56 protein-coding genes, 1 tRNA gene and 2 pseudogenes (1 of these 59 cut by a window edge) are annotated in these 55021 nt (G+C 63.2%); 31 read left to right on the top strand and 28 right to left on the bottom strand.

Translation table 11 applies throughout. From position 1 onward, the window contains the following. On the bottom strand, positions 1-685 hold the 5' portion of the coding sequence (gene argH, locus NKI01_RS18665; protein ID WP_352483518.1) for an argininosuccinate lyase. Its footprint begins 716 nt before the window's first position; 685 of the gene's 1401 nt are visible here — the first part of the coding sequence; the start codon lies at positions 683-685; its stop codon lies beyond the left edge, outside the window. 35 nt (positions 686-720) lie between these two features. On the opposite strand from argH, the gene tlpA reads away from it, so the two are divergent. Further along, positions 721-1404, top strand: coding sequence for a thiol:disulfide interchange protein TlpA (gene tlpA, locus NKI01_RS18660; protein ID WP_352483519.1), 684 nt, complete (start codon positions 721-723; stop codon positions 1402-1404). Positions 1405-1406: 2 nt separating this feature from the next. Here tlpA and NKI01_RS18655 read toward each other — a convergent pair whose 3' ends face one another. Then, a complete protein-coding gene (locus NKI01_RS18655) occupies positions 1407-3839 on the bottom strand; it encodes a bifunctional diguanylate cyclase/phosphodiesterase (protein ID WP_352909920.1) in 2433 nt (810 codons plus the stop codon). Between the two features lie 293 nt (positions 3840-4132). On the opposite strand from NKI01_RS18655, the gene ugpB reads away from it, so the two are divergent. The 4 genes from ugpB to ugpC all read left to right on the top strand — a co-directional run bounded on the left by ugpB (position 4133) and on the right by ugpC (position 8445). Continuing rightward, positions 4133-5443, top strand: a complete 1311-nt coding sequence (ugpB, locus tag NKI01_RS18650; RefSeq protein ID WP_352591114.1) for a sn-glycerol-3-phosphate ABC transporter substrate-binding protein UgpB — start codon at positions 4133-4135, stop codon at positions 5441-5443. 185 nt (positions 5444-5628) lie between these two features. Beyond that, positions 5629-6513 carry a sn-glycerol-3-phosphate ABC transporter permease UgpA gene (gene ugpA, locus NKI01_RS18645; RefSeq protein WP_352483564.1) on the top strand — a complete coding sequence of 295 codons (885 nt, stop codon included), beginning with the start codon at positions 5629-5631 and terminating at the stop codon, positions 6511-6513. Between the two features lie 8 nt (positions 6514-6521). Continuing rightward, a complete protein-coding gene (gene ugpE, locus NKI01_RS18640; protein WP_352483522.1) occupies positions 6522-7370 on the top strand; it encodes a sn-glycerol-3-phosphate ABC transporter permease UgpE in 849 nt (282 codons plus the stop codon). 7 nt (positions 7371-7377) lie between these two features. Beyond that, positions 7378-8445 carry a sn-glycerol-3-phosphate ABC transporter ATP-binding protein UgpC gene (ugpC, locus tag NKI01_RS18635; protein WP_352591112.1) on the top strand — a complete coding sequence of 356 codons (1068 nt, stop codon included), beginning with the start codon at positions 7378-7380 and terminating at the stop codon, positions 8443-8445. 22 nt (positions 8446-8467) lie between these two features. Here the strand turns inward: ugpC and NKI01_RS18630 are convergent, their stop codons facing one another. From NKI01_RS18630 to NKI01_RS18620, 3 genes are all read right to left on the bottom strand, one after another. Next, a complete protein-coding gene (locus NKI01_RS18630; RefSeq protein ID WP_023721080.1) occupies positions 8468-9550 on the bottom strand; it encodes an ABC transporter ATP-binding protein in 1083 nt (360 codons plus the stop codon). Further along, positions 9547-11130 carry an ABC transporter permease gene (locus tag NKI01_RS18625; RefSeq protein ID WP_352483524.1) on the bottom strand — a complete coding sequence of 528 codons (1584 nt, stop codon included), beginning with the start codon at positions 11128-11130 and terminating at the stop codon, positions 9547-9549. Before NKI01_RS18625 ends, NKI01_RS18630 begins: the two co-directional genes overlap by 4 nt. A 169-nt stretch (positions 11131-11299) precedes the next feature. Further along, complete coding sequence (locus tag NKI01_RS18620) at positions 11300-12307, bottom strand: iron ABC transporter substrate-binding protein (protein ID WP_352964174.1); 1008 nt, start codon at positions 12305-12307, stop codon at positions 11300-11302. A 202-nt stretch (positions 12308-12509) separates the two neighbouring features. Between NKI01_RS18620 and NKI01_RS18615 the strand changes: the two genes are divergently transcribed. Beyond that, positions 12510-13052 (top strand): sigma-70 family RNA polymerase sigma factor, encoded by a 543-nt coding sequence (locus tag NKI01_RS18615; protein WP_352483526.1) that lies wholly within the window; start codon positions 12510-12512, stop codon positions 13050-13052. A 1-nt stretch (position 13053) separates the two neighbouring features. Then, entirely contained in the window at positions 13054-13692 is a 639-nt protein-coding gene (locus tag NKI01_RS18610; RefSeq protein ID WP_352495609.1) for an NrsF family protein, read from the top strand. Positions 13693-13701: 9 nt separating this feature from the next. Here NKI01_RS18610 and NKI01_RS18605 read toward each other — a convergent pair whose 3' ends face one another. From NKI01_RS18605 to NKI01_RS18575, 7 genes are all read right to left on the bottom strand, one after another. Beyond that, a complete protein-coding gene (locus NKI01_RS18605) occupies positions 13702-14580 on the bottom strand; it encodes a 3-hydroxybutyryl-CoA dehydrogenase (protein WP_023721073.1) in 879 nt (292 codons plus the stop codon). 114 nt (positions 14581-14694) lie between these two features. Next, positions 14695-15624 (bottom strand): electron transfer flavoprotein subunit alpha/FixB family protein, encoded by a 930-nt coding sequence (locus tag NKI01_RS18600; RefSeq protein WP_023721072.1) that lies wholly within the window; start codon positions 15622-15624, stop codon positions 14695-14697. A gap of 21 nt (positions 15625-15645) precedes the next feature. Then, entirely contained in the window at positions 15646-16395 is a 750-nt protein-coding gene (locus NKI01_RS18595; RefSeq protein ID WP_023677947.1) for an electron transfer flavoprotein subunit beta/FixA family protein, read from the bottom strand. A 207-nt stretch (positions 16396-16602) separates the two neighbouring features. Next, positions 16603-17406 (bottom strand): rhomboid family intramembrane serine protease, encoded by an 804-nt coding sequence (locus tag NKI01_RS18590; protein WP_023721071.1) that lies wholly within the window; start codon positions 17404-17406, stop codon positions 16603-16605. A 25-nt stretch (positions 17407-17431) separates the two neighbouring features. After that, a complete protein-coding gene (locus tag NKI01_RS18585) occupies positions 17432-18013 on the bottom strand; it encodes a cob(I)yrinic acid a,c-diamide adenosyltransferase (protein WP_023721070.1) in 582 nt (193 codons plus the stop codon). A 29-nt stretch (positions 18014-18042) separates the two neighbouring features. Next, a complete protein-coding gene (locus NKI01_RS18580; RefSeq protein WP_023677950.1) occupies positions 18043-18234 on the bottom strand; it encodes a twin transmembrane helix small protein in 192 nt (63 codons plus the stop codon). A gap of 23 nt (positions 18235-18257) precedes the next feature. After that, a complete protein-coding gene (locus NKI01_RS18575) occupies positions 18258-19124 on the bottom strand; it encodes an SDR family oxidoreductase (protein ID WP_352483565.1) in 867 nt (288 codons plus the stop codon). Positions 19125-19181: 57 nt separating this feature from the next. Between NKI01_RS18575 and NKI01_RS18570 the strand changes: the two genes are divergently transcribed. Then, on the top strand, positions 19182-20036 hold the full coding sequence (locus NKI01_RS18570) for a YihY/virulence factor BrkB family protein (protein WP_031194564.1): 855 nt from the start codon (positions 19182-19184) through the stop codon (positions 20034-20036). On the opposite strand, the gene NKI01_RS18565 is transcribed toward NKI01_RS18570, so the two are convergent. Next, positions 20003-20893: a DMT family transporter gene (locus NKI01_RS18565; RefSeq protein ID WP_023721067.1), complete on the bottom strand. Its 891-nt coding sequence runs from the start codon at positions 20891-20893 to the stop codon at positions 20003-20005. The genes NKI01_RS18570 and NKI01_RS18565 overlap by 34 nt on opposite strands. 145 nt (positions 20894-21038) lie before the next feature. Beyond that, positions 21039-21914, bottom strand: a complete 876-nt coding sequence (gluQRS, locus tag NKI01_RS18560; protein ID WP_023721066.1) for a tRNA glutamyl-Q(34) synthetase GluQRS — start codon at positions 21912-21914, stop codon at positions 21039-21041. Positions 21915-22038: 124 nt separating this feature from the next. On the opposite strand from gluQRS, the gene NKI01_RS18555 reads away from it, so the two are divergent. Continuing rightward, positions 22039-22680, top strand: a complete 642-nt coding sequence (locus tag NKI01_RS18555; RefSeq protein WP_023721065.1) for a DNA-3-methyladenine glycosylase family protein — start codon at positions 22039-22041, stop codon at positions 22678-22680. Positions 22681-22809: 129 nt separating this feature from the next. Further along, positions 22810-23367 (top strand): HNH endonuclease, encoded by a 558-nt coding sequence (locus NKI01_RS18550; protein WP_023677956.1) that lies wholly within the window; start codon positions 22810-22812, stop codon positions 23365-23367. A 230-nt stretch (positions 23368-23597) separates the two neighbouring features. Here the strand turns inward: NKI01_RS18550 and NKI01_RS18545 are convergent, their stop codons facing one another. Together NKI01_RS18545 and NKI01_RS18540 are read right to left on the bottom strand one after the other, a co-directional pair. Beyond that, positions 23598-24116, bottom strand: a complete 519-nt coding sequence (locus tag NKI01_RS18545; protein WP_352495606.1) for a disulfide bond formation protein B — start codon at positions 24114-24116, stop codon at positions 23598-23600. Positions 24117-24145: 29 nt separating this feature from the next. Then, on the bottom strand, positions 24146-24733 hold the full coding sequence (locus NKI01_RS18540; protein ID WP_352483530.1) for a YqaA family protein: 588 nt from the start codon (positions 24731-24733) through the stop codon (positions 24146-24148). 370 nt (positions 24734-25103) lie between these two features. Here NKI01_RS18540 and NKI01_RS18535 point away from each other — a divergent pair. From NKI01_RS18535 to NKI01_RS18520, 4 genes and pseudogenes are all read left to right on the top strand, one after another. Continuing rightward, a pseudogene (locus NKI01_RS18535) lies at positions 25104-26961 on the top strand (ABC transporter ATP-binding protein). Positions 26962-27319: 358 nt separating this feature from the next. Beyond that, entirely contained in the window at positions 27320-27853 is a 534-nt protein-coding gene (locus NKI01_RS18530; protein WP_023721061.1) for a CPBP family glutamic-type intramembrane protease, read from the top strand. 158 nt (positions 27854-28011) lie between these two features. Beyond that, positions 28012-28096: transfer RNA gene (locus tag NKI01_RS18525), tRNA-Leu, on the top strand. 299 nt (positions 28097-28395) lie between these two features. Next, positions 28396-29655, top strand: a complete 1260-nt coding sequence (locus tag NKI01_RS18520; RefSeq protein ID WP_352483533.1) for a hypothetical protein — start codon at positions 28396-28398, stop codon at positions 29653-29655. Here NKI01_RS18520 and NKI01_RS18515 read toward each other — a convergent pair. The 4 genes from NKI01_RS18515 to NKI01_RS18500 all read right to left on the bottom strand — a co-directional run bounded on the left by NKI01_RS18515 (position 29648) and on the right by NKI01_RS18500 (position 31950). Further along, on the bottom strand, positions 29648-30193 hold the full coding sequence (locus NKI01_RS18515; protein ID WP_023721059.1) for a hypothetical protein: 546 nt from the start codon (positions 30191-30193) through the stop codon (positions 29648-29650). The genes NKI01_RS18520 and NKI01_RS18515 overlap by 8 nt on opposite strands. Further along, positions 30193-30786: a hypothetical protein gene (locus NKI01_RS18510; RefSeq protein ID WP_023721058.1), complete on the bottom strand. Its 594-nt coding sequence runs from the start codon at positions 30784-30786 to the stop codon at positions 30193-30195. The genes NKI01_RS18515 and NKI01_RS18510 overlap by 1 nt, the downstream gene beginning before the upstream one ends. Then, on the bottom strand, positions 30783-31382 hold the full coding sequence (locus NKI01_RS18505) for a hypothetical protein (RefSeq protein WP_352964170.1): 600 nt from the start codon (positions 31380-31382) through the stop codon (positions 30783-30785). Before NKI01_RS18505 ends, NKI01_RS18510 begins: the two co-directional genes overlap by 4 nt. 136 nt (positions 31383-31518) lie before the next feature. Then, positions 31519-31950: a winged helix-turn-helix transcriptional regulator gene (locus NKI01_RS18500; protein WP_023721056.1), complete on the bottom strand. Its 432-nt coding sequence runs from the start codon at positions 31948-31950 to the stop codon at positions 31519-31521. 147 nt (positions 31951-32097) lie between these two features. Between NKI01_RS18500 and NKI01_RS18495 the strand changes: the two genes are divergently transcribed. Next, positions 32098-32913: an antibiotic biosynthesis monooxygenase gene (locus tag NKI01_RS18495; RefSeq protein ID WP_352857485.1), complete on the top strand. Its 816-nt coding sequence runs from the start codon at positions 32098-32100 to the stop codon at positions 32911-32913. A 154-nt stretch (positions 32914-33067) separates the two neighbouring features. Further along, positions 33068-33805, top strand: coding sequence for an SDR family NAD(P)-dependent oxidoreductase (locus tag NKI01_RS18490; RefSeq protein ID WP_352483536.1), 738 nt, complete (start codon positions 33068-33070; stop codon positions 33803-33805). Positions 33806-34026: 221 nt separating this feature from the next. On the opposite strand, the gene NKI01_RS18485 is transcribed toward NKI01_RS18490, so the two are convergent. The 3 genes from NKI01_RS18485 to NKI01_RS18475 form a co-directional block, all read right to left on the bottom strand. Then, on the bottom strand, positions 34027-34635 hold the full coding sequence (locus NKI01_RS18485; RefSeq protein WP_023721053.1) for a hypothetical protein: 609 nt from the start codon (positions 34633-34635) through the stop codon (positions 34027-34029). Positions 34636-34849: 214 nt separating this feature from the next. Continuing rightward, positions 34850-36130: a GNAT family N-acetyltransferase gene (locus NKI01_RS18480; protein ID WP_023721052.1), complete on the bottom strand. Its 1281-nt coding sequence runs from the start codon at positions 36128-36130 to the stop codon at positions 34850-34852. After that, a complete protein-coding gene (locus NKI01_RS18475; protein ID WP_352483566.1) occupies positions 36130-37530 on the bottom strand; it encodes a lipopolysaccharide biosynthesis protein in 1401 nt (466 codons plus the stop codon). The genes NKI01_RS18480 and NKI01_RS18475 overlap by 1 nt, the downstream gene beginning before the upstream one ends. Positions 37531-37800: 270 nt before the next feature. On the opposite strand from NKI01_RS18475, the gene NKI01_RS18470 reads away from it, so the two are divergent. Together NKI01_RS18470 and NKI01_RS18465 are read left to right on the top strand one after the other, a co-directional pair. Further along, on the top strand, positions 37801-37986 hold the full coding sequence (locus NKI01_RS18470) for a hypothetical protein (RefSeq protein ID WP_031194557.1): 186 nt from the start codon (positions 37801-37803) through the stop codon (positions 37984-37986). Between the two features lie 440 nt (positions 37987-38426). After that, a complete protein-coding gene (locus NKI01_RS18465; RefSeq protein ID WP_156948167.1) occupies positions 38427-39377 on the top strand; it encodes a 2-hydroxyacid dehydrogenase in 951 nt (316 codons plus the stop codon). A 280-nt stretch (positions 39378-39657) separates the two neighbouring features. Here the strand turns inward: NKI01_RS18465 and secA are convergent, their stop codons facing one another. Next, on the bottom strand, positions 39658-42390 hold the full coding sequence (gene secA, locus NKI01_RS18460) for a preprotein translocase subunit SecA (protein ID WP_023721048.1): 2733 nt from the start codon (positions 42388-42390) through the stop codon (positions 39658-39660). Between the two features lie 253 nt (positions 42391-42643). On the opposite strand from secA, the gene NKI01_RS18455 reads away from it, so the two are divergent. Further along, positions 42644-43561: a peptidylprolyl isomerase gene (locus NKI01_RS18455; protein ID WP_352495602.1), complete on the top strand. Its 918-nt coding sequence runs from the start codon at positions 42644-42646 to the stop codon at positions 43559-43561. Between the two features lie 43 nt (positions 43562-43604). On the opposite strand, the gene NKI01_RS18450 is transcribed toward NKI01_RS18455, so the two are convergent. After that, positions 43605-44261, bottom strand: a complete 657-nt coding sequence (locus NKI01_RS18450) for a TetR/AcrR family transcriptional regulator (protein WP_352964236.1) — start codon at positions 44259-44261, stop codon at positions 43605-43607. Between the two features lie 111 nt (positions 44262-44372). Between NKI01_RS18450 and NKI01_RS18445 the strand changes: the two genes are divergently transcribed. Beyond that, entirely contained in the window at positions 44373-44609 is a 237-nt protein-coding gene (locus tag NKI01_RS18445) for a putative antibiotic biosynthesis monooxygenase (protein WP_352483537.1), read from the top strand. Between the two features lie 3 nt (positions 44610-44612). Here the strand turns inward: NKI01_RS18445 and NKI01_RS18440 are convergent, their stop codons facing one another. After that, positions 44613-45839, bottom strand: coding sequence for a caspase family protein (locus tag NKI01_RS18440; RefSeq protein ID WP_352483538.1), 1227 nt, complete (start codon positions 45837-45839; stop codon positions 44613-44615). 180 nt (positions 45840-46019) lie between these two features. On the opposite strand from NKI01_RS18440, the gene argJ reads away from it, so the two are divergent. From argJ to NKI01_RS18415, 5 genes are all read left to right on the top strand, one after another. After that, positions 46020-47261 (top strand): bifunctional glutamate N-acetyltransferase/amino-acid acetyltransferase ArgJ, encoded by a 1242-nt coding sequence (gene argJ, locus NKI01_RS18435; protein ID WP_352483539.1) that lies wholly within the window; start codon positions 46020-46022, stop codon positions 47259-47261. Then, positions 47261-48040: a GNAT family N-acetyltransferase gene (locus NKI01_RS18430; RefSeq protein ID WP_352483540.1), complete on the top strand. Its 780-nt coding sequence runs from the start codon at positions 47261-47263 to the stop codon at positions 48038-48040. Before argJ ends, NKI01_RS18430 begins: the two co-directional genes overlap by 1 nt. Beyond that, positions 48037-48459 carry a (deoxy)nucleoside triphosphate pyrophosphohydrolase gene (locus tag NKI01_RS18425; protein WP_352483541.1) on the top strand — a complete coding sequence of 141 codons (423 nt, stop codon included), beginning with the start codon at positions 48037-48039 and terminating at the stop codon, positions 48457-48459. The genes NKI01_RS18430 and NKI01_RS18425 overlap by 4 nt, the downstream gene beginning before the upstream one ends. 127 nt (positions 48460-48586) lie before the next feature. Beyond that, on the top strand, positions 48587-48892 hold the full coding sequence (locus NKI01_RS18420; protein WP_023721040.1) for a hypothetical protein: 306 nt from the start codon (positions 48587-48589) through the stop codon (positions 48890-48892). Positions 48893-49098: 206 nt separating this feature from the next. Further along, a complete protein-coding gene (locus tag NKI01_RS18415; RefSeq protein WP_023721039.1) occupies positions 49099-49278 on the top strand; it encodes a Flp family type IVb pilin in 180 nt (59 codons plus the stop codon). Between the two features lie 51 nt (positions 49279-49329). Here the strand turns inward: NKI01_RS18415 and NKI01_RS18410 are convergent, their stop codons facing one another. Continuing rightward, on the bottom strand, positions 49330-50202 hold the full coding sequence (locus tag NKI01_RS18410) for a methyltransferase domain-containing protein (protein WP_023721038.1): 873 nt from the start codon (positions 50200-50202) through the stop codon (positions 49330-49332). A gap of 54 nt (positions 50203-50256) precedes the next feature. On the opposite strand from NKI01_RS18410, the gene NKI01_RS18405 reads away from it, so the two are divergent. From NKI01_RS18405 to NKI01_RS18385, 5 genes are read left to right on the top strand one after another with little or no spacing between them, the layout of a single operon-like run. After that, entirely contained in the window at positions 50257-51057 is an 801-nt protein-coding gene (locus tag NKI01_RS18405) for a ComF family protein (RefSeq protein ID WP_352483542.1), read from the top strand. A 37-nt stretch (positions 51058-51094) separates the two neighbouring features. Further along, a complete protein-coding gene (gene grxC / locus NKI01_RS18400; RefSeq protein WP_023721036.1) occupies positions 51095-51364 on the top strand; it encodes a glutaredoxin 3 in 270 nt (89 codons plus the stop codon). A 10-nt stretch (positions 51365-51374) separates the two neighbouring features. Beyond that, entirely contained in the window at positions 51375-52241 is an 867-nt protein-coding gene (locus NKI01_RS18395) for a carbon-nitrogen hydrolase family protein (protein WP_352895384.1), read from the top strand. Further along, positions 52238-52663 (top strand): DUF1178 family protein, encoded by a 426-nt coding sequence (locus NKI01_RS18390; protein WP_352895383.1) that lies wholly within the window; start codon positions 52238-52240, stop codon positions 52661-52663. The genes NKI01_RS18395 and NKI01_RS18390 overlap by 4 nt, the downstream gene beginning before the upstream one ends. An 8-nt stretch (positions 52664-52671) precedes the next feature. Next, positions 52672-53367, top strand: a complete 696-nt coding sequence (locus NKI01_RS18385; protein WP_352591074.1) for a hypothetical protein — start codon at positions 52672-52674, stop codon at positions 53365-53367. A gap of 77 nt (positions 53368-53444) precedes the next feature. Here NKI01_RS18385 and NKI01_RS18380 read toward each other — a convergent pair whose 3' ends face one another. Continuing rightward, positions 53445-54245: an SDR family NAD(P)-dependent oxidoreductase gene (locus NKI01_RS18380; RefSeq protein ID WP_352591071.1), complete on the bottom strand. Its 801-nt coding sequence runs from the start codon at positions 54243-54245 to the stop codon at positions 53445-53447. Positions 54246-54420: 175 nt separating this feature from the next. On the opposite strand from NKI01_RS18380, the pseudogene NKI01_RS18375 reads away from it, so the two are divergent. Next, positions 54421-54924, top strand: a pseudogene (locus tag NKI01_RS18375) (helix-turn-helix domain-containing protein); the annotation flags it as partial. Positions 54925-55021 lie beyond the last annotated feature (97 nt).

The following is a 55021-nucleotide window of genomic DNA, read 5'->3' as shown; positions in this document are numbered from 1 at the left end:
GCATCGGTTCGCGAAAACCAAGCGCCGTTGCCGTCTGGTGCCGGTCGATCGGAAAGCTGGTGCCGGCGAGGGCGGCCGCACCGAGCGGGCTTTCGTCCATCCGCTCGATCGCGTCGCGGACGCGCGACAGGTCGCGCGCAAACATCTCGACATAGGCCATGCAGTGGTGGCCGAAGGTCACCGGCTGCGCCGCTTGCATGTGGGTAAAGCCCGGCATCACCGTTGCCGCATGCTCCTCGGCCCGGGCGAGGAACGCTGTGATCAGGCCTTTCAGCGCCTCGGCGACACGAAAGCACTCGTCTTTGACCCAGAGCCTGAGGTCGACCGCCACCTGGTCGTTGCGCGAGCGGGCAGTGTGCAGGCGGCCGGCGGCAGGGCCGATCAAATCGGCGAGGCGGGCCTCGACATTCATGTGGATGTCTTCCAGCCTGGTCGAGAACTCGAATGTGCCGGCCCCGATCTCTGCCAGGATCGTGTTCAGCCCGTGACTGATTTTTTCTTGATCGGCCGCCGAAATAATGCCCGTTTGCGCCAGCATCTCGCTATGGGCGATCGAGCCGCGAATGTCCTGGGCATAGAGTTTGCGGTCGAACGAGATCGACGCGTTGATCGCTTCCATGATTGCGGCCGGACCCGAGGCAAAACGTCCGCCCCACATCTGGTTGCTGGCCTTCTTGTCGCTCATCGCTATAACCCGTGCTCCGGAGCAGTTTTTGAAAAATGGCAGACGGCAATAGATTTTTCCCGGCTTTGCGTCTCATCCTCGCCGCTTTGGTTGCGGGCGTGCTGGCCGGCGCGGTCGCGGTATATGTCAGGGAAAGCGGTTCTGGCAACAACGCGCCCGCGCAAGTGGCCGCCGGCGGCGGCAAGGACGACGTCGCCTGCGCCGCCAGGACCGACCATGCCAAGAAGATCGCCGCGGCCGCTACCGGTCAAGTCGCCGCGCTTTTGCCGGCGGATCCGCCGCAATCGCTGAAAAGCCTCGCCTTCAACGGCCCCGACGGCAAGCCGACGACGATCGCCGATCATGCCGGCAAGACGGTGCTGCTCAATCTGTGGGCAACATGGTGCGCACCTTGCCGCGCCGAAATGCCGGCGCTCGATGCACTGCAGAAGGAGATGGGCAGCGACGCGTTTCAGGTTGTTGCAGTCAACGTCGATGCCGGCGACGATACCAAGCCGAAGAAGTTCCTCGAGGACACCGGCGTCAAGGCGCTCGGCTATTATCGCGATGCCACCATGGCACTGTTCAACGACGTCAAGACGCGCGGCCTGGCGCTCGGTCTGCCGGTCACCATGCTGATCGATGGGCAAGGCTGCCTGATCGCCCATATGAACGGCCCGGCCGAATGGTCAGGGCCGGATGCCAAGCGTCTGGTCGAGGCAGCGCTTCAGCCGGGATAGGCTCAGACCGTGCGCAGGCGCGGCTTGAGCACGGCGATGCTTGCGCCGCGCCGGCTGGCGGTGCGGACTGCCGGAGCCGTGACGCCCGTCAACTCGCCGAATGTCTCGATCGGAGCCGGTTTGCCGAGGTAATAGCCTTGCCCGATCTCGCAAGCCTCGGCGTCAAGGAACTGCAATTCGCCCGGCGTCTCGATGCCCTCCGCCAGGACCGGCAGGCCGAGACCGCGTCCAAGCCCCAGCACGGCGCGGACGATCGCCGCGAACTGGCCGTTCTTGTCGACCGATTTGATGAACGACCCGTCGATCTTGATCTTGTCGAAGGGAAAGGCGCTAAGGTTGGACAGCGAAGAATAGCCGGTGCCAAAATCGTCCATCGCCACATGCACGCCAAGCGCCTTGACCTGCCTCAAGGTTGCCAATGCGCGGGGCATGTCCTTCACCAGGGCCGTTTCGGTGATCTCCAGTTCGAGCCTGCCGGGTGCGAGGCCGGATCTCGACAGTGCGTCGTGCACCTTGCGGCTGAAGTTCGGATTGTGAAGCTGCACGGCGGAGACGTTGACGGCGACCATCAGCGGATTCGTCCAGCGAACAGCATCGTTACAAGCCGTCGTCAGCACCCAGTCGCCGATCTGCGCGATGGCGCCACTGTCCTCGGCCACGGGGATGAAAACGGCCGGGGAAATGTCGCCCCGCTCCGGATGCTGCCAACGGACCAGGGCTTCGAAGCCGATCATCTTGCCGCTGCGGATTTCCTTCTGCGGCTGGTAGACGAGGTGGAACTCCTTGCGGGCGATCGCCTGGCGCAGTTCATGCTCCATCACGCGCTTGTCACGGGCGGCGGTGCCCATGGCTATCTCGAAAAAACGATAGGTGTCCCTGCCCTCGGTCTTGGCGCGATGGAGTGCCGTGTCGGCATGGCCGATCAGGCCGGCCTGATCTTCGGCATCCAGCGGAAAGAAGGCGATGCCGATGCTGGCCGAAACAAGGCCGGAGCCGACTGAAACCCTGTTTTCCTCCCGGATCGCCGCCAGCAAGTCCTCGGCTATGCGGCCTGCGGCCAGGGGGTCGGGGAGGTTCGGAGCTAAGACGGCAAACTCGTCGCCGCCGAGACGCGCGAGCATCTGTCCGTGGCGCGGAATGCCGGAAATGCAGTGCGCCAGCTTCTGCAGCATGGCGTCACCGGCGCTGTGGCCGTAGAGGTCGTTGACTTGCTTGAATCGGTCGAGGTCAAGCAGCAGGAGCGCCAGATATCCATCCTTGCTGCCACGCTCCATCGAAGCGATTTCTGCTTCGAGCCGGGAAGAAAAGCTCCGCCGATTGGCAAGCCCGGTAAGTGGATCGAAATGCGCGAGACGGAGGATCTCTTCTTCCGCCTTCTTGCGCTCACGGATGTCGCGAACGGCAAGCACCGTATGAGGCCTGCCGCAGTAGGCGATCTTCCTGGCGATCAGCTCGACAGGAATTCTCGTGCCGTCGCTGCCCCTCAATTTCGTTTCTTGTGCCTGTTCGCCGAAGCCGGATACATCGGCTGCGCTCTGTCCATCGAACAGCTCGCCGAGTTGCATCGTGTTCAGGGTGGCTGTCGCCGTGCCCGTCAGTTTCGCCATGCTGTCATTGGCGCTGACTATGCGTGTGCCATCGCAAACGATCAGCCCTTCGACCGCGGCATTGGCGAGATCGTGCATGCGATCCGCCTCGAGCCTCTGCCGGCGAAAGCGCAGGTCGATCCACAGCGCGGCGCCTGACAGCACAAGGATTACCAGGCTGGCGACCGCTGCGGCAAAGGCCTGGGAAATGGGCTCGATGGAATGTTCGGATATTTCAATCGAGGAATCCGGAATGATCGACACCGCGGCCATCGCGATGAAATGCAAGCTGCAAATCGCCAGCGTCAAAAGCGCGGCGCCGCCGACAGTCGCTAGCGCCGACGGGCGGCGCAAGACGACAAGGAGCGCCAGTGCCGCGAGCGTCCCGCCGGCCAGAAGCGATATCGCGACAAGGAGCAGGTTCCATACGATCCGGCCCTCGACCTCGAACGCCGCCATGCCGATGTAGTGCATCGTCGCGATGGCACCACCGAGAATGGCACCGCCAACGAGGAAATGGTCGATGCCGCGGCGCAAGGTGGCAACCCACATCCCGAGCGCGGTCAGGATGACGGCGGCGGCAAGCGAAAAGGCGGATAATCCCGGATTATATGCGTTTGGTATTCCCGGCGTAAACGCAGTCATGGCGATGAAATGCGTCGCCCATATGCCGAACCCGGTCGAAGTTGCGGCGATCATTAGCCAGACAAGCCGGTTTCGATTGGTCGATCGGCCGACGTGCTTAAGGAGATTTACTGCAGAGAAGCAAGAAATGCCGCAGACGAGGGCGGCAAGTGCGACCAGTCTCAGGTCGTGCTGACTTACAATACAATTATAGACCGTCAGCATCCTGGGTTCACTCGGTCTGCCAAATAACAGGGGAGGTGTGACTGATTAGCTCTTGGAGATTTTAACGAATGGTTAACCCGCGGGCCATGAGGCGGGCCTTTTCGGGGGAAAACCGATGCGCTCCGCCGAGAAGGCGGTGATGTAGTTCCTGGCGACGCTTTCGGTAGCGAGCGCACTTTAGCCGGAAGCGATGTTCATTGACCCGCAACAAAACCGTTGTCCGATTGTCATCAGCGCCACATATTGGCTTTGCGAGAGTGCCCCTTTCGCCAATGACAAACGGGAGATGAAACATGAAGTTCTTCGGCTTCGCGGCCGGTGTTGCCGCCACCTTGACCCTGCTTTCCACCACCTCCGCCTTCGCCGTCACGCAGATCAGCTGGTGGCACGCCATGACCGGCGCCAACGCCGAGGTCGTCGCCAAGATCTCCAAGGATTTCAACGCCAGCCAGAGCGACTATGAGCTCGTTCCGGTGTTCAAGGGCACCTATCCGGAGACGCTGAATGCCGGCATCGCCGCTTTCCGCGCCGGCCAGGCGCCCGATATCCTCCAGGTGTTCGACGTCGGCACCGGCGTGATGATGGCGGCCGAGGGTGCGATCAAGCCGGCGGCCGATGTGCTGACCAGTGCCGGGATGACCTTTGACAAGAGCCAGTATCTGCCCGGCATCGTCGGCTATTATTCGAAGCCGGACGGCACCATGCTGTCGTTCCCTTACAACTCCTCGTCGCCGATCCTCTACTACAACAAGGACATTTTCCAGAAGGCGGGCCTCGACGTGAACAGCCCGCCCCAGACCTGGAACGAGGTGTGGGAAGCTGCCAGGAAGATCAAGACGAGCGGCGCCGCCCCTTGCGGCTATACCTCGACCTGGCTGACCTGGATCCATCTGGAGAATTTCGCGGCGTGGAATGACGTGCCTTGGGCCACTCAGCAGAACGGCCTGGCCGGCGGCGATGTCGAACTCAAGATCAATGCGCCGATTTTCGTCAACCACTTCCAGGCACTCGCGGACCTAGCCAAGGACGGCACGTTCAAGTATGGCGGGCGCACCTCCGAAGCCAAGCAGATATTCCTCGCCGGCGAATGCGGCATCTTCACCGAATCGTCGGGCGGCCTCGGCGATATCGTCAAGTCCGGCATGAACTATGGCATCGGCCAGCTTCCCTACGATAGCGACGCCAAGGGCGCACCACAGAACACCACGCCGGGCGGTGCCAGCCTGTGGGTGTTCGGCAACAAGTCGGACGAGGAATATAAGGGTGTTGCCGCCTTCTTTGCCTATCTGTCCAAGACCGATGTGCAGGAATATCTGCACCAGAAGTCGGGATACCTGCCTGTGACGCTCGCCGCGTATGAGGCGACCAAGAAATCAGGCTTCTATGACAAAAACCCCGGCCGCGAGACACCCATCCTGCAGATGACGGGCAAGGCGCCGACCGACAACTCGAAGGGCGTGCGCCTGCCGAATCTGCCGCAGGTGCGTGATATTCAGAATGAGGAGTTGGAGAAGCTGCTGGCCGGCCAGCAAACCGCCCAGCAGGCGCTCGACAATGCGGTCACACGCGGCAACGCCGCGATCAAGGAAGCGCTGGAGAACTGACGAGATTATCTCGGTTAAAGCGCGTCGCGTTTGAATGGCCACATGCGACGCGCTTTAAGCTCTTGTTCTTATGCATGTCGTTATCTCAAAACCGCTGCGCACTTTTGGGCGACATGCATTAGTCGGTTGGAATATCGCCCACGCGAGCTCGCGTGGGCGATACCTGGATAGCGAGGGAAATCAGCCTGTCTCCACGCGTCGTATTTCCCAACAAGATCCTGCCGTACCTGCTGGTGGCGCCACAACTCGCCATCACCCTGGTTTTCTTCTACTGGCCGGCCGGTCAGGCGCTTTACCAGTCGATGCTCAGGCAAGACCCGTTCGGGCTGAAGAGCAGGTTTGTCTGGTTTGCCAATTTCCGGAAGGTGCTGGCCGATCCGGCCTACCTCAACTCGATCAAGGTCACCGTGGTGTTCTCGCTTGCGACCGCGATCGTTGCCATGGTTGTGGCCCTGCTGCTCGCGGTCATGGCCGAGAAGGCCGTGCGCGGCAAAGGCCTCTACCGCACACTGTTGATATGGCCTTATGCCGTCGCGCCGGCGATTGCCGGCATGCTGTGGCTTTTCTTGTTCAATCCTTCGATCGGCTCGTTGGCCTATTTGCTGAGAAGCCTCGGCATCGCATGGGACCCGCTGCTCAACGGCACCCACGCCATGATCCTGCTGGTGTCGGCGGCTGCCTGGAAGCAGATCAGTTACAATTTCCTGTTCTTCGTCGCCGGCCTGCAGGCGGTGCCGAAAACGCTGATCGAGGCGGCGGCCATGGATGGCGCCGGCGAGACCAAGCGCTTCTGGACCATCGTCTTCCCGCTGCTTGCGCCGACAACCTTTTTCCTGCTGGTCGTCAACACCGTCTATGCCCTGTTCGACACGTTCGGCATCGTTCATGCCGTCACCGGCGGCGGCCCGGGCAAGACGACCGAGACGCTGGTCTACAAGGTCTACAATGACGGCTTCGTCAATCTGATCCTGGGTGACTCGGCGGCGCAGTCGGTCATCCTGATGGCCATCGTCATCGCGCTCACAGCCATCCAGTTCCGCTATGTGGAACGCAAAGTCCATTACGGCTGAGGGCAGCGATGATCGGCCAATCTCCGCTCCGCACCGTCATCGCCCATGCCGTGCTTATCCTTGGCATATTGATCGTGGCTTTTCCGATCTACTACACCTTCGTTGCCTCGACGCACACGCTGCAAACGATCCTCAGGCCGCCGCTGCCGCTGTTGCCCGGCGACCAGCTATGGAACAATTACAGCGAGGCGCTGTTCGGCGGCATCGGTCGTATCGGCGGTGTCAGCGTGGGCAGACTGCTCCTCAACACCACGATCATGGCGCTCGGCGTCGCGGTGGGAAAGATCTTCATCTCGATCCTGTCGGCCTACGCGATCGTGTTCTTCCGCTTTCCGCTGCGCATGACCTTCTTCTGGCTGATCTTCATCACCTTGATGCTTCCGGTCGAGGTGCGCATTCTGCCGACCTACAAGGTGATGGTCGATCTCGGCATGATCGACACCTATGCCGGCCTGATCATCCCGCTGATCGCCTCGGCCACCGCAACGCTGCTGTTTCGCCAGTTCTTCATGACCATCCCGGGCGAACTGGTCGAGGCGGCGCGTGTCGACGGTGCCGGTCCATGGCGCTTCTTTTTCGATATTCTGGTACCGCTGTCGCGGACAAACATCGCCGCGCTGTTCGTGATCCTCTTCATCTACGGCTGGACGCAGTATCTTTGGCCGCTGCTCGTCACCAACAGCAACGACATGAACACCATCGTCATCGCGCTGCGAAAAATGGTTTCCTTCGCCGATGCCGACACCCAATGGCACCTGGTCATGGTCACCGCGATGCTGGCCATCGTGCCGCCGATCCTGGTCGTGGTGCTGATGCAACGCTGGTTCGTGCGCGGCCTGGTCGAATCCGAAAAGTGAGAAGCCGATGGCGACCGTCGATCTGAAGGATGTCAAGAAGATCTATCCCGGCGGCGTCGAGGCCGTGAAGGGCGTTTCCATCGCCATTCCCGACAAGGAGCTTTGCGTGCTGGTCGGCCCGTCCGGCTGCGGCAAGTCCACGCTGCTGAGGATGATCGCCGGGCTCGAGACGATTTCGGTCGGTACAGTCGCCATCGACGGCAAGGTGGTCAACGCCATTGGCCCGACCGAGCGCGACATCGCCATGGTGTTCCAGAACTACGCGCTCTATCCGCATATGAAGGTCTACGACAACATGGCCTATGGTCTGCGCAACCGCGGCACGCCGAAGGACGAGATAGACAGCAGGGTGCGCTCGACTGCCAAGGTGCTGGGGCTTTCGGGGCTGCTCGACCGGCGCCCGCGCGAGCTTTCCGGCGGTCAGCGCCAGCGTGTCGCCATGGGCCGCGCCATCGTGCGCAACCCGAAAGTCTTCCTGTTCGACGAACCGCTGTCCAACCTCGATGCGAAATTGCGCGGGCAGATGCGCGTCGAGATCAAGAATTTGCAGCGCTCGCTTGGCGTCACCTCGGTTTATGTCACCCACGACCAACTTGAGGCGATGACGCTGGCCGACATCCTTGTCGTCATGAACGCCGGCCTGGTCGAGCAGATCGGCGCGCCGCTCGACGTGTACGAGAAGCCGGCCTCGATCTTCGTTGCTTCCTTCATCGGCGCGCCGCCGATGAATCTGCTGGCCCTCACGGGGGCCTCTCCAGGCTCGGTACTGACGGACGGGACGGTGATTGGCTCGGCGCCTGGACAAAGCAAGGCGGTGACACTCGGCTTTCGTCCGGAGGATGCCGATATCACCTTCACGGCAGAGGCGCCGGCCGGCGCGCTCGCGTTGCCGGCGACAGTGGAAGCAGTCGAGCCGGTCGGTGCCGAAAGCTTTCTCCACTGCGCGGCAGCCGGCAGCCGTATCGTCGTGCGCGTCTCAGGCCGCGCCAGCGCCAAGCCAGGCGACCAATTGCGCGTCGTGGCCGGGTCTGAAAAGCTGCACTGGTTCGATCATGCCGGTAAACGGGTCGATTGAGGTCGGCCTTGCGCAAAACCGTTCAGGCAAACACATGCGCCTTGCCCGACACGGTCAGCCGGACGATCTCGCCGATCGCCGGCGCGTCCATTCCCGGCTTGCGCAGGATCAACGGCGTGTTGCCGATGGCGGCGGCATCGGGCGGATCGGGGCTGTTCAAGAGACGCACCGCGATCGTGCACATCGAGCCGGCGAATTCGGATTCCGTCACCTCGCCGAACAGCATGTCCGGCGTGCCGGACATGCCTTCACGCGATGTCCGTTTCAGCAGCACCTGCTCCGGCCGTAGCATGATGCGCGCGACGTCGCGCCGCTCCGTGCTGTCGACGGCAATGCGGCCGAGCGGCGAGGTGGCAACGCCATCGGCGATCCTGGCCGGCAGGACGATGGCGTCACCGAGGAACTCGGCGATCATCCGGTCCTTCGGCTTGAAATAGAGCTCGCGCGGCGTGCCGACCTGCGAGAATTTGCCGTCGCGCATCACCGCGACCTGGCTGGCGAATGACAGCGCCTCGGCCTGATCATGGGTGACCAGGATGGTGGTGATGCCGGCCGTTTCGAGGAGCTCGGCCACGGCCTTGCGCATTGAGGCGCGCAAGCCGGTGTCGAGCGCCGAGAACGGCTCGTCGAGCAGCATCAGCCGCGGCTTCATGGCCATGGCGCGGGCGAGCGCGACGCGCTGCTGCTGGCCGCCGGAGAGTTCGTGCGGGCGGCGCTTCAGGATCCCTTTGTCCAGCCCGACGACATAGGCGAGCTCGGCGATGCGCTCGCTCCGCTTTTCCTCGTGACGGCCCATGCCGAACCCGATATTGGCGGCGATGCTCAGATGCGGGAACAGAGCGCCGTCCTGCGCCACCAGCCCGATGCCGCGGCGATGCGCCGGCACGGCCGTGTCGCCATCGGCCAGCACCTCGCCATCGAGCACGATGCGGCCCTGGTCGGGCGCCTCGAAGCCGGCGATCAGCCGCAGCAAGGTGGTCTTGCCACAACCGGATGGCCCGACGATCGCCGTACGGCTGCCGCTGGCCACGCTGAGGTCGACGCCGGCAAGTGCTGCCACGGGGCCGTAGTGCTTGTGGATGCCGCTCAGCTCGAGAAAGCTCATCGCCCGGCCATCCGCTTCGACTGGACGTAGAGCAGCCAGGTCAAAGGCAGCGACATCGCCACCATGATCAAGGCATAAGGCGCCGCCGACGCATAGTCGATCTCGCCGCTATAGGACCAGAACGCCATGGCCAGCGTGCGGGTGCCGTTGGGCGCCAGCATCTGGGTTGCGGTCAACTCGTTCATGATGCCGAGCGCGACCAATGCCATGCCGGCCGCGGCACCCGGCGCCGACAGGCGGATGGTCGTCGACCACAGCGCCTTGAGCGGCGACCGGCCGAGGCTGGAGGCGGCGCGTTCGAGCTCGACCGGCGCCTGTGCGATCGACGCCCTGAGGCTAATCAGAGCGCGCGGCAGGAACATCAGCGCATAGGCGACCAGGATGGTGAACAGGGTCTGGTAGAGCGGCATGGCGATACGCACGGCGATGGTGACCAGCGCCAGGGCGATGACAACCCCGGGCAACGCGCCGACGATATAGTTGCAGCCCTCCAGGACGCGTTGCAGCCTTCCCGGCGCGCGGATCGAAATCCACGCCATCGGCATTGCCGCGACGGTGGCGAGCAGCGCGCCTGCAATCGCCAGGAACAGTGTCTGACCAAGCGCCAGGCCGATCTCGTCGAGCCGCCAGATATCGGCGCCGCCGGCCATGAGCCAGCGACCGATAGTGACGAACGGCACCCCGAGCGCCAGCAGCGTGGTAACAGCGGGCAGCAGCAGGCAAGGAATGGTGGCGCGCCCAAGGCTCGTGCGCTGCTGGTGGCGCGCAGCACCCGAGCCGACGCGGGCATAGCGCTCCTCGCCGCGCACCAGCACCTCCAGCCCGAGCAGCACGAAGCAGCAGGTCACCAGCACGCCGGCCAGCATGTTGGCGGCGGGACCGTTGAAGGTCGACTGAAACTGGTCGACGATCGCGGTGGTGAATGTATCGAAGCGGATGAACACGTAGAGCCCGTATTCGGCCAGGAGATGCAGGCCGACCAGCAGGGAGCCACCGCAAATGGCGAGCCGGAGCTGCGGCAGCACGACACGCCTGAACACGCGCCACGGGCCGAGACCAAGGGCTGCCGCTGCATCTTCGAGAGCGGGATCGAGCCGGCGCAATGCCGCCGCCACCGGCAGATAAAGGAAGGGGAAATAGGCGATGACGGACACAAGCACGCCGGCCCACAGGCCGTGCAGTCTGGGCACCATGGTGATCCAGGCGTAACTGTGGACGAAGGCGGGAATGGCGAGCGGCGCCACCGACAGCCAGGCCCATAAGCGGGCACCCGGCAGATCGCTGCGCTCCGTCAGCCAAGCCAGCGCCACCGACAGCACGATCGAGATCGGCACCGCCAGCACCACCAGCAGGCTGGTGTTGACCAGAAGCTCGCCGACGCGCGGCCTGAACACCAGCGCCGCCACCGTTTCCCAGCCGGTCTGCACCGCCACCCAGACAATGAAGGCAAGCGGCAGCAGCGCGAAAAGCGAGACAAAGACGGCAGCCAACGCAATCCATGAGACCGACCAACGACGTGCCCGCACGGCCGTGGTGTCGGCCGGCAAGCCTGAAGGTGCGAGATCGATCGCAGACTGCATCAGATCAGACGTTGCGCCGGGTCCGCCCGGAGGCGGAAACGATCGGCGGCCGACAATGTGGCGAGCAGCTTGTGGTCATGGGCAAATGCCATTTTGAAAACAGAGCGCTCCCGCGGAAAGCGAATTCCCACAGGAGCGCAGTCGGTTGCCCTTTTAGGACGAACGCCGGCTAAAGCAAGCCGGCCGCCGTCATCAGGTCGGTCACCTTTTTCGAGTTCAGCGCCGTCGGGTCGACTTTCGGCGCCTGCAGATCGGCCAGCGGCACCAGCTTCGGATTGGACTCGGCGCCCTTGCCGACTGCGTATTCGAACGAATCGCCGGTTTTCAGCACGTCCTGGCCGCCCTTGCCGGTGACCCATTTCAGGAAAGCCTGGGCTTCCTTCGGGTGCTTGCTCGAGGCCAGCACACCGCCGCCGGAAACCGAGACGAAAGCGCCGGGGTCCTCGTGCTTGAAATAGTGCAACTCGACATTCTTGCTGTTCTCGCCGGTCTTGGCCTGATCGCCGTAGTAGTAGTAGTGATAGATCACGCCGCCTTCGACCTCGCCGGCATTGACCGCCTTCATCACCGTGCTGTTGCCCTTGTAGGCGGTAAAATTCTCTTTCATCGCCTTCAGCCAGTCGGCCGTGGCAGTCTCACCCTTGAGCTGCAGCAAGGCGCTGACGATCGCCTGGAAATCGGCGCCGGAGGGCGAAGCGGCCCAACGGCCCTTCCAGTTCGGATCGGCGAGATCGAGCAGCGATTTGGGCAGCTGGTCGGCGGTCAGCTTGGTCTTGTTGTAGGCAAAGACGGTGCTGCGCGCGGCAACGCCGACCCATTTGCCGCTCGCCGGCTGGTACTCCTGCGGAACCTGGGCCAGCGTCTCGGCGTTGACCGGCGCGAACAGGCCGGCTGTCTCGACCAGCACCATGGCCGGTGAGTTTTCCGTCAGGAACACATCAGCTGGCGAAGAGGACCCCTCAGCAACGATCTGATTGGAGAAATCGCTGTCGCCGCCGTTCCGGACGGTGACCTTGATGCCGGTTTCCTTGGTGAATCCTTCCGCCCAGGCCTTGGTCAGGTTTTCGTGCTGGGCGTTGTAGACGACGATGCCCTCGTCCTCGGCTAACGCCGGGCCGGCGATCAGGCTGATTGCAAGTGCTGTCGCACCGGCAAGGGCGGAAAGAGCATATTTCATGGCATCGTCCTCGATTTCGATGGTCTTTGGCTTGGTATGCTGCACCTATCAATACATGACTAGCGCAGTCAACATTGCTGGCCCGCTCAATCGCTCAAAAGGAGCAAACTTTCGTGATGCCCAGCTAATTTGCCTTGGACATTATTTCGCCGGCCACGTAACAAACCAGCGCCGAGACGCGAATATCGGGGAGTGAACTCTTGTGAGCGGCAAGGACGAAGCCGAGCTTTCCCGGCTGCTGCGGGCCGCAATCGCCGGAGACGAAAGGGCCTATGCCGACTTTCTGCACCGGATCGCCGCCCTCGTTCGTGGCTTTGCCCGGCGCAAGATCGTGCAGGGCGGGGTCGATCCCGAGGACGTCGTGCAGGAAACCTTGCTGGCCATTCATGTGAAACGACATACCTGGCGCCATGATGCGCCGGTGCTGCCTTGGGTTTATGCAATAGCCCGCTTCAAGCTGATCGATGCGTTCCGGCGGCGCGGCCGGCGGATCGAGATCGAGATCGACGAAATCGCCGAGACCTTTGCCGAGCCGGAATCGGAGACGATCAGCGAGCGCGACGTCAACCGGGCACTCGACTGCCTGTCGCCGGCGCAGCGTTCGGTCGTCTCGGCCGTGTCGGTCGAAGGCCGTTCGATCGGCGAGACGGCGGCGAAATTCGGCATCAGCGAGACGGCTGTGCGGGTGTCACTACACCGCGGGCTTGCCGCCATTGCCAAACGGTTCGGGGCGGGGCGGGAATAGCATGAGGACCGAAGATCTTATCAAGGCGCTCGATGCCGATGTCCGCAGCAAGGCGCTGCCGCTGGGCGCCGCCTGGTTGCTTGCAACCGGCGCGGCCATCGTGATCGCGGCCGCGGTTTTCTGGCTGACGATCGGCCCACGTCCCGACATCGCATTTGCCATGCACACGATGCGGTTCCTGTCCAAATTCGTCTTCACGATTGCTCTAGCCGTCAGCGCCTTTGCCCTCGTCCGCGCGCTGTCGACGCCCGGTGCATCGACAGGGCGGGCGGCGAGCTGGATGATCGCCGCGCCGCTGCTGGTGATTATGGCCGTGATTCTCGAACTCCTCGTCGTGCCTGTGTCCGACTGGGGCACGCGCCTGGTCGGCACGAACATGGTCATCTGCCTGACCTTCATTCCGTTGATCGGCATCGGCCCGCTTGCCGTCTTTCTCGCGGTGCTGCGCCATGGCGCGCCAACAAGGCCGGTGCTTGCCGGTGCGACCGCGGGCCTGCTTGCCGGCGGGCTGGCGGCGACCTTCTATGCAGCGCATTGCTTCGATGATTCGCCGCTTTTCGTCGGCACCTGGTATACGATCGCGATCGCCGGCCTTGCCGCGCTCGGGGCGGTCGGCGGACGGCTTTTCGTGCGCTGGTAGCGGTGGCGATCAGCGCGTCGGAACGGGATGCTCGCCGCGATAGTCGTAGAAGCCGCGCCCGGTCTTGCGGCCGAGCCAACCGGCCTCGACATATTTGACCAGCAGCGGGCAGGGGCGGTATTTCGAATCCGACAGGCCGTCATGCAGCACCTGCATGATCGACAAGCAGGTATCCAGCCCGATGAAGTCGGCAAGCTGCAGCGGCCCCATCGGATGGTTGGCGCCGAGCTTCATGGCGGTATCGATGGCGTCGACCGAGCCGACACCTTCATAGAGCGTGTAGATCGCCTCGTTGATCATCGGCAGCAGGATGCGGTTGACGATGAAGGCCGGGAAATCCTCCGAGACGGTGATCGTCTTGTCGAGCTGCTTCACATAGGTTTTTGCTGCCTCGAAGGTCTGGTCCTCGGTGGCGATGCCGCGCACCAGCTCGACCAGCTTCATCACCGGAACCGGGTTCATGAAATGTATGCCGATGAAGCGTTCCGGGCGGTCGGTCTGCGAAGCCAGCCGGGTGATCGAGATCGACGAGGTGTTCGTCGCCAGGATGGCCTCGGGGTTGAGCTGCGGGCAGAGCTGAGCATAGATCTTGCGTTTGACTGTCTCGTCTTCGGTCGCCGCTTCGATCACCAGATCGGCGCCCGCAAGGTCGGCCATGGCCGGCGCCGCGGAAATGCGCGCCATCGCCTCGTTGCGCAGCTTTTCCTCAAGTTTGCCGGAGCCGACCTGACGGGCCATGTTGCCGCTGACCGTAGCAATGCCCTTTTCGATGCGGTCGGGCGAAATGTCGTAAACCAGCACCTTGTAGCCCGCCAGCGCCGATACATGGGCGATGCCGCCACCCATCTGGCCCGCGCCGATGATGCCGATCGTCTCGATCTTGCTCATTACCCGATCCCGTCAAGGCCTTTGCGGCCTGCTTTTTGTGCAGTGCAAACTAAAAGGGCGGGGCGACTTCGTCTACCCCACCCCGCAGAATTTAATACGCTTTGGCAGAGGGCGTCAAAGCGCCTTTTGCAGTTCCGGCAGAATGACGAAGAGGTCGCCGACGAGGCCGTAGTCGGCGACCTGGAAGATCGGCGCTTCCTCGTCCTTGTTGATGGCGACGATGACCTTTGAATCCTTCATGCCGGCAAGGTGCTGGATGGCGCCGGAGATGCCGACGGCAATATAAAGATCGGGCGCCACCACCTTGCCGGTCTGGCCGACCTGCCAGTCGTTCGGCGCATAGCCGGCATCGACCGCGGCGCGAGATGCGCCGACAGCCGCACCGAGCTTGTCTGCGACCGGCAGGATGACCTCCTGGAACTTCTCGGAGGAGCCCAGCGCACGGCCGCCCGAAATGATGATCCTGGCCGAGGTCAGCTCCGGGCGGTCGGTCTCGGACAGCTTGTTCTCGACAAAGCTCGACAGGCCGGGATTGGCTGCCGCCTGAACCGTCTCGACCGGCGCGGAACCGCCCTCGGGTGCTGCCTGAAAGGAAGCAGTGCGCACGGTGATGACCTTCTTGGCGTCGCTCGACTGCACGGTCTGGATGGCGTTGCCGGCATAGATCGGCCGCTTGAAGATGTCGGGCGACACGACTTCGATGATTTCCGATATCTGGGCGACATCGAGCAGGGCCGCGACGCGCGGCGAGACGTTCTTGCCCGACGAGGTCGCCGGCGCAATGATCGTGTCGTATGGCTCAGCAAGCGAAATGACGAGCGCCGCCAGCGGTTCGGCGAGACGCTCGGTCAGTTCGTCGGCGTCGGCGAGCAGCACCTTGGTGACGCCCTTGAGCTTGGCGGCGGCGTCCGCTGCCGGCTTGGCGCCCTTGCCGGCAACCAGCACATGCACGTCCGAACCGATCTGCAGCGCCGCGGAAAGCGCCTTCGCGGTCTGGTCGGAAAGCGTCGCGTTGTCGTGTTCGGCAATCAGAAGAATTGTCATTTTTGTTGTCCCTTCCTGGCCTTACAGCACGCCGGCTTCGTTTTTCAGCTTGTCTACCAGTTCGGCGACGCTCTTGACCTTAACGCCCGCCTTGCGGCCGCCCGGCTCCTCGGTCTTGATCACTTTCAGCCGCGGCTTGACGTCGGCGCCGTAGTCGGCAGGGCTCTTCTCGTCGAGCGGCTTCTTCTTGGCCTTCATGATGTTGGGCAGCGACGCGTAGCGTGGCTGGTTCAGCCGCAAATCGGCCGTGACGATTGCCGGCATCTTCAGTTCCAGCGTCTGCAGGCCGCCATCGACCTCGCGCGTCACCGTGGCCTTGTCACCGTCGAGCACGATCTTGGAGGCGAAGGTGCCCTGCGCCCACCCGAGAAGTGCAGCCAGCATCTGGCCGGTCTGGTTGGAATCATCGTCGATCGCCTGCTTGCCGAGAATGACCAGGCCGGGCTGTTCTGCCTCTACGACCCCCTTCAGCACCTTGGCGACGCCCAGCGGCTCAGTCTGCTCGTCGGTCTTGACCAGGATGGCGCGGTCGGCGCCCATGGCGAGCGCCGTGCGCAAGGTCTCCTGTGCCTGTTGCGGCCCGATCGACACGACGATGATCTCTTCGGCCTTGCCCGCTTCCTTCAGCCGGATCGCCTCTTCCACCGCGATCTCGTCGAACGGGTTCATCGCCATCTTGACGTTGGCGAGTTCCACCGCCGAACCGTCCGCCTTCACCCGGACCTTGACGTTTGCATCCACAACCCGCTTCACGGGCACAAGGATCTTCATTTGCCTGTCACCTCTTTCACGATAGTCTCTTCACGCTCGTCGGGCGCGCTATAGCAGCGTGCACCTCTTCAGAGTTGTCGAAAGCCGACATTCCGGACGGAATTCTGGTCTCGCCACGCCAGTAGGGTGGCGCTTCCGTAGTTGCGGCGACCCCGCCCGTCAATATCCCGGGCGCACTCGGATCCTCGGCAAAGCATTCAAATCGGTTCAGTCCGGCCCGGAAACGCTTCCCCGGCCCCAGCGCGGCGCCGGCTGGGCGGGCGGCAGATCGCTTGCCGGCGGCTCCACGGCAATGGGCGCCGGCCCGGCGACTACGGCTGGCTCCTCGTCGGCGCCGGCGAGTAGCGGCACGCCGCGGCTGCGCAAGACAAGCACCAGCACGGCTCCGGCGATGATGCCGCCGATGTGGCAGGCCCAGGAGACCTGGTCCTCGCCACCCTGGGCAAACATGAAGATCTGGAACAGAATCCACAGGATGAGCGGGATGAAGGCCGGGATGCGCAACGGGATGCGGGCGAAGACCAGCACCCATACCTTCACCCGCGGATAAAGGATCAGATAGGCGGCGACGACACCGGCGATGGCGCCCGACGCGCCGATCAGCGGCACTTGCGAATCCCAGGCCACCAAGCCCTGGAAGAAAGCGCCGGCAATGGCGCAAAGCAGGTAGAAGACGAGATAGCGGACATGGCCGAGCGCATCCTCGACATTGTCGCCGAACACCCACAGGAACAGCATGTTGCCGCCGAGGTGGAAGATATCCGCGTGCAGGAAGGAATAGGTCAGATAGCTCAGGCTCTCCGGAATGACGACAAATTGCGGAGCGAGCTCGACGCTGTCATGCACAACCGACGGGATGAAGCCGAGGCCCAATACCGCGGCGTTGGCGAAGTCCTCGCCGCCAAGTGTTGTTACAAAATAGATCAACACATTGAGCGCGATCAGGCTGATCGTCACATATTGCAGCTTGATGTGCCGCAGCCGGTTGGTGTCGTAAAGCGGGATGAACATCGGGCCTCTCCCGCTTCCGGCGGATTCAGCGGTTCTTGCCGGGAACCCATAGCACGTCGGCATTTCCATTGTCATTGACCGCGCGTGCGGCGACGAACAGAAAGTCCGAGACACGGTTGATGTATCTTATCGCCTCGCGGTTGACGTGCTCGTCTGGATCTTGTGACAGCGCCACCATGATGCGCTCGGCGCGGCGGGCCACCGTGCGGGCGAGGTGAAGGGCAGCCGCTGCCGGCGTACCGCCGTTGAGCACGAAGGATTTGAGCGGCTCAAGGTCCTTGTTGAGGAGGTCGATGTCCTGTTCGATGCGCTCGGTCTGCGAGGCGATGATGCGCAGCGGCTCGTAGTCGAGCGGCTTGCCATTATCGGGGACTGCCAGATCGGCGCCGAGATCGAAAAGATCGTTCTGGATGCGGCCGAGCATCGCATCGATCGCCGGATTTACCGCCGCTGTATGGATGCGAGCCATGCCGATGCAGGCATTTGCCTCGTCGACCGTGCCGTAGGCGTCGATGCGAAGGTCGGATTTCAGCCGCCGCTCACCAGAACCGAGGCCGGTGGTGCCATCGTCGCCGGTGCGGGTGTAGATCTTGTTGAGCTTGACCAAGGGTTACCTCCCGGCTGCCGGCCGGTGCGTCACTTACGGGTGAAATACACCGCCAGCATTATCAGCACCAAGGCCACGAACTGCAACAGCACGCGCGTCTGCATCAGCTTGTTGGAGGTCATGCTGGAGCCGCCGCGCATCATGTTGATGAGGCCGCGGATCAGCACGATCACCACGGCGACCATGACGAGAACAGCGAGGATGTTGAAGACAGTTGCCATGGTGTGTTCCAGTTGGATTGCGTTCAGGCGCGTTTGGCGAGCAGACGATAGAGTACCGAAGACGGCAGGATGCGTTTAAGGATCGCGCCGATCCTGGCCGGCACAGTTACCACATAATGCGGGCGCGGGCGCCGCGACAGAAGCGCATGGCGCAAGGCGGCATAAACCACCTCTGGCCCGGGCTTCAGCCGCGATGTGCTGCCGCCGGCCCGCAGCCGTTTGAGTTGCACAGCATAGGCGAGGCGATGGACTGAGTTCTCGTGATCGATGTTCGCAAGGAACCAGGGGAGGCTGTTGCTGGCGATCTTCGATTTCACCGCCCCCGGCTCGATCAGCGAAACATGGATGCCGCTGCCGAGGAGTTCTTGATAAAGGGACAGCATCAGCCCCTCGACGGCGTGCTTCGATGCCGAGTAAGCGCCACGGAAAGGCAGCGGCGCGAGGCCGAGGATCGATGAGCAATGAACGAGACGACCATGGCCCTGGCGGCGCATCACCGGTACGACACGGCGAGTGAGATCGTGCCAGCCAAAGACATTGGCCTCGAACTGCTGCCGCAAAGCTTCGACCGCCAGGTCCTCGACGGCACCGGGCTGCCCGTAGGCGCCGTTGTTGAAAAGGGCATCGAGCCGGCCGCCGGTCCGCTCCAGCACCGACGCCACCAGCGCCTCGATCGATCCGGGCTCGGTGTAGTCCAGATAAAAGGCCTCGATGCCGTCGGCCTCGAGCGTAGCGATATCTTCCGGCTTTCGGGCCGTTGCGAACACCCGCCAGCCTTCCTTCTTAAGAGCATGGGCGCAATAGGCGCCTATTCCGGAAGAGGCACCGGTGACAATGATGGTGCGCAACTCTTCTTCGGGAGGAATGGTGGTTTGACCGAGGGTTGTCATTTGCCGCAAACCCTTCCCATATTCGCGGCGTCGGGACAATCGAAGGGAACGCGGTTCTTGTTGCGGAAGATCGTAGCCCTCAAACGCGTGCTCTACGACGCGCTCGGCCATTTCAACACCGACGACGGCTGGGCAATGGCCAGCCATCTGGCGATCACCGCGCTGATGGCGCTTTTTCCTTTCCTGATCTTCGCCACGACGCTGGCGAGTTTTTTCGGCGCGCAGGCTTTCGCCGACACCGCCGTGCACCTTGTGTTCGACACATGGCCCGAGCAGATCGCCAAACCGATCGCGCGCGAAGTGCTCAACGTGCTTACCGTCAGGCGCAGCGACCTGTTGACCTACGGTATCGTGCTTGCCGGATACTTCGCCTCGAACGGCATCGAGGCGCTGCGCACCTCGCTCAACCGCGCCTATCGTGTCTCAGAAACGCGCGGCATCATCTACCGGCGGGTGCAGAGCATCATCTTCGTGCTGATCGCGACGGCCGGGTTTTTGGCGATCAGCGTGCTGCTGGTCTTTGCGCCATTGCTGGCGCGGCTGGCCGAATCTCATCTTGAATGGATAAAACCCTATATGGGCACGATCACCCTCTGGCGTTACGTCATCGCCTCGGTCGTCATCATCGGCGGCCTGTTCGCCGTGCATTTCTGGTTGCCGGCCGGCAAGCGCCGGTTCGTTTCGATCGTGCCTGGCATTATCTTCACGCTAGTCGGCTGGCTCATCGGGTCGACCATCTTCGCCGCCTATCTCGACCATTTCTCGTCCTATGTGACGACCTATGCCGGCCTCGCCTCGATCATGATCGCCGTTGTCTTCCTCTACATCGTCTCGGCGATCTTCATCCTCGGCGGCGAGCTCAACGCCGCGATCAGCCGCTATTTGGAGGCGCGCGCCCGCGTCGGTGGCTGAGCCGTCGCCAGCCCGACGCCGAGCGTCGCGATGGCCATGCCGGCGATCTGGAGTGGGCTCAGCTGCTCGCCGAACAATGTCCAGGCGATGACCGCGGTGACGGCCGGCACGAGGTAAAACAGCGAGGCGACCTTCGACATCTCGCCGTCGCGGATCATTACCATCAACAGGAAGATGGCACCGATCGACAGCACCAGCACGAGCCAGGCCGTGGCGAAGATCAGTTCGCCGTTGACGATCACCGTTCGGGTCTCGAAGGCGAGCGAGGCCAGAGCCATCACCGATGCGCCGCCGACATATTGCCAGAACGTGGCAGCCACCAGATCGCCGCCGGAGGCGAAACGCTTCTGCCAGATCGTGCCGGCGCTCATGCCGAGTACGGAGACCAGCGAGGCGCCCAATGTTTCGGCGGTCACGCCGCCGCCGAGCGCGCCGAGCTTCGGCCAGAGCACGATTACCACGCCGATCAACCCGAGGCCGAGACCGGCCCAGTGACGCGGCAGGATGGCCTCGCCCAGAAGCCGGCCGGCGAGCACTGCCGTGATCAGCGGCTGCAGGCCGACGATCAGGGCTGAAAGCCCTGCGGGCATGCCCCGGTGGATGGCCCAGAACACGCCGCCGAGATAGACCCCATGCATCAGGATGCCGGCGCCGGCCGCGTGCAGCGCCTCGTCGCGGGTGGCGCGGCTCGAACCAAGCGCGGCCATCAACGCGACAAGCAGGATTGCGGCCAGGACAAAGCGCGCAGCCAGGAAAGTAAAAGGCTCGGCCCACGGCATGGCATAGCGCGCGCCGATGAAGCCGGTCGCCCACAGGACGACGAAAGAGGCGGGGATGAACCGCTTGAGGCTGTGCATTTTCCGGAGGCCGCGGTGAATTCGGGTGAGGGATCGACTGCGGCGATTGCTTAATGCCGTTCGGGCCGGCAAGCAAAACCAAACGGTTGATCCATAGAGTCATTTGAATTGAAGGAGCGCCGTTGATGGCCGTCGGCTCACCGGTCTAAAGACCGACCAGCCGCCTGACATCGTCGGGCGAGGCGCCCGCCTTACACTGGGCGGCAAGGCCGGTATCGCCAAGACTCTTCGACAGTTTTCGTCCATCCGGGCCGAGGATCAGGCGATGGTGGAAATAGGCCGGCTGCGGCAGGCCAAGCAGTTGCTGAAGCAGCCGCTGCACGCTGGTCGCGGAATAAAGGTCCTGGCCGCGCACGACATGGCTGACGCCCTGCAGCGCGTCGTCCAAGGTGACGGCGAGATGATAGCTGGTCGGGATTTCGCGGCGCGCCACGATCACGTCGCCCCAATCCTGCGGTCGGGCCTCGACATGACGCGTCCCAGAGAGCGTCTCGTCCGTGTATTCGGCCCATGTCAGGTCCCTGCCGACCCGCGCCATTGCCGCATCGACGTCTAGCCGCCAGGCAAATGGTGCACCTTCGACGATGCGCCGCTTACGCTCGCTGGCCGGCAGCGCCTTGTCGGCGGCGGGATAGAGGGGCACGCCGTCCGGGTCGCGCGGCCAGTCGCGACCGCGCTTTTCGCTGTCGGCGATGAAGGCGCGGATCTCACTTCTGCTCATGAAGGCTGGATAGACAAGCTCCTCTTCGATCAGACGCTCGAGCATAGCCTGATATTCGGCAAAATGCTCGGACTGGCGGCGCACCGGTTCCTCCCAGCCAAGCCCCAGCCATTTCAGGTCGCGAAAAATGCCCGCCTCGAATTCCGGCGTGCAGCGTGTCGTGTCGATGTCCTCGATGCGCAGCAGCAGGCGTCCGCCCGCCGCCTTGGCCATTTTCTGGTTGAGCAGTGCCGAATAGGCGTGGCCGAGATGCAATTCGCCATTCGGGCTCGGCGCGAAGCGGAATGTCAGCAGTGTCATTGTCCGGCGGCAATCGGGTTGTGCGGCGCTTTCGCCAATTGCTACTTTGCGCCGGCAGCGTCGCGCGTCCAGAGGGACGCGTGACGAAGCGTGTGCGGCACTTTTGATTTTGGAACAAGCAGACATGCAACGCATCGCCAACCTTGACGACATTGTAGAAGGCCTGGACGCGCTGTGCCTGCTAGATCCGCGCCTGGACAAGGTGCGCGGCATGGCCGGCGAGGTGCCGCTCAGGCTGTCGGAGCCGGGCTTCAGGAGCCTTGCCTCGATCGTCGTTTCGCAACAAGTGTCCCGCGCGAGCGCCGATGCGATCTTCGGCCGGCTGACGAAACTGCTCGATCCGCTGACGCCGCAGGCGATACTAGCCGCCGATGAGGCGGTCTTCCGCGAGGTCGGGCTGTCGCGGCCCAAGCAGCGCGGCCTGATTGCCGTCGCCCAGGCGGTGGCCGACGGGCTCGACCTCGATCACCTCTGCCAACTCGATGCGACGGTAGCGATCGCTGCCATGACCAAGGTGCCGGGCATCGGCCCGTGGACGGCTGAAGTCTACCTTTTGTTTGCCGCCGGACACCCAGATATCTTTCCGGCGCGCGATGTTGCGTTGCAGAGCGCGGTCGGCCATGCACTCGGCATCGAGCCGCGTCCGCCGGAGAAAATGCTGATCCGGCTTGCCGAATCATGGAGCCCGTGGCGCGGTGTCGCATCGCGGCTTTTCTGGGCTTATTATCGCGAATTGAAGGGCAGGGATGCCGCGCCTCCGGCCTGAATCCGCAAAAAAGCATTGAAATCATGCGTTTTTGAGACCCGGCATGATCGACAATCCGCTTCACATCCCTGTCATGTCGGGCTTACAGTATCCGCGTCGACCGGTTCTAGGGTGAAGGAGGTCAACGACGTGACGGTTGCCGTATCTCCGGATGGGCTTCCAGCGCTGGTGCTGAATGCGGATTACCGTCCGCTCAGCTATTACCCCCTGTCGCTCTGGTCCTGGCAGGATGCCATCAAGGCGGTGTTCCTCGAGAGGGTGAACATCGTCGCCGAATACGAACACGCCGTGTCTTCGCCGACCTTTTCGATGAAGCTGCCGAGTGTCGTCAGCCTGAAGGCCTACGTGAAGCCGTCGAGGCATCCGGCGTTTACCCGGTTCAACGTCTTCCTGCGCGACCGTTTCCAGTGCCAATATTGCGGCACGCCGGACGATCTGACGTTCGACCATGTCATTCCGCGCCATCGCGGCGGCGCCACGACCTGGGAGAATGTCGTCGCTGCCTGCTCGCCCTGCAATCTGAGGAAGGGCGGCATGATGCCGGCCCACGCCAAGATGTGGCCGCTGCAGAAGCCCTACCAGCCGACGGTGCATGATTTGCATAATAACGGCCGGCTGTTCCCGCCCAACCATCTGCACGAAAGCTGGATGGATTATCTGTACTGGGATGTCGAACTGGAGCCTTGAGATCATCCGATAATTCGGGAGGCTGGCCGTCTGAAGCGATTTTCTGCGCTTCCGGCCTTCGCCGGCCGAAGCATTCATGAGCGGTCGTGGTGTGGTAGTTAAGGCTACGGCTGGCGTAGGCTGGTGCTCACGTACTTTAGTACGCTCCGCTCCGGTTCTCGATAATCACTTGATACGACTCAGCCTGCCGAATTCTTGAATAATCTCGCGTCGGCGCAAGGGTGAACCGCTCAATCGCGGGCAAAGGCGCTGCGGAAGGCTACGACTGCCAGGACAAAGCTGGCGATGGCGTTCCAGCCGGCCAAGGACAGGCCGAGGATGCGGAGCGCCGCCTTGTCGCAGGAGGGCGGGACGAATTTGTCGAGCGCGTCGAGCACGCCCTTGCCGCCGGTGTCCACCGGTCCGGCGGCTGCGGTGCAATCGGTCGGGCCCGGCCACCACGCCCATTCGACGCCGGAGTGATAAACGCTGAGATAGAGGCCGTAGAGCATCAGCAGGCCGCCAATGGCCAGCAGGCCACGGCTTATCCAGGCGGGCGCCTTAAGGGCCGACGCAAGCACCGCCAGCAGCATCAAGGGCACGCCGGCATAGTAAGGGGTGCGCTGCTCGAGGCAGAGCTTGCAAGGGATGTAGCCGCCAACATACTGGAAGGCCAGCGCCGAGCCGACTGTGGCGGCCATGGCGACGGCGAGGAACAGGGCGGTGCGCAGCCGCTGGCGTCCGGTATCGGCATTCACGGTCGCTGTCATCGGACTCAGTCCATTCGGTTCGATGCCGTTCAGACGGCGTATTTGACGACGATATAGAGCAAAATCAGGGCAGCGGCGCCGGCGCCCGCAATGTGGCCAAGGCGCTTTTCGATGAAGTGGCGGATCGGCTCGCCATAGCGGCGCAAGAGCCAGGCGAGAAACAGGAAGCGAGCTCCGCGCGCAACGATTGCCAGCACGATGAACAGCAGCAAAGGAACGCCGATGACGCCGGACAGGATTGTCACCACCTTGATCGGCGGCAGATGGGCGAGGCCGGAGGTGACCAGCATCAGGATGATGAAGCCAACACCCGACGAGACGCGCATCGCCTCGAACTCGTCATATTTGCCGTAAAATTCGAGGATCGGCCGCGCCACCGCGTCATAGGCGTAGTGCCCGATGAACCAGCCGGCGATGCCGCCCAGCACCGAGGCGACGGTGGCGACCAGCGCGTAACGATAGGCGCGATCCGGCCGCGAAAGCGCCATCGGCAGATAGAGCACGTCGGCCGGCACCAGGAACACCGAGCTCTCGACGAAGGCGATGAAGGCCAGCCACCATTCGGCCGATTTGCTGGCCGCCAGCGACAAGGTCCAGTCGTAAAGTCCGCGAAGCATCGGCACTCCTAATGCACGCCCAAACCGGTAGTGGTCTTGGGTCACGACATGTACAAACAAGACTTGGAAGCGCGCCGTATCAATCTCGTCGGACAAGGTGCGCTTCAATGACATGCGCCGCCTGTCTAGAAAGATTTTCCGCGCTGCACAATGGCAGCTGCTTCACGAAATCGAAAGGCTGAGGCTTGAGCGAGCCCAGATGTCGGGATTTGGCCAGTTGACGACCAGGCCATGGCATCGAGCACCTGCCCGCCTGAAGTGCGTCAAGGCAATATCTAATAAATCGTGGGTTTTCCCGTCGAACACGATCCGTGTTTAAATACGGCGATTTTTGTCACATCCTGTCTTTCCATCCGCCCTTTGCGCCGCCATGACGTTCTCCGATTTCATTTACCCCCCCTTTGAGACGCTCATCCGTCCGCTGGATATTCCACCCGGGCCGCTGCCAGCGAGCGGGCCGTTTGCGCTGCTCCTGCATTTCGCGAGGATGTTCCGCGGCACTCTTGCGGCCATTACCGTCTTGATGATGGCGATCGAGGGGATCAACCTTGCGACGATCTGGGGGGCCTCGTTCGTCGTCGACGGGGTGAGCGCGAAGGGCGCGGCGGTTTTCCTGCACGGGGACTGGCCGACGCTGGTCGTGCTCGGCGTGCTGGTTTTCCCCGTGCTGCCGTTGCTCATCTTCCTGGGCAATGCGCTGAACTCGCAGACGGTGGCCGTATGCATGCCGGCGGCGATGCAATGGCAGGGCCACAAGGCGGTGGAACGCCAGGACCTTGCCTTCTTCCACGATCTCTTCGCAGGTCAGGTTGCGTCGCGCATTTCGCAAGTCGCATCCGCCGTGCAGCAGCAGATCGTCGTGGCTTTTACAGAATACCGCTATTTCTGGTGCAGCTCGTCGGTTCGCTCGTTCTGCTTGGCGCGGTATCTGGCCGCTGGCGCTTCCGGTGTTCGTCTGGATCGCCGCCAACATCGCCATTGCGGTGGTGGCGGTGCCCCAATATTCCGAACGCTCGCGCCGCTCGACGCGGGGGCGCAGCCTTGTTGTCGGCGCCATGACCGACCTCTACAGCAACATCCAGATGGTCAAGCTGTTTGCGGCGGAAGACAGCGAGGCGGGCGCAATGCGCACCGTCATGGAAAACGCCATCGAGACCCAGCAGCGCGAAAGGCGCATCTATCTGACGACCGACGTGGGCGTCGTCCTGCTCAATGTTGCGCTCTTTCTCACCAACGTTGCCATAGGGCTCTGGGGATTTGTCGCCGGCTTTGTCACGATTGGCCAGTTCGCCGCATCGATCGCCATCGTTCAGCGGCTCAATGCCAACTCCCGTGCCTTCCTGCAGATGGGCCAGCAGATTTTCCAGGCGGTGGGCACCATCCGCGACGCAATGCCGGTCGTGACGACGCCGCCGACTACAAAAGACGCGCCGAACGCCAACCCGCTCGACGTCACGGCCGGCGAAGTCGAGTTCAAGAACATCCAGTTCGAATACCGCGAGGGCGAAAGGGTGATCGAAGACCTGTCGCTCACCGTGCGCGCAGGCGAGAAGGTCGGGCTCGTCGGCCTCTCCGGGGCCGGCAAGTCGACCCTTGTCAGCCTGCTCCTAAGGTTCTTCGAGCTGAAGGGCGGCGCGATCCTGATCGATGGACAGGATCTCCGCAGCGTGACCCAGGCCAGCCTTCGGGAGAGCATCGGCGTCGTCACCCAGGACGTCTCGCTGCTGCATCGCTCCGTCGGCGACAACATCCGCTACGGCCGGCCCGATGCCCCGCCGGAGGCGTTGGAGCACGCCGCGATGCTGGCCGAGGCCGACGGCTTCATCGCCGATCTCAGAGATGCTGAAGGCCGCACCGGCTACGACGCTTTCGTCGGCGATCGCGGCGTGAAGCTTTCCGGCGGCCAGCGCCAACGCGTCGCGATCGCCCGGGTGTTGCTCAAGGATGCGCCAATCCTGGTTCTCGATGAGGCGACGTCCGCACTGGACAGCGAAGCCGAGGCGGCGGTCCAGTCCAAGCTCGCGGTTCTGATGGAGGGCAAGACCGTGATCGCCATCGCCCATCGCCTGTCGACCATTGCCAGGATGGACCGGATCGTCGTCCTCGACAAAGGCCGCATCGTCGAGGAGGGAAAACCATCGGCGCTGTTGGAACGCGACGGGCTCTATGCCCGACTGTGGAAGCGTCAGACCGGCGGCTACATTGCCGACGCCATCGAGGAGATGTGAGCCGCCCTCGGTGATGATGTTTTGCTCATGGCCGGCTCGACACATTCTGCTTTCACTCCAGAAACCGGAATTGGCTGAACTCGTTTCCACCGTAGCGTTCGGAAGCCGATCATGAGCGAAGCCACAGTCCCGAACTCCCGTGCCGCCATTCTCGAGCGGCGATCTGCCGGCGTGCTGACATGGTCCGGCCCCGCCTTGATGTTGTTCGCGCGCTCGGCGTTCGCTGTTGCCGCGCAGGGCCTGGTTGCGGCCATTTATGCAGCGCACGGTTCGGCAACGCCCTGGCGCGACGCAGGGGCTTGGCTGCCGGCATACGGCAGTTTGATCGACGCGGGCTGCCTTGGTCTCCTGTGGTGGCTTGCACGGGCGCGAGGGCATCACGCTGCTCGATTTTATCAGCTTCGATCGCAAACGCTTGGGGCGCGATCTGTTGTTGGGCGTCGCGCTCATCCTCCCGAGCCTCGTTTTCATCTACGGTGGGATCATCGCCAGCAGCCTGTTGGTCTACGGCAACCCTGATGCACTGCAAATATACGGACCTTTGCCGCTCTTGCCTGCGCTTTACGGGGTGCTGATCTTTCCGTTGGTCTGGGGCATTACGGAGCAGACCACCTATAACGGCTATCTTCTGCCGCGTTTCCAAGTCTTGTCGGGAAGCACGGGATTTGCCGTTGCCGTCGTAGCGTTTTCCTGGTCGTTTCAGCACGCCGTGATGCCGCTGACGTTCGACCCACACTTCATGCTCTACCGGCTCTTGGCGCCTATCGCCCATTCGACATTCATCACCCTCGTGTACCTGCGCGTGCGCCGCATCCTGCCGCTGGCGACGGCGCATTGGCTCATGGATGGGGTGTCAGCATTCATCGGCATTCTGTGGCCGCTGTTGAGGTAGAAGGGTTCAAACGGGCTGAGATGCCCACTATGGACCGAAGCCTCCGATCGACGAAATCGAAAGCCTGGGCTTGGGCTAGATAGGGTCTCGGGAATTGGCCAGTTGACGAACAGGCCTCCAACCGTATAGTCCGCGCCCATCCAGGCCGCCCGGCCTGAGCCCCTATGGCGGAATTGGTAGACGCGCTCGACTCAAAATCGAGTTCCGCAAGGAGTGCTGGTTCGATCCCGGCTAGGGGCACCATTTCTTAAATTCCCACGCCACTTCTTATTAAACCCAAGGGCGTCGGTGGGATCGTCCACGACGCCCTCGACGGCATCGAATGGTTGCGTCTTGCCTGTTGCCGCAAGCTGCCCAAGCTTCCGCTGAACGGTGCGCGGACTAGACCCAAGCGCAATTGGGCGTTCCTCACCACCGCAATCGGGCGTGCTGCGGTCCCCGCCATCACGAGGGATGCGCCGCCAACTCCGCGGTCAGCTGGTATAGCCGAACCGGACATTCCGTGGATTGAGGCGCCGGTCTTGCTCGGCTATGCACATGGCATGACAACGACCGACGATATTGTCAGGCCTCTTTCCCTTACCGTGGGTCTTATTGCCCGCTTCTGGCCGCAACTGCTGCTTCTCGGCGCCATCGGCTATGTAGCGCGCGACCTCCTGCTCAACGCGGCAGTCACGGTGGGCCTCGTCAATCCCCTCGGCGGGATGGTTGTGCTTTCGCTGGTGGTGCTGACGAAGCTTCTGGTCATCGTGGCGATGTTCGTCGCCCTGCGTCCGGGACTGCCGGCACTCGCCTCGCTTCGCCAAATGTCGGCAAGCGGTGCGAAACAGGAGAAAACGTCCCAGCCCGCCGACCACTTGCTGGCGGTGACCGCGGCCGCCATCTTGCCCTTCTTCGCCTATTACGCCGCATGGGGATTCCTCGGCGACAGTGTGCGAGAATATTCGCGGCTGGCGCTCGAACGCATTCCGCTGGGAGAAAGCGCCGACATATTCGGCCTGCTGCGCTCCAGCGGCCTCATTGCGTCGATTGTCGGCTGCTGGTTGGTCCGCTGGTTCGCGAAGCGCATGAACAAAGGCGCGCGCAGGCCTTACTGGCGGCTGCTCGTCGTGGCGGCGGATGCAAGCTGGATTTTTATCGGGCTCTATGCGCTCGATATCTGGAAGGACGAGTTCATCACCTGGATCGGGGCTAGTGCGTTGCGCAGCGAACTCAGCATGGGCGCAGGATCGCTTGTCCTGTCGATCGCCGCTCACGCTGCCGAAGGCTTCACGCCGGTCGAGTTCAGGCAGCCCGGCATCCTGGAACAGGCGCAAAGCCTGTTCTTCTATGCGCTTCTGCCAATGGTCTGGCTGGTCATGGCGGCGATCATCAACGGCTACGAGCTGACGGCCGCTTCGGCAGCGGCCGCGCCGCCGCCGTCGCGCGGGTCCACCTGGCGCAAATGGTTGAGCGACTTCATCACGCATTTCCTCGGCGGCTACCGCTCGCGCTATGCGCCGATTTGGGCCTGTCTCAAGCTCACGCTCGGCGCAGGACTCGCGACGCTGCTCACCTTCGTCGTCGCCTACCGGCTGATCGGCTGGCTTTGCGCCTGGCTGTGGTTTGGCGCGACGCGGACGCTCGGCGCGCCAGACCTCGATACATGGCAGGTCGTCTTCAGCTTCGCCAGCGTGTTCATCGGCAGTCCGAGCGATCTTGACGGCGGCATAGTGCTCGACGCCTTGAGGATCGCGCTGCTGGCGGCGGTGCTTGAATTTGCGGTGGCGGCGCAACGGCAGCCGCTGAGGGTCGCTACCTGAAGAGCAGATGGCGCGGCCTGGCGTTCGCCAGCGTGACCGACAGCGCAAGGCCGCTTGCCGTCGCCGGAATGACGAAAGTCTCGGCCATGCGCGCCGTGCCGTGCGTGCCGGCGCCCTGGAAGGCCAGCCCGCCGCAGCGGGGCTTGTCGGCTGCCTCGGGCTGCATCTTGCGCACGACGGGCCGGGTCAGGAAGGCAGGCAGCCAGCGGCGGCCTTCGGCGTCTGTGAGCACAACGGCGCAGGGGCTTTCTGCAAGGAGACCAGGATCCTCGATCCTCGCCTCGAATTCGGCCAGCACGACGGCTTCATCTGCCGAGCCGCCGGGCAGGCGCGACAGCGTTGTCAGCCGCCATTCGGCCCCGGCGTAGCGCTGCGACTCACCCCTGTCGACCGCGATCGGGTCGCGGTCGCTACCGGATCGCCATGCCTCCAGGCTTTCCCAGGAATGCACCAGCACTGCAACCGGCAGAGCGAAGCCCAGCCCAGCAAGGCTCAGCCAGTAGCGGCGTCTCTCGGCACGGGAAATGGCCTCCGCCATCACTCGGTCTCCAGCGTCCAAGGCATCGGGCCATCGCTCCGGCGGATCGTCACGGCGCCAGGGATGTCGCCCACCGCAAGTTCGGTGATTGCCACCCGGACCTCTTCACCCAGCGGTGTGAATGCCGATGGCGCGACCAGCACGGTTCCGCCCGCAAGTTCGTTTTCCGGGACTTCGAAAGCCATGAGCACGGGCTTTGGCAGTCCCGGCTCCAGCCGCTCTGCCGGCAGCATTGCCGGCATGGTGGAAATGCGCTGGCTGAGAGAATAGCGCAACCCGCTCGGGCCGAGCCATTCGGCGGAGGTCAGGGTCAGGCTCTCGCGTTTTGCTTCGGCGGCGGCCTCGACCAGGACCCAGACCCCGGAAGTGGTGTAGGTCCGGGTCTGGCCAAAGCGCTCGATCCTTACGGTACGCGCGAGATGCACGTCGCCGACGGCCAGCGCGAAGGCGCGTGCGTCGGTGCGCTTACCCTGCTCGCCAGCAATCGAGACGGGCGAGGTGATGTTGCTGTAGAGCGGGGTAGTCCGCTGCATTGCGTAGAGGATCGCCGCCGCGAAGATGATTGCGCCGGTTTCCTTGAGACCTGTTCTCATTGCCCCGGCCCGACGACCATTTCGGTCTTTACCGGCAATGCCACGATCGCGACCGGATCGCGATCGAACCAGCCCGAGCCGCCGTAGAGATTGTCACGCCGCTTGTAGATCTGGCTGCCCACCACGAGACGCAGATCCTGCGGCAGCGGCTGCGCCTTCGGCCACTCCCAGGCGGCGATCATGTGTTCCGGTATGCCGGGATGGACGCCGCTTGCGATCCATTTGTCGCGTGCAAGATAGAAGGCCGGCGCCTGCACGTCCGTGATCGGCGGGTCGATGTCAAACATGAACGCGAAGGCGTTGCTGGTCGCCGCCGAGCGGTTGTCGAGGTCGAATTCGACCATCAAAAAGGTCTTCGGCTGGGACGGCTCGGTTTCCGTCGGCGGAACCGAGCCGGTTCGGGCACCGCGAAACGTAATAACCCAGCGCCCGGTGTCGATGGGCTCGCCGGCTGCGACCGTTGGAGTTGGCCGCGAGTTGGATGCTTCATACACCGTCATTGCGAATGACGCGGCGGCCGCCGCGAGGCCACCAAGGCCGGCGACGAGAAACGCAAAAAGACGCTGCCGCAAAGTCGATCGCTGTCCGACGGACATGTTTCCTCCCGCGGACTATCCACCAGACCCGAGCCACAGATGCAACCTGGAGAGGTGAGCTATGCGGTAACATTTATGGCACAATTCGAAACAGCTTCGTCTTGGATCGTGCTGCGGGCCGGACCCGCCGCCGTGCCTAGCGGAGGGCCGCCACGACGTCGGCGAAATCGGCCCGCTTGCCATTGTCGGCGCGGCGCAATTGCACCTCGACGGGCCTGCCGTCGGATTGGTCGCAGTAGAAGATGGGTCCGGGCCGCACCCATTTGTCGCCCCACTCGGTCAGCGCGATGATGACCGTTTTGAATTCCAGCCCCTTTCGGGTCAGGACGTATTCGGCCTGCTCGCCGGCGGCACCCGGACGACGGTCCATCAGGCCGGCCTCGACGAAATCCTCGAGGCGCTTGGCCAGGATGTTGGTGGCAATCCCCAGGCTCTTCTGGAATTGCGAAAAGCGCGTGTAGCCGCCGAACATCGCGTCGCGCAGGATCAACAGGCTCCAGCGCTCGCCGACCAGCTCCAGGGCGCGTGAGGCCGAGCAGTTCTGTTTTTCATAAAGACGACCAAGCATGGCGTGAACATACCCTGTTGACTTGCATCATGCAAGTATGCATTGTGCTTGCATGATGCAAGCGATGGAGCTCGAGAGAGCGTCGCTCACTTCATCGCCCGAGACTTGGGTGCCCATCAACCGTCGGATCCAGACAGGAGATATGTCATGAAAAAGGATGAAGATTACACGACGTCATTTGTCGTTGAGCAAAGCCCGGAAGAGGTTTTTGCGGCGGTTGTCAATCCGCGCGCCTGGTGGTCCGAAGACATCGACGGCGATACCAACAAGCCCGGTGCGATATTCTACTATCACTTCAAGGATATCCACCGCGGTACCTTCAAGGTTACGGAGCTTGTGCCCGGCAAGAAGGTCGTCTGGCACGTCGTCCAGAACTACTTCAACTTCGTCAAGGATGCGACCGAGTGGACCGGCACGGACGTGGTCTTCGAGATCGCGCCGACCGACAAGGGTACCGAGCTGCGCTTCACCCATGTCGGGCTGAAGCCGAGTGAAGAATGCTACGACGTCTGCCATGACTCCTGGCGCTTCTATGTCGCGAGTCTTCGCGACCTGATTTCGACGGGCAAGGGGCAGCCCAACAAGGGCGAAGAGAACGCCAATCCAACGGTCGTGCCGCAAAACGAGAACATCGGCCTCGAGCGCAAGACAGCGAGCGATGGCGCCGAGATGATCGTCATGACGACGGCAGCGGCGAAGCCCGGCATCGAGAGCAAGGTGCGGGATGCCCTGCGGGACGTAGCCGGCGCGGCCCGCAAGCAAAGCGGATGCATCGACTACAGCGTCTTTCGCTCGGAGGCAGAGCCGAACGTTACCATCTGCGTCGAGCGCTGGGCATCGAAGCAGGAGCGCGACGCTTTTCTGGGCTCGGCGGACGCGAAGAATTTCGTTTCGGCCATAACCGGCGCCTTCCTGGAGCGGCCTTCGCCGATCTCCTACACGACATTGGAAGTCGGGTCCTGATTGCAAGGGTTCGCCCGGCGACGGTGCCGGTGCCGGCTGCCCTGGAGCAATGCAATGGTGGACGGCATCCAAGCATGGAACAGAAAATTATAACCTACTTGCATGATGCAAGAACGAATGGCTTGCATTCATGCAAGTAGGAGGAGAGATCGCCGTGCCAAAATCGATGGAAGTCACAGACAAGGCCGTTCTGGTAACCGGGGCCAACCGCGGCCTCGGCAAGGCGCTGGTCGAGGAAATATTGAGGCGGGGTGCCAAGCGCGTCTATGCCGGCGCGCGCAAACCGCTCGCCCACGCGGATCGGCGTGTCACGCCGCTGATCCTGGACGTGACCGATACGGCGCAGATTGAGGCGGCTGTCGAAAGGGTCGGGTCTCTCGATATCCTCATCAACAATGCTGGCATCGGGCTCTACGACGACCTCGGCGATCGTGCTGCGCTCGAGCGACACCTCGCCGTCAACCTGCTCGGCGTGCACGGCGTAACCGACGCATTCCTGCCGCTGCTCACGAGTTCGCGCGGCGCCGTGGTCAACATCCTGTCGGAAGCGGCCCTCGTTCCCTTCCCGATTATTCCGTCCTACTCGCTGTCGAAGGCCGCCGCGTTCTCCATGACGCAATCGCTCCGTGCTCTCGCCGGCGCTCGTGGCGTGAGCGTTCATGCGGTCCTGTCCGGTCCCATAGACACCGACATGAGCAGAGACGCCGACATCCCGAAGAGCTCTGCGGAGAGCGTCGCGAAAGGTATCCTGGACGGCATGGCGCGAGGGGAGGAGGAAATTTTCCCCGATCCAAAATCGGCGTCCATGGCCGAGAGCTGGCGCGGCAGCGCGTTCAAGGCGCTCGAACGCCAGATGGCGGCTTTCGTCCAAGCCATGCCCGCCAAGTCATAGGCGACCGCGCTGCGAGCCCAACGGCCCCGCAGCGAATGCGCTATGGCGAAATTGCCCTAGGCTGCCGATGCGTCGCCGGTTCGATCCGGGCTGAGGGCACCATTTTCTTCCGGGAAACCTCGAGAGGTTACTTGGGCGTTATCCCAGGAGCGTCCTCTGGGATAACGTCTGAGATCCGGCAGCCCTTCCTGGCAAGCTGCGGATCGCAGCCCGAGCCGCTATCACATCGGCCCCGGCACCATCTTGGTCGGCTGCTCCGGCATCGGAAACGCATAATTGTCGCATTTCACGTCCGGGTTCGTCGGGCTGAACATTCCGAGCGGGTTCTCCTTGAACAGCCAGGCGTGAAGGTCGTAGTGGTGGAACTCCTTCGGGATGAGCGGATAATGCCCCTCCATAGGCCCCATGAATGTCTGGCCGAAGAGCTTCGGCGGCTCCTTGGTGTCCGGCGTCAAGGGCACGAGCCATTCCACACCGACCAGGCGCAATTCGCCGCCGACCGGCTCATAGATCAGCACATTGGGGCGCGTCGGATCCGCGGTCGGGCCGACAGTCGTGACGTTGACGAAATGGATGCCCATCGCGCCCTTCGGGTAGTCCATCGCTCCCTCTACCTTTTCGCCGCTGTAGAAGACGCATCCAACCGTCGACAGATAAAGCTCGCGAATGGCAACCTTGTAGTCTTCATACCTGGACAGCGATTTACGCAGGGCATCGATCTCGGCCTTGTCGGGTTCGGCGGCCCGAGGAGCGGCGGCGTTCAGACACGCGCCGACGAGACCTGCCAATGTGAGGATACCGAGACGCCTGAGGTGAGTTGTTTTCGTCATGCATTCCTCCCAGATTTTTCTTCTGGCCGTGCAGGACCGAGGCGGCAGTGATGCTGGACGCGCGGCCGTAATTGATCGCCTCATCCCTGTTGGGACTGCGTCGATGCTAATCCTTTCCGCTGATCGGGAGAATTAACCCTGACGACCTAGGCCGGAGCAGGTCGATGGTGCGGAGACGGTCGGCCGGGCCGGGTCCCCCTTTGGACCCGATGCGCTACCGTCGCCGCAGCAGGCTTCTCATCCGGTTGCGCAGCAGGCGCGCCATGTTGCGGGTCTCGCGGTAGAGGTGAAGCTGCGAGGCCGCCTGGCGGGCGGGGCGGTCGGCGTCCGGCGTCAGCCCGATCACCAGCGTGCCCATCGGCTTGCGTTCGCTCCACAGCCGGCTCATCACGGGGTGGTCGGGCACCGCGCAGGAATCGGTCATCATGATGTTGGGGTCGTCGAGATGCTGCCTGGTCACCTCGATCATCAGCAGCGTGCCCGGCGAATAGGCGGCGAGCGTCTCGTCATAGGCGGTCTTCCAGGTATAGGCGACGCCGGCCTCGACGAAGACGACCAGGCAGGCGATGGTGCGGCCGTCGAGCGTCAGCGAATGGATGCGGCAAAGATCCTGCTCGGCCAGCCGGTGCACCGCCTCGCGGGCGAAGGCGGCGCGGTAGCGGTCGATGGCCATGGCGGTGCGCTCGCGGCCTTTCCAGCCGGCGGCCTCCAATGTCAGGAAATTTTCGATGGCGTGGCGGATCTCGTCGGGCCCGCGCGCCACGACATGCTCCAGCCGGCCGAGGTCGGCGAGGCGGCGCTTCAGGCGGCGAAACTCGCGATAATGGTGGGCGCGCAGCGAAGCCTTCAGATACGCCTCGCCGTCGAGCTCGCTTTCGAGCACCGGGCGGTCGGCCTTGCCGGTGGTGACCAGCGTCAGGCCGCGCGTCTCGGCGACGCTGGCGAGCAGGCTCGCCACCGGACCATCCAGCCTTATGTCGGGCAGCACGAAGACCTTCGGCAGCTTGAGATGCGGCCTGGACAGCATCGAGAAGAAATCCTCGATGACGCCGATCGGATCGTCGCGATCGACCAGCGGCGTGCCGATCGGGCCGAACGGGCTCGACCAGGTGCGCATGACGGGAATCCCGAGCGGCACCATCGGCCGCTCGACCGAGAACGGCACCAGCAGGCGCAGCCGGTTGCGATACTGGTCGCCGTCGCGGATGACCGCCAGCCGCACCTCGCGGTCCTCGAGCCTCGGCATGGCCGGAGCCAGGAAGCGCGGATTGAAGAAGACGTTCGGCTCGATCGTGCGGGTGCAGAGATAGTCGAGCTCCTCGACCAGGTCGAAGCCGGCGGAGGCCGGATAGATGGCAAGCTTGCGCTCGGGCCGGTTGTTGGCGAGGATCTCGACATGGGCGGGATCGGCTTCGCGCGCAAGCCCGGCAAGGCCGGACACCATGGCGCCGGCCGGGCCGCCGCTGGTTTCCTCGAGCAAGGGGACGGCAGCCATCAGGCGGCTCCTTTGGCGGGCACGAAAATGACCATGGCGATGCCGAGCTTGCGCCAGACCGTGAAGGACAGCGCGCCGGCCTCGAAGATCATGGCGAAGACGGTGGCCATCGCTGCGCCCCACAGACCGAAGAGCGGGATCAGCACGACGCTGAGCGCGATGTTGAAGGCCAGCGTCATGGCGTAGACGGCGGCGCAGATGTTCTGGTTGCCGCTCATGGTGAGCAGGCTTTCGCAAGGGCCGACGGCGGCCCGGGCGACGACGCCGAACACCAAAAGGAACAGCAGCGGATAGCCGGCGGCAAATTCCGGGCCGAACAAGGTCAGCATCGGCTCGCCCAGGGCCAGCACCAGCAGCGCCATCGCCAGCGACGGCCAGAACGTCCACGACACGGTTTCGCGGGCGAAGGCGGCGAGCTTGTGCGGCTCGCCATGGGTGAACTGCGCATAGCGCTGGGCAACGCCGGCCTTGACAGCGAAATAGACGAAATGCACCAGCGCCAGCGTCTTGACGGTGGCGAAATAGACGGCGACGTCGTTGGGTTCGAGATAGGCGCCGACCATCAGCACGTCGGCATTGGTGAGCAGGAAGAAGAAGCTCTCGACCAGGAAGATCGGCAGCGAGACGATGAACCATTGGCCGAAATGCAGCTTCATCGGCCCGGCAGGGATCCGTCTGTCCATCCGCGAGGTGACGCCGATGAGCTGGCCGAGCGTGGTGGCGTAGGTGGCGGCGATTGCGGCAAAGATCGCCGTTTTGGCATCGGGCGCGTAGCCCGCCAGCAGCATCAGCGCCATGAACGCCAGAATCAGCAGCGGCCGCACCAGAAATGTCGGCGACAGCGCAAACAGCGCCCAGGAATTGGCCCGCGCCAGCCCTTGCAGAAGGTCGGACATGGCGATCATCGGCAGGCAGATGATGCCGAGGATGAACGGCATGACGTAATAGTTTTCGATATAGGACGACAGCAGCCAGACGCCGAGCGCGCCGAGACCGGCGATCACCGTCGAGGCAACCAGCACGAACAGCCGGCTGGCCTGCACGATGCCGCGCAATTCGGCCAGCATGCCGCGCTCGCGATATTCGGGAATGAAGCGGATGACCGAGGTGTGGAAGCCAAGGCAGGCGAGGTTGCCGACGATGACCATCGTTACCCAGACGAGGACGAAAATGCCGTATTCGAACGAGCCCATCCAGCGCGCCATCAAGACCTGGCTGACGAAGGCGATGACGGCGCTGACGATGCGGACCGAAAAGGCGATCAGCGACATGCGGCCGGCTTCGCCGCGCTCGCCGGCGCTGAACAGCACGGCATCGATCAGGCCAAGCAGCGGCCTTATGCGCAGCGCAAAGCGCTGCGGCAGGAACCGCCCGGCTGTCGTCGCCGCGGAAAAGCGCACCCCGATCACACTCCGTTTTCCGCTTCTTTTCTGGCTATGCGTGTAGCGAAAACACATTAAGAAACGGTTGGGTGGGTGTTCCTTCGCCCCGTTCACGGGGAGAAGGTGCCGGCAGGCGGATGAGGGGCGGCGCGCTGCTTCATATTCATCATTCGCGCAACCCTTCACCCTGCTCTTTAGTGTCTCAGTTTGAAATACGCGGAAACGCCTATCTCGTTTGCCCCATATGCGAAAACGCCTATATGCTTAGCGGAACGCATGGCAGCAACAATGGTCTACACTGTCATTTGGTATGGAAGGCAGGGCATCGTCGACAAGGTGATCTTCGACGACGAGAAGACCGCGAAAGATCATGCAACCTCCATGTTCCAAACCCGAAAGGGTGACGATGGAATCGTGTCCGTTGAAGTTCGTAAGGACAACGGCGCTGTCGTCTTTAGCCATGCGGAGAACTAAGAATGCCAACCGGACCTAAAGGCCAGGAAGGATGTTCTGGCACCACTTACCAGCTCACAAAGAAGCTCATCAAGATCGTTGCCGAGGTTATCAGCCATGGGCGTTATGTCGCCTTCCAGATGCGGAGGTCGCTATCCCGAGGCAACTCTTCACCGACATCCTGCGGCTGATCGCGGAACTCCGGCCATCGCCCCATCCATCACCGGCGTGACCGGCCCGGTTGTCATGCGTTTCAGCAAAACAAGGGGAGAACTATGCCTTGAAGAAAGCGAAATCGACATCCTCGGCCGGCAGCGGGCAGACATCACGGCTTTGGCGGATCACCAACGCCATTTTTGCCGGGGTCTGATCTTGCAACTGGTGCCAGTTTGCGCAAACCTCAGTCTCAACAGAACGGTAATCCGGTGGATGCCTGATTACCTGAATCTGGGAGGGGCGAAGTGTTAGGCGAGCCCATTACCGTTCTGATGGTCAATGAGTATCCTGACTACATTGATGCACAAGTGTGGGCTGCTGAGCTGAAAACCCGTGTGCCGCAGCTGGAGTTCAGGCTTTGGCCAGACGCCGGGAACAAAAGTGACATAGACATTGTGCTGATCGACAAGGGCGCCAGTCCTGGCTTTTTTGATGCCATGACGGGGCTAAGCGCCGTCGTCTATTTGGGAGCCGGTGTCGAGGGTATTGATCTTCAGAGCTTTCCCAAGAGTGTTCCGCTCATCAGGCTCGCAACGCGTGAGCAGGCTTCGGAAGTGGTGCAGTACATCGTCCTTCGCGTTCTCTGCCAGCAACGGCATGTTGCGGATTACATGAGTCTACAAGCCCGCAAGTTGTGGAATCCGATCGCGCCGCGGAAGATCTCCGAGACAAGAATAGTTGTGCTTGGTGCGGGCCGGATCGGTGGCTGGGCCGCAAAGCTGTTTGCGGACTTTGGCTACGACACAGCAGTCTGGTCTCGTCATCAAAAGACGCTTCCTGGCATACACAGTTACTTTGGCCGTGCCCAGCTTGCGGGCGCACTCACAAGTCGGGACTACGTTATCTGTTCACTTCCCCTGACTGGTGAGACTCGTGGGATACTGAACTTGAGTGCCTTTGGAAAAATGAAGCGAGGTGCCTACCTTGTGAATGTCGGCAGGGGCGCGCATGTCAACGAAGCCGACCTGATCCGCGCTCTCGACGAAGGTCAGCTTTCTGGTGCTTGTCTTGACGTGTTTGAGCGTGAACCGCTGGAGGCTTCATCGCCGTTGTGGACTCATCCCAAGGTGACCGTCACACCTCATGTCGCGAGCTTCTGGGTGGATTCTGGAATCGACCAGGCCGCCGATCTCTGCGGTCAAGTCGCCAGAGGAGAGCCTCTGTCCAACAAGATCGACCTCGAACGGGGTTATTGAATCAAAGTAGTGTCTTTACCCACTTTAGCAGGTTCCGATCTTCATGAAGCGCGGACATCAGCGCGTGCGTCACCCGGCTATTAGATTTCAAACTCAAACACCACCGCCGGTCGAGATACAGAAAATTCGAAATGCGTATTTTGGTGTCGGCGGGACACCGCCCCCCTCTGGCCTGCCGGCCATCTCCCCCTCAGGTGGGGAGATTGGCTAGTCGCAGACGTCCGTGCCGCCCCGCCTTAGGGCACCTTCTCCCCATCACGGGGAGAAGGAAAGCGCAGCCTTACGCAAACGCCCCATGACAGTGCTTGTACTTCTTGCCCGACCCGCACGGGCAGGCCTCGTTGCGGCCGACCTTGCCCCAGGTTGCCGGGTTCTTCGGGTCGCGGTCTTCGGGGGCGACGATGGCGTTGCTTTCCTGGCGGACCAGCACGGCCGTCTCGCCGCCGTCGAAATCGTCTTCGCCGGTGCTGCCGTCGATATGGCTGCCGAACATGTCAGGGGCCTCGGGCGGCGGCGCGTCCGCCGCCTGGCGGACCAGCTCGACGCGCATCAATTGCGCGGTGACGGCCTGGCGCAGATTGCCCAGCATCGCCTGGAACAGCTCGAACGCCTCGCCCTTGTACTCCTGCAGCGGATCGCGCTGGGCATAGCCGCGGAAGCCGACGACCGAGCGCAGATGGTCGAGATTGACGATGTGCTCGCGCCACAGATGGTCGAGCGTCTGCAGCACCACGGAGCGCTCGACATAGGTCATCACGTCGGGGCCGAAGCGCTCGGCGCGCTCCTTGGCGGCGGCTTCGGCAGCCTGGCTGACGCGCTCGCGGATGTCGTCCTCGGCAATGCCTTCTTCTTTGACCCAGTCCTCGACCGGCAGATCGAGATTGAGGAATTCGGCGATCTCGGCCTTGAGCCCGGCGACGTTCCACTGCTCGGCATAGGCGTTTTCGGGAATGTTCTTGGCGACGATCTCCTCGATGACGCCTTCGCGCATCTCGGTGATGGTCTCGGACAAGCCTTCGCCGTCCATCAGCTCGATGCGCTGCTCGAACACCACCTTGCGCTGGTCGTTCGAGACGTCGTCATATTTCAACAGGTTCTTGCGGATGTCGAAGTTGCGCGCCTCGACCTTCTTCTGCGCCTTTTCCAGCGCCTTGTTGATCCACGGATGGATGATTGCCTCGTCTTCCTTGAGGCCGAGTTTCTGCAGCATGCCGTCCATGCGCTCGGAGCCGAAGATGCGCATCAGGTCGTCCTGCAGCGACAGGAAGAATTTCGAGCGGCCGGGATCGCCTTGGCGGCCCGAGCGGCCGCGCAACTGGTTGTCGATGCGGCGCGATTCATGGCGTTCGGTGGCGAGCACATAAAGACCGCCGGCGGCGAGTGCCTTTTCCTTCAGCCGGGCGATGTCGTCGCGGATGTCCTTTTCCCTGGCCTCGCGCTCGGGGCCGGCCGGCATGTCGCCAAGCTCCTCGGCAATGCGCATGTCGGCATTGCCGCCGAGCTGGATGTCGGTGCCGCGGCCGGCCATGTTGGTGGCGATGGTGATGGCGCCCGGTTTGCCCGCCTGGGCGACGATCGCCGCCTCGCGCTCGTGGTGGCGGGCGTTCAGCACCTCGAAATCCTTGAAACCTTCCTTGCGCAGGCGTTCAGCCAGTTGCTCCGACTTCTCGATGGAAGTCGTGCCGACCAGCGTCGGCTGGCCCTTGGCGCGGGCTTCCTTGATCTCCTTGACGATCGCCTTGTATTTCTCCTCTACCGTCCGGTAGACCTCGTCGTCCTCGTCAATGCGGATGACCGGCAGGTTGGTCGGGATCTCGGTGACGTCGAGATTGTAGATGTTGGCGAATTCCTCGGCCTCGGTCAGCGCCGTGCCGGTCATGCCGGCCAGCTTCTTGTAGAGGCGGAAATAGTTCTGAAAGGTGACCGAGGCGAGCGTCTGGTTCTCCGGCTGGATCGCCACATGCTCCTTGGCCTCGAGCGCCTGGTGCAGGCCTTCCGAATAGCGGCGGCCGGGCATCATGCGGCCGGTGAACTCGTCGATGATGACGATCTCGCCGTTGCGGACAATATAGTCCTTGTCCCTCTGGAACAGCCGGTGCGCCTTCAGCGCGTTGTTGACGTGATGGACGATGGCGACATTCTCGACGTCGTAGAGCGACTCGCCCTTGAGCAGGCCGGCATCGCGCAGCATGTTCTCCAGCTTCTCGGTGCCTTCTTCGGTGAAGATCGAGGTCTTCTGCTTCTCGTCGATCTCGTAGTCCTGCGGCTGCAGCTGGATGATGAAGGTGTCGATGGTGTTGTACATTTCCGAACGGTCCTCGAGCGGACCGGAAATGATCAGCGGCGTGCGGGCTTCGTCGACCAGGATGGAATCGACTTCGTCGACGATGGCGTAGCTGTGACCGCGCTGCACCATCTGGGCGCGCTCGTATTTCATGTTGTCGCGCAGATAGTCGAAGCCGAGCTCGTTGTTTGTGGCGTAGGTGACGTCGGCGGCGTAGGCGACGCGGCGCTCCTCGTCGGACAGGCCGTGGACGATGACGCCGACCTTGAGGCCGAGGAATTTGTAGACGCGGCCCATCCATTCGGAGTCGCGCGTGGCCAGGTAATCGTTGACGGTGACGACATGGACGCCATTGCCGGCGAGCGCGTTAAGGTAGACCGGCAGCGTCGCCACCAGCGTCTTGCCTTCGCCGGTGCGCATCTCGGCGATGCCGCCATTGTGCAGCACCATGCCGCCGATCAGCTGCACGTCGAACGGCCGCATGCCGAGCACGCGGCGGGCGGCCTCGCGCACGGTAGCGAAGGCCGGCACCAGAAGGTCGTCGAGGCTGGCGCCGTTGGCGATGTCCTGGCGGAATTTGTCGGTGCGGGCCTGAAGCTCGGCGTCGGAAAGCGCCCGCATCTCGTTTTCCATGGCATTGATCGCCTCGACGCGCGGCCGGGTCGATTTGACCCGACGATCGTTGGAGGAGCCGAAAACCTTACGGGCGAGACCGCCGAGACTGACCATCCAATGGCCCTTTCGATAGCATTCCAAGTCATTGCGACGGGCGCCGGCCGGCCCCCATCAAATCCGCGTGAACGCGGACAAACGCAAAAAGCGCCCGGAAAACGGTTCTGGACGCAAAGTCGTTGGACAGATAAGAGGGGGCTCATTCGATGTCAACGCCGCGCTCGCCCTGTCGACCGCGCCAAATTCCGCCACAATCCTGCTGGTCTGGAAGCCATTCCGCTCTAGCTACCCCGCTTTGGAGATAATCGTAATGTCTGTATTGTTCCGCCGCGCGTCGCTCGCCAGCCTTGGTCTGGCATTCGGGCTGTCGGCCCTCTCGCTGTCGCCGTTGATGGCGCAGGAAGCCGCCCCTGCCCAGCCGGCGGCACCCGCCCCGGCGGCCAAGCCGGTCGATCCGAACGCCGTGGTCGCCACCATCAACGGCCAGACGCTGACCGAGGCAGACCTTGGGCTTGCCGAGGGCGAGCTGTCGCAGCAGTTCGCGCAGCTTCCGCCCGAGCAGCGCCGCGCCGCGGCGCTGTCGGCGGCGATCGAAATCCGCGTGATGGCGGCCCAGGCGGTGACCACCGGCCTCGACAAGGATCCCGACTTCCAGCGCCGCATGGCATTCCTGCAGCAGCGCGCGCTGCATGGCGAAATGGTCGAGAAGGGCGTCGTCGACAAAGTTACCGATGCCGAGGTCCGCGCCCGCTACGACCAGGAAATCGCCAACACGCCGCCCACCAACGAGGTGCACGCCCGTCACATCCTCGTGAAGACGAAGGAAGAGGCGGACGCCATCATCAAGCAGCTCGACGGCGGTGCCGATTTCCAGAAGCTTGCCAACGAGCACACCAGCGATCCGAGCGGCAAGACCAGCGGCGGCGATCTCGGCTGGTTCGGGCCTGGCCAGATGGTGCCGGAATTCGACAAGGCGGCGTTTGCGCTGGCGGTCGGCAAATACACCGAGCAGCCGGTACAGTCGCAGTTCGGCTGGCACGTCATCAAGGTCGAGGACAAGCGCACCAAGCAGCCGCCGGCCTTCGACGAGGTCAAGGACCAGGCCCGCCAGGCGGTCATCCGCGACAAGTATTTCGCGCTGGTCAAGTCGCTGCGCGCCAACGCCAAGGTCGACATCCCCGATGCCAACCTGAAGAAGACGGTCGACGCACTGGAAAGCGCGAAATAGGCCAGATTGAGCTACGACAGGGCGCGCTGCCGCCCTGTCGCTTCTATTTGGTAGGGCGAACGATGATGCGTCGACGCTGCCGCCGGACCGCCGTGGCATCGCCGGCATCGCCAGCGACGATGCCTTTCAAGACATAGCCGACCGCCCTGTGCAGCGTCGCTTCGTCCTCGTCGAGGCGGTTCGTCAGAAGATGCGTCCAGGCGTACGAGGCGATCAGGTCGGCGACGACAGTGGCATCGACATCGGCTGCCACCTCTCCCCTTGCCTTGGCGCGTTCGACCATCTGGCCGGTGTGGACACGACGGCCTCTCGCGTATTCGGCAAGGGCGGCGGCCGCTTTTTCGTCCGACTGCGCCTCGGCAATCAGCGATCTGAACACGCTGCCCGACGATGTGTCGCGCCAGTGCGCAAACAAGCTCTTCAGGAAGCCGACGAGGTCCTGCTCAAGGTTCCCGGTGTCGGGATTGTCGACACGCTTTTGCCGCTGGTAGACGTCGAGCAGCAGAGCGGCCTTGCTTGGCCACCAGCGATAGATCGTCGGTTTTCCGGCGCGCGCCCGCCGCGCCACCGCCTCGATGGAGAAGCCGGAATAGCCGGCTTCGACCAGTACCGCTTCGGCGGCATCGAGAATGGCATCGGCGCTTTCGGGGCTGCGCCGTGCGCCGGCTGATTTGCGCCCGGGATCGGTGGTTTCGCCCATCTCGTCTTCCTTGCCGATGATCTCAGCAGCCATCATACACAGCCCCTTGACGAAACGAAACGATCCGTTTCATATGTAACGGAACGTTCCGTAACGATAAGGAGAACAGCAATGACCTCGACTGTCGCCACGCGTTTTTCGCGCTTGCGCTTCGCCCTGCTGGTGCTGCTCGGCGTCTACCCGCTGATCACTGCCATTTTGTACATGGTTTTTCCGCTGACCAAGGAGTGGCAAATCTGGCAGCGTACACTGGTCATCGCGCCGCTGATGGTCTCGATCATGATCTGGGGACTGATTCCGGGCGTGCAGCGGGCGTTTCGCGGGTTCATTAACCCAGCGGTCCGGTGATGTTCATTCCAGCGCCTGCGACGTTTCCGACGCAACGCGCCACTCGCCGTCGGCCAGCACGAGTTCCAGCATGACCCGTGCCTTGCCGGTCAGCCGCTGCGCCGAGTGGTCCTTCGGCACATAATCGTAGGTCATGGCGAAAACCGCATCGGCGCGGTCCTTGCCGTGCGGCGTCACCTCAAGGCTGCCGGGCTCGAGACCGAACGACCACGACGCCCATTGCGCGAACCAGTCGGTCTTGACCTTGACGATGGCCTCGCTGTCGTAGCGCGTGCCGTAGATGGTGGCCGACGCACCGTAAAGCCGCTTGACGGTCTCGCGCATCGCCTTGGCATCAGGCGCCAGATAGTCGTGGCGCAGAAACTGCTCGATGGCGCCCTTGTCGCCGACGGAGCGTTCGAGCGCTGCGACCTCAGACGCGGGCGCCGGGGTGACGGCCGGTTTCGGTTGCTGGGCACTGTCTCCGCCCGGCACAAATTCGAAACGCTCGAGCAGCGATCCCTGCTCCCAGGGACGCTGCGCCTCGCGCGTTGCGGAAACGACATCGCGGCGCACCGCGATCATCATGTCGTTGATGCTCTGTCCGGGCTCCGCCATATGCCGCAAAAGTGCCGCCGCAAAGGGCGAGTTGCGCCCCGTCCCGTCCATTGCCACAGCGCCGGGCGCCGTCGAGAAGGCAATGAATGAACCGCGTGTCGACTGGAACTGGGCGAGGCCGGCGAGAGCCGTCGCCGAGCGCGTCGTGGCGCTGCGGCTGAGACTTCGCGCAAACGGGTTGTTGCGGCAGGCATCGAGGAAGACCAGGCTGACCTTGGTCTGCTGCTCCATGATGTCGAGGACCTCGTCGATCGGCACGGCCTCGAGCTGGAGCTTGACCGGCATGTCCAGCCTGGCGTCGACCGGCACGATGAAGTTGCGCCCGTCGACCTGCAGGCCGTGGCCGGCATAGTAGAACAGCCCGGCACCGGCGCCCTGCAGCGCATCGGAGAATTCGCCGATCTTGCGTTCGAGCTCGCGCTTGCCGAGATCGTTGCCTTCGATCACTTCGAAACCGATGGCGCGCAGCTTGTCGGCAATGTCGAGCGCATCGTTGACGGGATTGGCCAGCGTGCCGGCTTTGGCGTAGCTGCCGTTGCCGACCACAAGCGCCACGCGCCGCGCCGTCTGCGCATCCGCGCGCAGCAGCAGAAAGCCCAGAAACGCCAGTGCCAAGACCACAAGCCTGCCCATGGGGCAGGATCATAGCGCTATCGGCCGCAGCGATGCCAACAAATTTGCAACAGCCCTGCTTGCGGCATGAGGCAGTGTCAGGCGTCCGGCACCCGTAACGGCTGTGAAAACGGCTTGCGCCGACGCGCGCTATCGGGCAAACCGGCGTTCCTTTCGCGATTTTCCCGCCCGGGGTCTTCCATGTCCGCACAGGTTTCGCCGCTCGCGCCGAAGAAATATGCCAAGATGCCGACCATCGAGGGCGTGCGCATCGCCACCGCCGAGGCCGGCATAAAATACAAGAACCGTACCGATCTGCTGGCCATGGTGTTCGACGCCGGCACCACCGTCGCCGGGGTGTTCACCAGGTCGAAATGCCCCTCGGCGCCGGTCGACTTCTGCCGGCAAAACCTCACGGCGGGCAAGGCGCGCGTTCTGGTCGTCAATTCCGGCAATGCCAATGCCTTTACCGGCCAGAAGGGCCGCGCTTCGACCGCACTCACGGGCGAGGCGGCGGCGAAGGCGGCCGGCTGCACGCCAGGCGAGGTGTTCCTGGCCTCGACCGGCGTCATCGGTGAACCGCTCGATACTGGTAAGTTCAGCCACCTGCTGGCCGGGCTGATCAAGGACGGCAAGCCGGAATTATGGACCGAAGCCGCCAAGGCAATCATGACCACCGACACCTATCCCAAACTGGCGACCGCGACGGTCAAGCTCGGCAATGCCGACGTCACCATCAACGGCATCGCCAAGGGCGCGGGGATGATCGCGCCCGACATGGCGACGATGCTTTCCTTCATCGCCACCGATGCGCCGATCGCAGCACCGGCGCTGCAGGATCTCTTGTCGCGCGGCACGGCCAAGACCTTCAACGCGGTCACCGTCGACAGCGACACCTCGACCAGCGACACGCTGCTGATGTTCGCCACAGCTGCTGCCGCCAGGCGTGGCGCGCCGGCGATTTCCGACCCCAAGGATGCGCGCCTCGGCGCGTTCCGCCGTGCCCTCGGCAAGGTGTTGAAGTCGCTGGCGCTACAGGTGGTGCGCGACGGCGAGGGCGCCCGCAAGCAGGTCGAGGTCACCGTCACCGGGGCCAAATCGGCCCGCTCGGCCAAGCGCATCGCGCTGTCGATCGCCAATTCGCCGCTGGTCAAGACGGCAGTCGCCGGCGAGGACGCCAATTGGGGCCGTGTCGTCATGGCCGTCGGCAAGGCCGGCGAACCGGCCGACCGCGACCTTCTGTCGATCTGGTTCGGCGACAACCGCCTGGCATATCAGGGCGAGCGCGACGCCGCCTATTCCGAAGCGGCGACTTCGGCGTATATGAAGCGCGACGAGATCCGCATCCGCGCCGATATCGGCATCGGCCGCGGCAAGGCGACGGTGTGGACCTGCGATCTCACCAAGGAATATGTCGCCATCAATGGCGATTATCGGAGCTGATGACATTGGCTTCCAGACATCCGGCAAGCGTGTTGGCGATCGTGCGCCGCTACGAGGCGGCTGGCTTTCGCGCCTGGCCGGCGGCCGCCGTCCATTATGACGGCACCTGGGTCGTGCGGCTGACGGCCGGCCATCCGGCCAAGCGGCTGAATTCGGTCAATCCGCTCGATCCGGGCGACATCCAGCACATTGCCGAGCGCATCGGCCGCGCCAGCCGTCGCTTCGACGCCTATGGCAGGCCGCTGACCTTTCGCGTCTCGCCGCTGTCTGGGCCGGATCTCTCAAAGTACCTCGACGGCGAGGGCTGGAGCACATTCGCGGAGTCGCTGGTCATGCGGCTGCCGCTGGCGGACGCCATGCTCGACGACGCCATGGACCAGATTCCGTTGAAGGACATCAGCCGTTTCATCGGCGCAGCGCTCAAGGTGAGCGGTTCGGACGTGTCGCTACGGCCCGGCCTGTCGGAGATCATTGGCGCCATCCAGCCGGAGGCCGGGCTGTTTGCGCTGGAGAACGGCAGCGAGCCGCTGGCAACGTTGATCTGCGTGCATGACGGCGACCTTGCCGGGCTGTTCGAGATCGCCACCGACAGATCGGTGCGCAACCAGGGCCATGGCCGCCACCTCATCCGATCGGCGCTGAAATGGGCGCGACTGCGCGGGGCGCGGGAAGCCTGGCTGCAAGTCGAGGCGGACAACGCGCCGGCGCTGGCGCTTTACCGTTTGCTCGGATTCGACGAAGTCTATCGCTATCACTATCGCCGGCCACAAGGCGCATGAGCGGCTCAGACACGGTCGGCAAGCGCCTGCTCCTGGTTGCGGCCTGCGCGCTAGTCGATGCCGACGGGCGCGTGCTTTTGGCGCAGCGGCCCGAAGGCAAGCAACTCGCCGGCCTATGGGAGTTTCCGGGCGGCAAGGTCGAGCCCGGCGAAACGCCGGAACAATGCCTGATCCGCGAACTGTATGAGGAGATCGGCATCGAGACCGATATCCCTTGCCTGGCACCACTCACCTTTGCCAGCCATTCCTACGATGATTTTCACCTGCTGATGCCGCTGTTCGTCTGCCGTCGCTTCCGCGGCATTGCCCAGCCGAAGGAACGGCAGGTGCTGAAATGGGTGCGGCCGCGCCAGATGCGCGATTTTCCAATGCCGCCGGCCGATGCCCCGCTGATCCAGTTCCTCATCGATCTGCTGTAACGGCCGATCTCCCGTAAACCGGGCAGCTCCGCGAAGCGATATCAGCAGCGTTAATGAAAGATTTATCTGGCCGTGAAAAATTGACGCAAAGCGGTTACGCCGATTCCACCGCTGGGGAGCGATTTGCATGAGCTTCGACAAGGACTGGGACTTGCCTTGGCCCGATCGCCTTCCTGGCGCCGCCAATGCTGGCATGGGAATATTGCGCATCGCCCTTTTGTTCGGCTCGGCCGCGGTGGCTCTGGCCTTGATCGCGACACCCTACCTCGACAGCCGGACCCGATCGCAGTTTGCCCGCGATGGGCTTGATACAATGAGCACCGGCTCGATCGGCCAGCGCGACAGCTATACGCTGCGCAAGAGCGTGCTGCAGCCGCTGCCCAGTTCGGTTTGCGTCATTCGGGCCGATGGCAGAAGCAGCGGTGACTGCTGACGTCCTCAACAGATATCTGAAGCGCGTCGCGTTCGACCGGCCTCGTGCGACGCGCTTATGTTTCGATGCATGTCGTTATCGCAAAACCGCTGCACACTTTTGCGCGACATGCATTGGAATGCAGCTGTTTCACCGCGCGTTAAGCCTGTCACGTTAATCTTTCTTAACGGGTCGGCGCTAGGTTCCGGCAAGAGGGATGGGCGCCCATGAAAATCTTGCTGCAACGATTTTTAGAAGACGAGAGGGGTGCGACGGCTATCGAATATGGTTTGATCGTGGCCGTGCTGTCGCTTGCCATTGTCACAGGCATCGGCCAGGCTGCCGGTGCGATCGAGTGGCTGTTCAGCGACAACAGCAGCAGGCTTGCCAACGCATTTGCGCAGTGATTCGCTCGGCTGTTGCGCAGGGCTACGCCTAGCTTTTGCGCAGGGATATGCTCAGGGGCCGCCGGGGTTTTCCAGGATCGTCTTCAGCGATATTTTTGCGGAGCCCGGCTTCAGCGGTTTTTGCTGAGAGGCATCGGGCGCCCAGCCTGACATCCAGACCACCGAGAAACTCGCCCTGACGCGGCCATCGGCGTCCGAAAACCGCTCCGCATAGATTTCGGCGGCGCGCGCGAACAGCGCTCGGGTGCCCGGCCGTCTGCTGCGGTCGACAAGCGCGCTGGTCTCGCCCATTGCGCGCAGGTCGGCGACCAGGCCAAAGAGGGAATCGTAGCGCACCGTAATCGTCTCGACGTCGGCAACCGGCAGCGCCAAGCCGGCGCGCTGCAGCAGCACGCCGGCGTCGCGGACATCGGTGAACGGGATCACACGCGGGCTGGCGCCGCCGTAGAGCTCGGTCTCGGCGGCAAGCAGGCTTTCGCGCAGTTCGGAGAGCGTGCCTATGCCGGCGAAGGCGCCGAGGAAAAGCCCGTCCGGCTTTAGCGCCCGGCGGATCTGCACCAGCATGCCGGGAATGTCGTTCATCGCCTGCAGCGACAGCAGCGAGACAGCAAGATCGAGGCTTTCCGGCTCGAATGGCACGGTTTCCAACGGCGCCACCACTCCTGGCCGGCCGTCGAGGAAAGCGGCGTCGGCCTCGACGCGCACGTTTTCCGCTACCTTGCCGCTTTCTGCGAGCACCTCTGCTGCTGCCGGCGTCTGGCAAAACAATGAGGCCGCCTTGCCGAACTTGCGTTCGACGGCGCCGAGCCGGTCGGCAAGATCCTCGGCCGCCCGCCGCATGAGGAAATCCGCCCCGGCGATAGGGCGGGCCAGTGCCCGACGCTTGTGCGCCAGCCAGAGCGAGGTGTCGATTACAAGCTGCAATGGGCAGGTCCTTGTGCTTCGCTCTCTGATATAGTGATGCGGAGGACCAACCACGTGGCCGATCCCATGCCGGAGATCAAGCGTATTGCGATCAAGAGCATTGCCCGCAAGGCATTGGGCTGGCCGGCGCGCCTGTTGTTCCCGCCGGTCTGCGCCGGCTGCCGCCGCCATGTCTCGCAACCCGGCGTGTTGTGCGGCGCCTGCTGGCCGAAACTCAGGCTGCTGGAACGGCCATGGTGCCCGGTGATGGGCACGCCGTTCACCCACAATATGGGTGAGGGGTTCCTGTCGGCGGAGGCGATAGCCGACCCGCCGCCATTCGAGCGCGCGCGGGCGGCGGTTGCCTATTCCGGCGTTGCCCGCCAGATGGTGCAAGGGCTGAAATACCAGGACCGCACCGATCTGGCGCCGTGGATGGCGCGCTGGATGCTTCGCGCCGGTGCCGAGCTCATCGCCGAGGCCGAGGTGGTCGTGCCGGTGCCGCTGCACTGGCGGCGCTTCTTCAGGCGGCAGTTCAACCAGTCGGCGGAACTGGCGCGGGCGGTGGCGCAGCTCGGCGATCGGCCTTTCGCGCCATCAGCCATCAAGCGCGTCAAACTCACGCGCCAGCAGGTCGGGCTGGAGCGGCGGGAACGCGAGGAAAATGTGCGCGCCGCATTCACAGTGCCTGATGAAGCGGAGATCGAAATCGCCGGCCGCCGGGTGCTGTTGATCGACGATGTCTACACCACCGGCGCCACGGTCCGTGCGGTCGCCAGGGCGTTAAAAAAGGGCGGTGCCGGCGCAGTCGACGTACTGACCTTCGCGCGCGTGCTGCCGGGGGACTTTCGGGCCGACGAATCGGCGCCTATATAGCCTATATGACAGCGGAACGAGGCAGGGTTGCTGACCGATGGTCGATGTGACGATCTACACGCGGATGATGTGCGGCTATTGCACTGCGGCCAAGCGGCTGCTCGACAGGAAGGGTGTCGCCTACACCGAGCACGACGCCTCCTTCTCGCCGGAGCTGCGCCAGGAGATGATCTCCCGGGCTCACGGCCGTTCCACCTTTCCGCAGATATTCATCGGCGACACGCATGTCGGCGGCTCCGACGATCTCCACGAATTGGAGGCGGAAGGACGGCTGGACAGATTGCTCGCCAACGGCTCGGCCAGGTAAGGACATGACGATGACTGGTTTCAAGGCGGCGGCGATCCAGATGCGTTCGGGAACCAGCCCGGAGCGCAATGCGGTCGATCTGGAACGGCTGGTGCGCGAGGCGGCAGGCCTGGGCGCGAGCTACATCCAGACCCCGGAAATGACCGGCGCGCTGATCCGCGACAGCCAAGCCCGGGCCGCTTCGTTCACCTCCGAAGACAAAGACATCATCGTCTCGACGTCGCGGAAGCTGGCCAACGAACTCGGCATCTTCCTGCATATCGGCTCGACCGCCATTCTGCGCGCCGACGGCAAGCTCGCCAACCGCGCACTTCTGTTCGGGCCTGACGGCGCCACGATTGCCACCTATGACAAGATCCACATGTTCGACGTCGATCTCGACAATGGCGAGAGCTGGCGCGAATCCGCCGCTTATGAGCCGGGCACGGAGGCTGTCGTCACCGAAATCGATGGCGCGAAGCTGGGCTTTGCCGTCTGCTACGATCTGCGCTTCCCGCAGCTGTTCCGCGCCGAGGCGCTGGCCGGCGCCGATCTGCTTGCGGTGCCCGCCGCCTTCACCCGCCAGACCGGCGAAGCGCATTGGCATGTGCTGCTCAGGGCGCGCGCCATCGAGAACGGCGCCTATGTCGTCGCCGCCGCGCAAGGCGGAGTGCACGAAGACGGTCGCGAAACCTATGGCCATTCGCTGATCGTCGATCCCTGGGGCCGCATCATCGCCGAAGCAGCGCATGACGAGCCGGCGGTGATCGTCGCCGAAATCGACCCGGCGCAGTCGGTCGCAGCGCGCAAGAAGATACCGAATCTCAAAAACGCACGCGATTTTGCCGTAAACGCCGGTTTGGCGCAGGCGCCGCGTCTCAGGGGTGCCGCCTCTTGATCCGCTTTTCCCTGATCTGCGAACACGAGCACGAATTCGAAGCCTGGTTCCGCAGCAACGACGATTTCGACACCCAGAAGAAGCGCGGCTTCGTCGACTGCCCGACCTGCGGCTCGCACAGGGTCGACAAGGCGCTGATGGCGCCTGCCGTCTCCACCGGGCGCAAGCGCGAAAGCATCGCGCTGGCCATGGGCGAGGCGCAGAAGCAGGCGCTGGCGCAGCTCAAGGCCATGGCCGACAAGGTGCGCGAGAATGCCGACTATGTCGGCGACAAATTCGCCGAGGAAGCGCGCAAGATCCATTTCGGCGAAAGCGATCCGCGCGGCATCTATGGCGAGGCGACGCTGGACGAGGCCAAGAGCCTCGCCGACGACGGCGTCGAGTTCATGCCTATTCCAAGTTTCCCCGACGACCGCAACTGAGGAAAGTCTTGCCCCATCCGGAGAAGACTGAAAAGCGGCGTGGTTCAGAGATAGTGATCCGTGTTTTCAGCTGGTTGGCTATAAAGTCGATCGACAAGAGAACGATCGATGGGTTGCCAGTTTTCTATAATGGCGAGAGCGGTGGGAAAGATGCAGATAAGGTTGCCGCCGCGCTGCGATTGATTCAAGAATTTGACCCTGTTCGATACAGCCGTCTGGTCCGCGATCTCAAACGGATCTGGATCACAATCAATCCAGGTGCCGCTGCGCAATTTGTGAAATCGACTTCGACTTGCGAGCTTGATCGGCGATTTGTTCTAGGCGAGCACACGCTGACCGACCAGATCGCCAGCGCGATAGTGCATGAGGCGACGCATGCGCGTCTCCATCAGCGAGGCATTGGCTATGAGGAGGAATTGCGCCACCGGGTGGAGTGGGTTTGCATGAGACGTGAACTGGCTTTTGCGGCGAAACTGCCGGACGGGGCGAGTATTCGTCAATGGGTCGAAGCTCGACAAACGGAACCCTCGGATTTTTCCAATGTAGCGATGAATGGTCGGCAAATTGATAGCGCGCGTGATGCCTTGCTCCATCTCAATGCTCCAGGTTGGCTGGCAGACTTGATCGTCTTTTTCGCCCGGCGGCGATATCAGAGGCGTATCAGGCGACAAGAAGCTGAAGCGCATTTCGACAAGCGAAAATGATGCTCCGTTTCGCTTGTGGGGATTCGCTTCCGCCCAGAGCGGCGATGCCGCCGCCCCCTGCACAAGCGTCCGCAATTTCAGGCCGAGCAGCAAGGATGGGCCTCGCGGGTAATCGTTTCGCTGCTTCTTTCGTGCCCACTGCTTGACGGGCTTGCTTCACTTGACGGGCTTGCTTCCGCATAGGCTGCAAACTGGCGTTCAAGCGCCTTGACCGCACTGCTGCGCCAACCCTCCGCCACGGATTCCGACATGGGATCGGGGAAGATTTCCTCCTCGCCGTTCTCCACGCCGTCCAGGATCGCTCGCGCAACAGACTCCGGAGAGGCCTTCGGGATGTCCAGGCCCCGTGTCATGTCCGTGTCCACGGGGCCGGGAAGGACCCTGTGGACGCTGACACCCCGTCCGGCCAAGAGGGTGCGCAACGACTGTGACAGTGAGAACGAGGCCGCCTTCGAGATCGAGTAAGCCGGACTGAACGGCACGGCGGCAATCGAGGCCAGCGACAGAATGTTGACGATGGCTCCCCGCGACCGGGCCAGCAACGGCAGCAGAGCCTGGGTCACGTCATACGCGCCGAAGAGGTTTACGGCGAGCTGTTGTTCGAGCACGCGACGGTCGCTGAGGTCGTCGAAGGGCGATACGCCGGCGTTGTTGATGAGGATATCGAGAGCATCGATTTTCTCGACGGCCTCCCGGATCTGCGCGGCGTTCGTTACATCCATGGTCAGGGACGTTACACGCCGGTCGGGGTGAGCCATGGCTTGGCGGGTTGCGGCATAGACGCGCTTTACGCCTCTGCTCAGGGCTTCCTCGACCAGTGCCCGACCGATGCCCCGATTGGCTCCAGTCACCAGGATAGTTGTGCCTTCGATCTTCATTGCGTCTCTCCTAGTGCTTATCGTTGTGTTCGAGCTCAGTGCATAATCGCGCCGCAACTCAGGCGCGTCGCAACTCAGGTTGGCTACAGTCGCCATTCTCGATACGACTGGTTGGTGAGATGGACTTAGCGCCGGATGTCGAAGCCATGGGAGTGACAAGTGTGACGGGATTCCGATGGACTCGCTGATCACGGCCGCGGCGCATGCGCTCGCGGCGGGCGATCCGCTCGGCGCCTTGAAACGGGTTGCGCTGCGCGACGATGCGCCGGCCCTTGCGTTGCGCGGTATCGCGATGGCGCAGCTTGGCGACCTGAATAGGGCGAAGGTTCTTCTCAAGAGGGCGGCGCACGCATTCAGCCCGAGGGAGGCCGTGGCCCGCGCGAGGTGTATCGTCGCCGAGGCCGAGATCGCGCTCGTCTCGCGCGACCTCGCCTGGCCGGCCAAGGCACTCGACACCGCGCGGGCGACGCTTGAAAAGCATGGCGACCGCGTCAACGCCGCGCATGCGCGCAACCTCGAAGTTCGGCGCCTGCTGCTGATTGGTCATCTAGACGAAGCCGAGCGCAGGCTGGACGGCTTCGATCCCTCGCCGCTGCCGCCGGCATCGCGGGCCGCCCACGAGCTGGCTGTCGCCGGCATCGCCATCCGCCGCTTGCGGACCGGTCCTGGGGGCGGCGCCCCCCGGGGGGGGGGGGGGGGGGGGGGGGGCGGGCGGGGGACCCCGCGGGGCCGCCGGGGGGGGGGGGGGGGAGGGGTGGGGGGGGGGCCCGCGCGGG

This window comes from Mesorhizobium sp. M0815 (genome assembly GCF_040319995.1).
Classification (GTDB): domain Bacteria; phylum Pseudomonadota; class Alphaproteobacteria; order Rhizobiales; family Rhizobiaceae; genus Mesorhizobium.
The sequence above is the reverse complement of the archived record's forward strand: the minus strand, read 5'-3'. Positions and strand labels throughout refer to the sequence as shown.

Bases quoted from the DNA above. Each gene is read 5' to 3' on its own strand.
- NKI01_RS18540 (WP_352483530.1), bottom strand. From the start codon at position 24,733: ATGCTTCGCGGACTTTACGACTGGACCTTGTCGCTGGCGGCCAGCAAA.
- NKI01_RS18485 (WP_023721053.1), bottom strand. From the start codon at position 34,635: ATGACGAAAACAACTCACCTCAGGCGTCTCGGTATCCTCACATTGGCA.
- NKI01_RS18590 (WP_023721071.1), bottom strand. From the start codon at position 17,406: ATGTTCATCCCGCTTTACGACACCAACCGGCTGCGGCACATCAAGCTG.
- NKI01_RS18415 (WP_023721039.1), top strand. From the start codon at position 49,099: ATGAAAATCTTGCTGCAACGATTTTTAGAAGACGAGAGGGGTGCGACG.
- NKI01_RS18520 (WP_352483533.1), top strand. From the start codon at position 28,396: ATGACAACGACCGACGATATTGTCAGGCCTCTTTCCCTTACCGTGGGT.
- NKI01_RS18605 (WP_023721073.1), bottom strand. From the start codon at position 14,580: ATGAGCAAGATCGAGACGATCGGCATCATCGGCGCGGGCCAGATGGGT.
- NKI01_RS18500 (WP_023721056.1), bottom strand. From the start codon at position 31,950: ATGCTTGGTCGTCTTTATGAAAAACAGAACTGCTCGGCCTCACGCGCC.
- NKI01_RS18440 (WP_352483538.1), bottom strand. From the start codon at position 45,839: ATGGGCAGGCTTGTGGTCTTGGCACTGGCGTTTCTGGGCTTTCTGCTG.
- NKI01_RS18430 (WP_352483540.1), top strand. From the start codon at position 47,261: ATGACATTGGCTTCCAGACATCCGGCAAGCGTGTTGGCGATCGTGCGC.
- NKI01_RS18515 (WP_023721059.1), bottom strand. From the start codon at position 30,193: ATGGCGGAGGCCATTTCCCGTGCCGAGAGACGCCGCTACTGGCTGAGC.
- NKI01_RS18545 (WP_352495606.1), bottom strand. From the start codon at position 24,116: ATGACAGCGACCGTGAATGCCGATACCGGACGCCAGCGGCTGCGCACC.
- ugpE (WP_352483522.1), top strand. From the start codon at position 6,522: ATGATCGGCCAATCTCCGCTCCGCACCGTCATCGCCCATGCCGTGCTT.
- NKI01_RS18575 (WP_352483565.1), bottom strand. From the start codon at position 19,124: ATGACAACCCTCGGTCAAACCACCATTCCTCCCGAAGAAGAGTTGCGC.
- NKI01_RS18655 (WP_352909920.1), bottom strand. From the start codon at position 3,839: ATGCTGACGGTCTATAATTGTATTGTAAGTCAGCACGACCTGAGACTG.
- NKI01_RS18445 (WP_352483537.1), top strand. From the start codon at position 44,373: ATGACCTCGACTGTCGCCACGCGTTTTTCGCGCTTGCGCTTCGCCCTG.
- NKI01_RS18505 (WP_352964170.1), bottom strand. From the start codon at position 31,382: ATGTCCGTCGGACAGCGATCGACTTTGCGGCAGCGTCTTTTTGCGTTT.
- NKI01_RS18395 (WP_352895384.1), top strand. From the start codon at position 51,375: ATGACTGGTTTCAAGGCGGCGGCGATCCAGATGCGTTCGGGAACCAGC.
- NKI01_RS18495 (WP_352857485.1), top strand. From the start codon at position 32,098: ATGAAAAAGGATGAAGATTACACGACGTCATTTGTCGTTGAGCAAAGC.
- NKI01_RS18380 (WP_352591071.1), bottom strand. From the start codon at position 54,245: ATGAAGATCGAAGGCACAACTATCCTGGTGACTGGAGCCAATCGGGGC.
- secA (WP_023721048.1), bottom strand. From the start codon at position 42,390: ATGGTCAGTCTCGGCGGTCTCGCCCGTAAGGTTTTCGGCTCCTCCAAC.
- NKI01_RS18565 (WP_023721067.1), bottom strand. From the start codon at position 20,893: ATGCACAGCCTCAAGCGGTTCATCCCCGCCTCTTTCGTCGTCCTGTGG.
- NKI01_RS18450 (WP_352964236.1), bottom strand. From the start codon at position 44,261: ATGGGCGAAACCACCGATCCCGGGCGCAAATCAGCCGGCGCACGGCGC.
- NKI01_RS18600 (WP_023721072.1), bottom strand. From the start codon at position 15,624: ATGACAATTCTTCTGATTGCCGAACACGACAACGCGACGCTTTCCGAC.
- NKI01_RS18625 (WP_352483524.1), bottom strand. From the start codon at position 11,130: ATGCAGTCTGCGATCGATCTCGCACCTTCAGGCTTGCCGGCCGACACC.
- gluQRS (WP_023721066.1), bottom strand. From the start codon at position 21,914: ATGACACTGCTGACATTCCGCTTCGCGCCGAGCCCGAATGGCGAATTG.
- NKI01_RS18630 (WP_023721080.1), bottom strand. From the start codon at position 9,550: ATGAGCTTTCTCGAGCTGAGCGGCATCCACAAGCACTACGGCCCCGTG.
- NKI01_RS18595 (WP_023677947.1), bottom strand. From the start codon at position 16,395: ATGAAGATCCTTGTGCCCGTGAAGCGGGTTGTGGATGCAAACGTCAAG.
- NKI01_RS18425 (WP_352483541.1), top strand. From the start codon at position 48,037: ATGAGCGGCTCAGACACGGTCGGCAAGCGCCTGCTCCTGGTTGCGGCC.
- NKI01_RS18455 (WP_352495602.1), top strand. From the start codon at position 42,644: ATGTCTGTATTGTTCCGCCGCGCGTCGCTCGCCAGCCTTGGTCTGGCA.
- NKI01_RS18420 (WP_023721040.1), top strand. From the start codon at position 48,587: ATGAGCTTCGACAAGGACTGGGACTTGCCTTGGCCCGATCGCCTTCCT.
- ugpC (WP_352591112.1), top strand. From the start codon at position 7,378: ATGGCGACCGTCGATCTGAAGGATGTCAAGAAGATCTATCCCGGCGGC.
- NKI01_RS18555 (WP_023721065.1), top strand. From the start codon at position 22,039: ATGCAACGCATCGCCAACCTTGACGACATTGTAGAAGGCCTGGACGCG.
- NKI01_RS18510 (WP_023721058.1), bottom strand. From the start codon at position 30,786: ATGAGAACAGGTCTCAAGGAAACCGGCGCAATCATCTTCGCGGCGGCG.
- NKI01_RS18470 (WP_031194557.1), top strand. From the start codon at position 37,801: ATGGTCTACACTGTCATTTGGTATGGAAGGCAGGGCATCGTCGACAAG.
- NKI01_RS18580 (WP_023677950.1), bottom strand. From the start codon at position 18,234: ATGGCAACTGTCTTCAACATCCTCGCTGTTCTCGTCATGGTCGCCGTG.
- ugpB (WP_352591114.1), top strand. From the start codon at position 4,133: ATGAAGTTCTTCGGCTTCGCGGCCGGTGTTGCCGCCACCTTGACCCTG.
- NKI01_RS18480 (WP_023721052.1), bottom strand. From the start codon at position 36,130: ATGGCTGCCGTCCCCTTGCTCGAGGAAACCAGCGGCGGCCCGGCCGGC.
- grxC (WP_023721036.1), top strand. From the start codon at position 51,095: ATGGTCGATGTGACGATCTACACGCGGATGATGTGCGGCTATTGCACT.
- NKI01_RS18620 (WP_352964174.1), bottom strand. From the start codon at position 12,307: ATGAAATATGCTCTTTCCGCCCTTGCCGGTGCGACAGCACTTGCAATC.
- NKI01_RS18610 (WP_352495609.1), top strand. From the start codon at position 13,054: ATGAGGACCGAAGATCTTATCAAGGCGCTCGATGCCGATGTCCGCAGC.
- argJ (WP_352483539.1), top strand. From the start codon at position 46,020: ATGTCCGCACAGGTTTCGCCGCTCGCGCCGAAGAAATATGCCAAGATG.
- tlpA (WP_352483519.1), top strand. From the start codon at position 721: ATGGCAGACGGCAATAGATTTTTCCCGGCTTTGCGTCTCATCCTCGCC.